Genomic DNA, 57234 nt, shown 5'->3' on the forward strand with positions numbered 1-57234 from the left:
TTGGGAATGAGCCCGGCTCAGGTTCGGGCCTTTGGCCTTGTCGCTGCTGTCGGTAAAGAGCTTGAAACCGGGGTTCGAGTAATCCAGGACCTGCTCGGATAACAAACGAACCAACGACTTACAGTCTCAAGAAACAACCGACACTTCTCCATCAACTTCTGCACAAATCGGGTCAGCCAGACCAAGAAGTTGTCGCAAACTTCTTGGATTAGGTAAGCACTCTCCGTGGGTGAACCACGTTAATCGAGAAAAGATGTGCGATCAAATGCAAGGTGATGAATAGAACCCTTGCATCGGTCAGACTTCGGTGAAACATATGTCTATGGCCGAAAAATCTTCCCTGTCGAAATCGGGCAGACCGTAATCTCTCTGAAGCGGTTCAAGCCCGTCACTCATCACTGGCAAGTGACCCCCCGAGGACGAGAGCTGCGCCAATGATGACGAGATTCTTGACGATGTACTGTCCCTCAACGGTGAGGCCGTAGGGGAATGTCGTGAATACAACGTCTGGAAGCAAGATAATGGGGAGGAACGTTCCCGGTAGCTGTAAGAAGAGCAGCAAGATACCGAGACGGACCAGCGGGCGGTAAAGGAAGAACAGACCGATCAACACCTCCCAGACGCCGAGTATCGGGACGAATACCTCTGGTGGGAAGAAGTACACCGTCTTTTCAACGAGCTCAGCAGCAGGTGAAATACCGATTATTTTGAGCGCGCCAAACCAGATGAAGACGACACCGATAGCCGTTTGTACCATCGGCAAACTCCACTTTTGCATCACCGCGGCGATCCGCGTGTCAATCCGTTCGAATGCATCTCCATACCCGGTCTGATCGGCCCAGAATTGGATCACTCCCATACTTAATTTACCGTTCGGACGAGGATACCACCTGTGCCCAACTGAGATGGTTCGAGGTATCCTTTAGGGCGAGCCCAACTCAACAATCTGCCTCATTGTAGCGGGCTCGGGGTGTGGTTTGTCAAACTCGTCGTCGGTCACTCGTATGGAACGCTGGCTAACTGGGACCGAGTGCTTTGATGCCGATTGTCGAATCGAGTATCGGTTACACTTCAGCATCCATGAGGACTGGGGAGAGTTTGTCGAAAATCGGGTAGTGTCACGCACCGATTCCAACTTGAAAACATGATTGATGGATTTTCTCCCAATCTCCCGAAAGTCGGTGGAATGGTCAAAATCAGTCGGCTACATGATTCCATCACTCCTATTATTGGATTACACCGTATTTTCAACTTGAAGAACTAGGTACCAATCGTTTGCTTCGTAAAATATTGAAATAGCCCGCGATTCCGCCGATAATAATCCCACTAAAGTGCGCCAGATTCCCAACATTCACGCCACTCGAGACGAGTGTCAACCAGAGGGCGAGCGCGAGAAACACGCTCACAGCCACTCGCGACGATGTACGGCCGAACAAACGTGCTGACACTGCATTCGAGACGAGAAGATAGCCGACAAGCCCGAAGGCAGCGCCACTTGCGCCGAGAATGGCAACCGACTCGCCGGACACGCCAGGGACAAGAACGTTTGCCGTGCCCGAGATAACTCCTGTAAGAAGAAAGAAAATGTGGAAACGGAGTGGTGTTGCTTTAATCGAAATAATTCCACCTGCGACGAGGACGACAACCGCATTCGCCAAAAAGTGTGTCGGGGAACTGTGGGCATACACGCTCAATGGAAGTTGCCACCAGCCATCGGTTATCGGGGGTTGGAGGACGAACGGTTCGAAAAATCCGATCGCTCGACCGAGCCATGCAAAAACCGAAATAAGCGCCATCAGGAGGATTGTTTCGATGGCGGGGTTTGATCCGATTTTCAATGTGGGGCGTTTCATTTGCAACTCATTTGTCGGGTCGCCTGATTACCAACAGGGTTCTCTTTGCATGGTCAGATGCTGTATACTCATTAGATACACCCAATACATCAAAGTCTTTGTATTGATCATGTTTTCATTCGAATTCCTCAAGCCAGTTTGCCGGACTCTTTTTGTCCGTAATTGGAGAGGAAATGGCCTTCTCTCAGGCGAACGCTGATGGTTCGTCACATACAAACCGCCCTTGGCAGATTGGTGGGATTTCCGCCATATCGAGTTCAACGATCCATCGAAAACGTTTGGTCAAGCGCTGTGTAAGGATTGAGGGCTACATTGCGCGTTTCGCTTCCTCGCAAAAATCTGTCGCAGAATGCTCCGACTGGGATTTGAACCGAAATCAGACGGACTCACTCACTCCGTTCGCTGCGCGCGACTGATAGGGTTCAAACCCGGTCGCATTCGCTCCTCACCTTCGTTCGTCGCAGAATGCTCCGACTGGGATTTGAACCCAGGTCATTGCCTCGAGAGGGCAATATGATTGGCCGGACTACACGATCGGAGCGTGCAAACAAACGTATTTCCCTGCTCCGTTTAACGGTTGTGTTTCGCTGGACGCATGTGAAAGAATAGCGGAGGGCGGCGGTCCGAACCTCGTGAAAGGGACGTTCCCACTCTTACTCTTCGGCGAGACCGTAGAACCCAGGCTCATCGTCAGCACGAGGTTCTGCCACTAGGAGTTCATCTGCATTTACCATGATCCAGGGAATCGCCCAATCTAGCAGCACACCTTCTGACTCCGGGTCTAATTCGGCGTCCGGATCGAGTTCCTGGAGGAGTCTGGCTATTTCATAGACGGTATACATCTGGTCGAGTTCCAGCAACTCGTCTGGCCGATAAAAGGTCGCTGGATGAAAGGTTTCGAATTCAGCTTTCGGGACTGGCATGCCCGATAACGTGGTTGTCGGGCTTGTAAGGATGCCGGTCGGTTACTCGACCCGCGAACTGACCGTCGTGAGATTCTCCGCGACGTTGTCCCAATCGATTACCTCAAAGAAGGCATCGACGAAGTCACCGCGCGCAGGACCGTAATCGTAGTAGTAGGAGTGTTCCCAGACGTCGAGTGCGAGGATCGGATGCGAGCCCCACAGAGCGCCGTCGTTGTGCTTCTGAACGGCGAGGTTCCGGAGCTGCTTGGCCACCGGGTCATAGACCAAGAGTGCCCAGCCCCCGGCCGAATACCCGGCTGCCTCCTTGAACTCCTGCTTCCAGGCCTGATAGGATCCAAAGTCCGCTTCGATACGCTCTCTGAGTTCTCCATCGGGTTCCCCGCCTCCATTGGGTGACATGTTCTCCCAGAACATCGTGTGGAGGTAGTGGCCCGAACCGTTGTGACTGACCGACCGAAGGGCCCCTTGCGTGCCCGCCGTTTCGTCGGCGGCACGATTCTCGGACAGGGTTTCTTCAGCGCTCTCGAGCCCATTTACGTAGCCCTGATGGTGGGTGTCGTGGTGCCACTCGAGGACTTGTTCTGAGATGTGTGGTTCGAGGGCGTCGTAGTCGTATGGCAGTTCCGGCAGCTCCGGATTTGAATGTTCACTCATTGGGAGTACACCACATATAACATGGTCCGGAACCCGGATAAACGTTTCCGAGGAGGCATGCAAGGCCACGAGATACCCGAATCAGGCATGCAATATTTCGAGTTAGGAATCGTCACCTCGTGCCCGTTTGAACATCTCGATGGCAGATTTGCGTCGCGTTTGATGATCGACAATTGGGCCCGGATAGTCGGGTGCCACTGATTGACGTTGGTCTCGATCGAGTTCATGCCAGGAGTGAATGGTTTCGGGATCGACTCCCGCAAGTTCTGAAATATAGGAGGTGATATACTCGGCCTCAGGATCATACCGTTCACCCTGTGTCATCGGATTAAAAACCCGAAAATACGGCTGGGCGTCCGTCCCCGTGGAAGCGGCCCACTGCCATCCAGCAACGTCGTTTGCCGTTTCGTGGTCCAGAAGGTGGGTGCGGAACCACTGGTACCCCTTTCGCCAATCGAGTTGGAGATCTTTTGTGAGAAACGAGGCGACGAGCATCCGAACCCGATTGTGCATGTACGATTCGGCCTGTAGCTGACGCATTCCCGCATCGACAATTGGGTAGCCCGTTTTGCCGTCGGTCCAGGCCGTGAAATGCCCGGGCTCGTCTCGCCATTCGATCTGATTCTCGTAGCTTTTGAAGTTTTCCGAGACTGTGTTCGGGTGGGCATCGAGTACTTGGATATAAAAATCACGCCAGGCAAGTTGGCGTTGGAATTCAGTGACGGACTCTCGTGGGGTCTCCGCCTCCACGGCTGATTTGGCACGTGCAGTTCCTTCGAAAACTTCCCTGATCCCGAGCAGTCCCATTGAAAGGTCTTGAGACAGTCGAGATGAGCCTTCCGCTGCTGGTTTGTCCCGCAACTCGGCATACTCGTAAATCGGGCCGTCAAGGAACGACGCGAGCCTGTCTTCGGCCGCCCTCCGGCCTGCAGGTAGTGGAATGGACTCTCTGGGTGGGTCTATGAGGTCCATGATATCTGTTGTGTCATAGCTTGCGAAGTCCTGCTGAGACGGTTGTGCTGCTGGCGTATCTTTCGGGCGATCACTCCATTTTTTGAAGTAATACGAAAACACCGAATAATACTCCCCCGCGTTCGTCCGGATAGACCCAGGCTCGTGGAGAGTCATATCGACAGGTGATTCGGTTATAATGTCCGTTGGGAGTGCATCCCGGACGGCCCCATCACGTTCTCGTGCAACTTTGGAATGGTCCTGATTCCAGGTAACAGTCTTAGCGTCGAACTTGTCTGCGAGGGCGGGAACTATCTCCTTTGGATCGCCTCGGCGAACGAGGAGATCCGTGTTCATTTCTCGATAGGTTTGCTGTAGGGAGGAAAGCGAGGCAAGCAAAAATCCGGTTCGGGCCGTTCCAGCCATCGATAGCAAATTGGGATCAAGGACAAACACTGGAAGTACCCTCCCGTTTTCGGTTGCCTGTTCGAGACCGACGTTATCGATTGTCCGGAGGTCCCGACGATGCCAGAAGAGGCTTTGGGGCGAATCGGTCATACATGTATGAGGACGGGCACGATAGAAAACGTTTGGACCAAAATTTCACTGCTACAACGGTAGGGAACTCAGAGACTGAAGAATTACCGGTCTCGGAGCGTGAACCACCAGTCCTTTGCGTCGTAGCCTTTCTCCTCGGCTTCTTCGAGACGCGCGTCTGCCTCGTCGTCGGTTCCAGGAGGCGGAAGCAGGACCTTGTCACCGAACAGCTCGTTGTTCGGCCAGTCTGCCGGGGTCGCAACGCCTTCAGCGTTACTGTACTGGAGGGCTTCCAGTGAACGAAGGATCTCGTCGATGTTTCGACCGATCTCTTTGGGGTAGTAGAGGATCTGTCGAATGACACCTTCGGGATTGACGAGGAATACCGCCCGAACGGTACTCGTGCCATCACCCGGATGGATCATCCCGAGTTCGGTTCCGATTCGGCCGGTTTCGTCGGCGATAACCGGGAAGCCGATGTCGATGTCGAGTTCCTCCTCGATCCAGTCCGTCCACTTGATATGGGAGTGAATCCGGTCCACCGACAGCCCCATCAGGTTCGCATTCATCTCCTCGAATTCTTCGCGACGCTGTTCGAAGGCGGAGAACTCGGTCGTGCAGACCGGGGTGAAGTCACCCGGATGACTAAACAGAACGAGCCATTCGCCTTCGAAATCCTCAGGGAGACTGAACGTTCCGTGGGTCGTTTCCACAGTCAGGTCGGGGAACCGGTCCCCAATGAGCGCAAACCGTGGCGTCTCGGAGTCAGTGTTTTCTGGCATTACAATAGACAATAGTGCATGGTGTATGAAAAACTTTGCCAATCAATATTTTGTCTTTGGGTTATAAAAAAAATTTTGCAATGTGGCCAATCCCACCGCTTCTTTCGATCAAAACGGCTGAGTGGGGTCCTCACAAATACTAACCATGATCGAAATAACGCCAATTGGGAGTGTTTCAACTCCGATCAAAACGACCGACGAAGCGCCGAGTCAAGCGGTCAAAGCTGATATTTCCGGAACAATCGAAATCGACCCGGAATACGAATCGGCGCTGCAAGGAATCGAAGTTGGATACGATATTGTTGTTGTCTGGTACGCCGACGAAGCAGACAGGTCCCTCCGAGTGCTAGATAAAGTTTCGGACCGTGGGGTGTTCAATTCCCGGTCACCAGCCCGTCCGAATCCGATCGTCATCACTACTTGTACAGTTACTGATCTATCAGGAACGAACATCAAGGTGCAGGGTGTAGATATGCTTGATGGGTCTCCTGTCCTCGATCTCAAAGCGCCGCTTCGCCGAGATTTGAAAGACGAAGAATAGGGATATCGCCGTTCGAGACCTCACCAGGTAGATAGTCGGTGCCGTCTCGTATCCAATCCTTCCAAGGTTGGACTGGATGAGACGTTCGAGGCGACTTCATCGAGTATTGGTAGACCAGCACAATACTTATTGCCGATGTCCCGCTCTCCTCAGGCATGAACGCTCCGTTTGTCGTCATTGGGGGAGACGCTGCCGGGATGAGCGCAGCGAGCAAAGCGAGACGGGAAGCGCCCGATCGGGACATCGTCGTTTTCGAGAAGGGAGAGTGGGTTTCCTACGGGGCCTGTGGGCTCCCGTACTACGTTAAGGGCGATATTGACTCCTTGAACGATCTCGTATCGGTTACGCCCACAGAATTCCGTGACGAACGGGATATTGATCTTCGAACCAACCATGAAGTAGTCACAATCGACACTGATTCGAAACGGATCACGGTCGACGGGCCGAAGGAAACCTTCGAACAACCCTATGGAAACCTCTTGATTGCAACCGGGGCGAGCGCGATAGTCCCCCCTATCGATGGAGCCGAACTCCCAGATATCTTTACACTGCATGACATGGCCGATGGCAAATCGGTCAAAAAACGATTTTCCGATCGGTCTGACCTGGATTCAGTTGGTATCGTCGGAGGGGGATACGTGGGCGTCGAAATGGCCGAGGCGTTCCGAGAACGGGGAGTATCGGTCCATCTGTTCGAAATGCTGCCCCAGGTTTTGGAGCCATTCGGTGGGGCAGTCGGCGAGGCTGTCGCCGAGGAGTTAACTGATCAAGGGGTTTCCCTCCATCTGGGGACACCTGTCGAAGGGTTCGAGGGTGATACAACGGTGACGGGAGTCCGTACCCCAGAAGACACTGTTTCGGTTGATATGGTTCTTCTGGGAACCGGCGTGCAACCAAATTCGGCCCTGGCCGAGACAGCAGACATCGAAATCGGACAAACCGGGGCGATTGCCATTGACGAAAACGGACGAACCTCAGCTCCAGATGTGTATGCAGCGGGCGATTGTGCCGAGATGACCCATGTGGTGACCGACGAACCAACACATGTTCCACTTGCGTTGACAGCGAACAGGGCTGGTCGAGCTGTGGGACAAACAGTAACCGGGACGCCAACACCCGTAGGCGCTATTGTTGGAACCGCCGCGGTCAAAGCATTCGACAAGCAAGCAGCGAGAACTGGGGTCATCGATATGGAGCGGGCCCGAGACGTCGGTTTTGATCCTGTGTCTCGGACGATCACAACCCGGTCACGAGCCGGTTATTATCCTGGCGGCTCGCCAATTACGGTGACGTTGGTTGCAGACCAACACTCGGGTCGGGTACTCGGCGCCAGTATGGTCGGTTCAGAGGGGGTTCCAAAGCGGATCGATACGATTGCAACCGCACTTCATGGAGAGATGACGGTTGCAGAGCTTCAGGCCCTTGATTTATCGTATGCACCTCCATTTGGGCCGACGTGGGACCCGGTCCTGACGGCAGCAAAGGTCCTCAAAGGGGCAGTGTCGGGGTGAAAGGGTTATGTGTAATATTGGAATTACCGAGCAAGACTTTAGTAACCACCCGTCTAACTAGTAACTGAATGGTCGAGGCACTAAACCGTCATCTTGAGCAAGACCTCGAATGTGAGACTCTTCTCGAGTGTCTCTACGACCTTAATGCACTCGACCGCGAGTGTTTTAATGTGCTTGCCGATACTGCAGAACCCCTGACAATCGACGAGCTAGCGTCGACCGTCGATCGGGAACGGTCGACCGTGTATCGATCGATTCAACGACTCCTACAGTTCGGGTTAGTCCAAAAAGAGCAGGTGAATTACGATCGTGGCGGGTATTATCACGTCTATCGAATCACGAATCCGGACGAAATCGGGGACGAAATGCAGACGAAACTCAACGATTGGTACGCACAAATCGGATATCTCGTCGGGCGGTTCAGGGAGAAATACGGTGAGGGTTCGGATAGTACCGAATCACCACCACCGGTAACTTGAACGCTCTATTTTCGAAAAAGGCCTTGTTAGGCGCCGCCTTCCCGGTGAATCAGACGCAGAATATCGCTTTTCTCCCGGACGCCGACGATCCGTTCGGCTATTTCACCGTCTGAAAACAGAATCATCGTCGGGACGCCCTGAACGCGATGTTCTTGGGCCAATCCCTGCAGATCGTCGACATCTACCTTCGCCATGGCAGCATTCGTCTCCTCGGCGAGTTCCTCGACAACTGGTTCGAGCATCTTGCATGGTCCACACCATTCAGCGTGGAAATCAGCGAGCACGACATCATACGTGTTCGTAACCTCCTGGAAATGATCTGCTGACCGGATATGAACGGGTTCGGCAGGAGCCTCCTCGGCGATTCCCTCTGTGTCAGTTAGGTTTTCGTTTTCCTGTTCGATTTCAGATCGTTTTTGCTCTCGTATCTGCTCGATCTTCTCAGATGTTTCGCTCATTTCACGTCCTCGTACCTGGCCACGTTACTTATGGGTTTTGTAATGGGCGCACAATACCACCGCTTGATTTGGGGGCATCTCCTGATTAGCACCACTATTCCCAGGTTGCGTGAAGCGCGGAGTGGAGGGCGTCGATTTCGGCCTCGGTGTTCATGGCGTGTATAGAGACGCGGATCGAATCGGGAAGCGGAAGGGCCCTAACCGAGATGTCGTTCGAGTCAAATTGCTCAACCACCGATTCAGGGTTCGAAGCCTGAATGGTTATCAGTCCAGTTGGAGATTCAGGAGGACTTCTAAGTCGGTCGTGGGGGATTTCGTCGACAAATCGGGATCGAAGCGATTGGATCTGTTCGTGAATGGCATCGATCCCAACCTGCTGAATGGTCTCGATCGCCGTTTGCAAGCCGGCGAACGGACCTGGACTCATCGTTCCGAGTTCGAACCGTTTGGCCTCATCATAAAATTCGTACCGGCCACCAGATGCCTCCGAAACACTTCGATACCCCACGTGAATCGGCTCGAGGGTTTCAGTTACCGTTTCGGATACATACAGATATCCGGCCCCCCAAGGGCCGAGCACCCATTTATGACCGGCCCCTGCAACGAAATCCGCGTTCCAGTCATGAAGATCCACGGGACGTTGCCCAGGTGCCTGAACGGCATCCACGAGCGCCAAGGCGTCGTGCTCGTGAGCGATCTGTACCATCTCCCTAACGGGATGAGTCCGCCCATAGATCCAGTCAATAGCACTGACACAGAGGAGTTCGGCGTCTCGAACCGCTTGTTCGAGAGCTTCAAGGTCGATTTGCCCCTGATCGGTTTCAAGGACGCGAACGTCGATCCCAGCAGCCGCTTCGAGACGGGTCCATGGTAACCGACCGGCAGCGTGTTCCAGGTCGGTTGTCACGATCACGTCCCCTGGGTCCCAATCAATCGATGTCGCGATCCGATTGATTCCCTCCGTCGTACTCTGGGTAAGTGCAATTTCTGCGGTGGATACGCCCAGAAGATCCGCAATGGACTCACGGGCACTCTCGAAAATCTCGTCAGCGACCGGGTACATCCCAGCCCCCGCTGGGGCCTGGAACTCATGATATTCAAGTACGGCGTTGCTCGCAGAAACGACCGTTCGGGGACTTGGGCCACTTGCTCCCCAATTGAAATACATCCGGTCACTAAGCGGGGGAATGTCAGCGCGCAATTCCGAAAGTGAATCAGGAACGCTGGTTTGTGAGGGGAACGAAGCCCATGGGTTCTCCGGCATTGGGTAATTTTGGTATGGGACGATCTTCAATCTCCGGTCGGTATCATTGGATTTTGGCGTCGATCGCTGCTGCAACGTCCTCGTAGCGTGGCGATTCTGGGCGCTCCCCGTCAACCAGAACAGTCGGCGTCTTGGTTACATCCGTCTCCTCACCGAGTGATTTCTCGGCCTCCAAGGTCTGAAGATACCGCTCATCGGCCACAGCGGTTCGGACTGTTTCCGGATCAGCACCGACCGATTCAGCCAGATTACCAAACAACTCTATACTGTACGAGTCGAAGTTCTGGTACAGGAGATCGACGTACTCGTAAAACACTTCCTGCCCCTGCATATCTTGGACAGCTCGTGCTGCATATGCTGTTTTCCATGACCACTCCTCGTCCAAGAATGGGAAATCGTGTCGAATAAACCGAACTGTCCCGGGCTCGATATAATTCGCTTCGATTTGGGGCAGAATCTCGAGGGCAAACTGTCGACAGAATTTGCAGGTGAAGTCTTCGAACGATTCGACGGTGACTGGGGCTTCCGCAGCACCTTTGACGGGGGTTGAAAGTGGTTCGTCAGGTCCTGTGGAGTTGCCACCCAGACACCCGGCAAGGGCTCCGACCGTTGTTATGGACCCAGCGGAAAGAAATCTCCGACGCGAGACGTGCATGCGTTATTAGCACGGAGAAAATCTTATAAAGGCGCTGATCTGGCCCGGAACAAGAGATGACCACATGCAATCACATAACTGCCGAAACGTAGCCCACGACTGAATCCATATCCCCGCCTGTCTCTCCACTTGTTGCGTACGAAAGCACAGTTCCACTATCGATTTGTTGCTCACGGGCGACCGCAAGCGTCACAGCAGTGGGTCCGGGTCCGCACATACTATGTCCTGATTGCTTTGCATCCATAACAGACGCCACATCAAGGGATTCAATAGCCCCTCTAATAGCCTCGTCATCCCGGTGGGCCCGTTCAGCAGGTTCGTAGTGAGTCAGGTCAGTGGAGGCAATTATGACCACTTCACTCCAATCTGTTACTGATTCTAAAAGCGCCGAGGTGAGTCGGTCGACATGTGTCTGGTCCTGTCGACTCATCACGATCGGAAGGATCGGGACCTGATCATCGTAGAGATACTGGAGGAACGGTACCTGCACTTCGAGTGAATGTTCACCCGCATGCGTCGACTCGTCGATTTCGACGCCGGGTGCGGACGAAAGACGCTCCCGAAGGTCATCGTGGACAGTGACTGTTCCAAGTGGTGTTTCCCACCGTGTGGCCCCTGAAATGGCCAGGGGGCGCCCTCGCCTACCATGATTCGGGCCAACGATAATGGCAACTTCAGGTCGGCCAGTGGTCGCCAGTTGCGAAAAACCGTGTGCAGCGACTGGCCCAGAATACGGATAGCCGGCATGTGGTGAAATCAATCCCAGCGGCGGGTCACCGTCAGTACTAACAGCTGGGACCGAGGCGGGCCCGACCGGATGTTCGAATGCCGCTTCGATCTGTTCTTCCAGGGCCGGTTTTGTTCCAGCATAAAACTGGCCGGCGACGGCCGGTGATCTGTGGGAACTCATGGTGGGTATGGTGTGAGTTAGTTCTGTTGTTCGGTCAGGCCAACTCGTTCGATCGGACCGTTTGGTTCAGTTTCTTCGAACACCTGCGCCCGAAATTGGAGAACGGTCGTATCCGGTTGCTGCCAACAATCGCCCTGCAGACCCGCCTTCTTGCAGGTTTTGGTAAGAAACGTTTCGGCATCCCAAGACTGATCGGCCGGAACTTGAGGCAACAATAATCCACTCCGGTCGTTTCGTTGGACGATTAGTCCGTCTTGACCGACAGTAATGGCCTCCGAGTCGACCGGCGTAACCTCCTTTGGCGGCGTCAAAATGCTCACCTCTACTGTGACCGTTGAAAGTTCTGATTCGCTCACCGGCGGGAATCGTGGGTCATTTGTCGCGGCTTCAACTGCCGCCGCACGAATCGCCTTGATAGCCGATTGTTCCGGGGTCGGCCGTCCAATGCAACCACGGAGTCGCCCGTTCTTTCGAAGTGTCACAAACGCCCCTCGTTCTATTTCGAACACGCCGTCGACATCCTCAGGTTTCGGAGGCGGATTTCCTGTTTTGACGACTGATTCGATAACCCGTCGAGCGAACGATACCGCCCAACTCCCGTGGGACTCGGTGAGTTCAACTCGAGACCCTAGGGTCATATACAAGTCTATGAGCGACAGCCCAAAGAAACATCGGGGGAAGCCGGTGGGTATTCGAGTTGAGCCCCGGCCTCCGAAAGTTATTCGGCCGTAATTACGTCGTCGATACGGACGATCATTGTCGCGGCCTCTGTTGCGGAGGACAAGACTTCTCGTTTGACCGTGGCCGGGTCGAGGACACCCTGTTCGACCGGATCTCCGACGGTCCCGCGTTCCGCACGAGCCAGAATTCCACCGCGGCCATCTTCGTTGGCGGCCCGAACTTCGACGAGCGCGTCAATGGGATCCATGCCCGTATTTTCGGCGATTGTTCTCGGAATCGAGTCAAGTGCGTCGGCAAACGCCTCAACTGCCAGCTGTTCACGACCTTCTATTCCAGCAGCGGCCGAGCGCACGGCAGTCGCGAGCTGAATCTCTGTGCAACCAGCACCGGGCACGACACCCCCCGTTTCTGCTGCGGCGATAACCGCATCAACACCGTCTCCAACGGCTCGTTCGAGTTCGTCGAGAACGTGTTCGGTTCCGGACCGAACAAACAGCGTGACTGCGTCTGCCTGGGTGGTACCGGAGACGAAGAGCAGTTCGTCTTCCCCGTACCGTTCAACCGCAATACTGTCGACCTGACCGAGATCTTCGGATTCGATATCATCGACGGTCGCCAGTCGGTTGGCGCCCGTCGTTCGAAGCACTGCGTCCGCATCGTCACTACTGAGCGAATCGAAAGCCAGGATCCCGTCATTTGCGAGGAATCCGGCAGTCATATCGGCGATGTCGCCAGTGACGAAGACGACGTCGACGCCTGCATCAGCAAGCGAATCGGCGTATTGCCGCAGTTCGCGCTGTTCGTTGGCGATGGCTGAATCGAGTTGATCGGCGGATTGAACGTCATACTCGATGTCGGCTTCGGTTTCCCGAGTGTCGAGATCGGTGTCGATGACTGCGACTGTTGCGTCATCGACCGATCGCGGCATGTCATCGCGCAGGGGCTCTTCGTCGATGATAACTCCGTCGACGACCTCAGTTGCACTCGAGGATTCCCCAGGTTGTGCCACGATCTGGATGTTTTCGTCGTGAATGGTTCCGTTGGATTCGACCTGCCCAACAGCGTACACGATACTTTCGGCGAGGGTTTCGGCCGTAATGCCACCCGTCCCTTTCCCCGTCATCGCGGAGCGGGCAATATCGGTAAGCACATCGTCATCGATGTCCACGTCGAGAATCTGCTCGTCGAGAGCCTCGAGAGCGATGTCACGTGCTTGGGAGAACCCTTCGACGATAGTCGTCGGATGGATTTCGTCCTCGATAAAGTCCTCGGCTTCAGACAGAAGCTGGCCAGCCAGAATGGCTGCACTAGTGGTGCCATCCCCGACAGACTCCTCTTGGGACTCGGCGACCTCTGTCACCATCTGTGCGGCCGGGTGTTCGATATCCATCTCGTCTAAGATGGTCGCGCCATCGTTGGTAATGACGACGTCGCCACCATCGCTGACGAGCATTTTGTCCATCCCTTTCGGGCCAAGTGTTGTCCTGACGGATTCGGCGATTGCCTCCCCGGCAGTGATATTGCTCGTTCGAGCGTCTTTTCCTTGTGTTCGTTCGGCATCCTCGTCGAGGATAAATACCGGCTGTCCGCCGCGCATCCGCTGGGAGTCAGATCCTGACATGCGTCACTGAAAGGTAGAATTGTGATACTGTATAAAACTTGTGGATTTGTGGTCGTTTTCTCATTGGTTTTTGCGAACGAACCAAGCCCCTAACCAAGCGAGGGCAATGAAAAACGACCCCGCAGTGAAGCCAGGCGTTTCTGTCGCTGTTTTACTACCCATCGTCGAGGAGGTGGGTGTGAGAGGGGATTGTGAGTCGGGTGGAACTCCGGACGTTGTTTTGGACGGATCTGTAACCGTAACCGTGACTGTTTCGGTTCCAGCAGAGATTTGGTACGTTCCAGCCTTCTCAAACGTGGCTGAAGCGGTTCGTTCGACCGCTTCACCCCCAGTCAAACGAATATCCCATTCCTTCAGTGGGGTTCCATCAATTGTGATCGGAACCATTCCCGTTGCCGGCCATGATCGCTCGTTTAGGACCGTGGTGAAGATGGTCACCTCCGAGTCTACTTCCACCGCAGCTTCTGAAACGGTGAGTTCCGTTACGACCGGCGTAGCTGGCTCCTTGACGCTGAAATTCCATGGTGTAGCTCCCGTCGTGAGTGTTTTAGGGCCAGGTTCCGCAATCGTATGGGCCAGCGAAACGCTCGTTGATTCACCGCCATCCAATGAGCCACTTGTGGTCGCCACGACTGTCTCGTTGAGTATCAGTATCCGTTCGTAGCTCCCGGTTTCCTCCCCTTCATTAGTAATCGTGATGGGAACTGATACCGTCTCGCCGGGGACCAAGACCGGAATGATGTCAACGGTATCGTTTCGATACGGCCCCGTAATGTCAAGTGAGCCGATACTCGCATTGATATCCGGCGGTGCTGCACCGAAAGCCGCCTGATGAGCAGTTTGGGACCACATTTCAGGCGTTTGAGTCGTCGTTATGTACCCCTCCACGTCCCTCCTCGTTTCATCAGTGGCAAGGTCGGAAACCGCTGAATCCAAATACGCTTGATCGATTGGTTGATCGTGTTCGTTCATTGACTCGAAAACCGCCCTCGCCGAAACGGTTTGTTCAGAGTCGAGTCGGATTCGTCTGTCGAGGGTTCCGTAGACCAATGCCCCTTTCGCATAATTGGCAAGTGATGTCCACGTGTCCGGCCGGGAAAGAACGACGTCTTCGTATCGCGATTGTGTGCCCCGGTCAAGGTGGCCACTGAAAGCCTCGAAATCGATATGTCCCTGTTCGAGCGTCAGCAATGCGGCATAAAACTCCGGCATCCCCTCACGAATCCAGCGAGCATCGGTGGCGGTCGTGAAGTTCTGACGGAGGTGAACGAATTCGTGGAGCCAGATGGACCCTGGTTCGTCGATTGGTTGATCGGCTCGTATCCACGTATCGGTACGGTCCGCCAATCCATAGGGCCCCCAATCGACCGACGTTGGGGCGGCGATGACGACACTTCGACGAACCGGACTGTTCGGAAGGTGTGGCGAAGCAGCCTCGAAATAGCCCAGAATATCCACAGTGGAGGACTCTAGCGTCGCCGCCTCGGGGACCACCACTGACACTGATTGACCGTCGATTGACCGCGTTGCTTTCGTATGAGTTCCGAGAAAGACCATCCGATCCCCGGCCACTCCCGACCCAGCGACGGCTGTTTCACTGGCAAACGACACGGTGGGATCGCTCTCGTATGCTGACCAGTAGACACCCGCAGGTGGGACTGAAGCAATTGCCCAGTCACCAGTATCCACGAACATGAGACCCGGTTCCGTTTCGGTCGCTTGGCTCTTCGCTCCAAATGTTTCGGTCACTTGACCCCTCGCTGCAGATTTGAGATGATACGCACCAGTCCTGTTGACCGAAAGCGAGAGTCTAATCGACGGGTCGACCGTATCACCGTCCCAGGAGTAATTGCCATCCCCAGTTGGTTCGAACCCATCAGCAGCAGTCACAGAGGCCGAATCCGGGATTTCGGAGGTCAGTTCGACAATCTGGTCAGGGATATCGAATCGCATTTCTGCGGCAATAACTCCTGGTTCCGCAGGTTTTCGTTCGAAGATGAACTGCCGCACCAACTGATCTTTTGAATCCGTCGCTGAGAGTTTTTCCGCATCGGTATGCTGTACTCTGACTGAATCCGTTGCAGCCCGATTTTCGAGAAGCGGTCCATGTTCTGCTGGCGCAAGACCTGATGAGGAAGATTCCGCTTGTGCGACCGCAACCGGCGAGAAAACGAGAGACAAAACGAGCAATCCGACAAGAACCCACGCAGTCCGGAACCCGGATTTCATACTCACCATAGGAGGGTCGCTAATATAGGCTCCACGTTCGCTATCAGCCCGCCACCTGTGCCAGTGGTCCGTCAATGTTTACCCGATGGGTGGGCTAATCCAACCAACATGGTGGAAAACATCATCTGGCCGGCCTATTTCGACGCCGATCGTTCTCGAAGCGAGGGGCGCAGGGTGCCGGAATCGCTTGCGGTCAGCGAGCCCACCGTCGATGAGATAGCAGAAGCGGTCCGACAGGTCGGGTACGACGCGCTGATCGAACCCGATGTGGCCTATCCACGGAGTCACCGAGAGGAAACCGGCCGGGTGGCTGTGTCCAATGCCGATGATTCGGGGAAAAGTGACCTGCTTCAGGGCGTTGCCGCCTACGTCCAGGCCCTTCGAGACTGATGGACCGTCTTGGCACAGTTCATCGTATCGCTGGCAATCTACTCGTCCTCCGAGCTGCCTCAGCTGACCCGGCACCGATTGGGGCGACCGCGATCGATGAAAATCTCGACACAGTCGGCCGAGTCGTGGACGTTTTCGGTCCGACCTCGAAGCCGTATCTGGCCGTGACCCCGAGCGAGGCGATATCACCTGCGGGGCTGGTGCAGAAGCCGCTGTACTGGCGTCCGGACCGCTGAGTCTTGTACTGGAAGCGGCGGACTGATTGTTTTCTCGCTATGAGAGAACGGAAGGGCCAAGAACCGGACGACAATATCACTGACAATGAGTGACCGTCGACGAGTTGGGCTGGCCCTACTTGGTGCGCTGGGCTTTTTCCTTGCGGTGCAACTTGGTGCGCTCTGGCTGCAGACTCCGTTTGCCGCCGCCGGGTATCAGGCCGTCGAGGACCCGGGTAATCCGGCGAACTCGGTGTTTTACATCGGCGTTTTGCTAATTGCGACGGTTGGTATGTTGGCACTGTTGAAATACGAACTGACCCGTGTCCTCCGAGCCTTTATCGTGCTTACGAGTGGGCTCATTTCGGCATACGTTTTCTCCGTGTTCGTCCCTCCAATCGTCGGAGAACCTGGGACACTCCATCTGGGAGCGCTTCTCGGAGGTGCGGGTATCGTCGTCGGGTTGGCGTTCTATCCTGAATGGTGGGTCATAGACACGGCCGCGCTCATCATGGGTATGGGTGCAGCGGCGCTGTTCGGGATCAGTCTCGACGTGTTTCCGGTGCTCCTCCTTCTCACGGCGCTTGCAGTATACGACGCCATCAGCGTGTACGGCACGGAACATATGCTCACACTTGCCTCAGGTGTGATGGAACTCCGAGTTCCGGTACTCATCGTCATTCCCACGACCCTGTCCTTCTCGTTTCGAGAACTGGCAGCAGAAATGGCGAATGAGGACTCCGAATTCGAGTCCGAGGAAACCGACCCAGCCACCGGGTCCGAAACTGATGACCCCCTCGATCGGGACGCCTTCTTCATCGGCTTGGGCGACGTGGTTATCCCCACGATACTCGTCGTCAGTGCGGCAACGTTCTTTGAAATGCCGACAGTTCTCGGCGTGGAACTCGCTTCGGCGGGCGCAATCTGCGGGACGCTCGTCGGGCTCGGTGCGCTCCTCTATTTCGTCATGAAAGGTCGTCCACACGCGGGGCTTCCCTTGCTCAATGGCGGCGCAATAGGGGGATACCTGCTTGGCGCCCTCTTGGGGGGACTTTCGCTCGTCGAGGCCCTCGGTATTGCCCAGTATCTCGGTTGAAGGGCAGCCACCGATCACGGTTTACAAGTGGTGTCGATTATGCCGTCTTCTTTCCGACGACAGTATACACAAACCCGAGATCCAAGACTTTCGCTTCCAGCCCAGCGTCTTCCAGGATTTGTGCGAGTCTTGGGGCCGAGAAAAACGTTGATTCGAACCCGACGAGATGTTCGGCAAACGCAAGTCCACGCCCTCGAACTGTCGTCGGATCGAAATCCCGAATGACGATGACGCCTCCGGGTCGAAGTACTCGGTTGACCTCCTCAGCAACGGTCTCTAGGGCCGGAAGATGGTGAATCGCGTCCACGGAAAGGACGGCATCAACGCTTTCAGAAGTAAGCGGAAGCGAGCGGACATCGCCTTGAACAGTCGGATAGCCGTTGGAATCTGCCTGTGTGAGCATCGGTTGGCTGGCATCGAAAATGACAGTTTCCGGGGCGATAGCCCGGGCAGCCCGACCGGTTCCACCACCTAGATCAACAATTTGTTCGATGAGGCCAGTGGCCCGTCCAAGACCGTTTTCGAGAGGTTTTGGGTCGGTCTCCGGGAGGAGCAGATCGTAGAGAGGCGCAAATCGGTCGAAATACGGAACGTCGTGCACACTCGGATAATGGGGATGAATCCTTATGAGTCGCGTGTTAACGGCGAGATGATGGAATACGTTGTGCTTGGAATGCCGGCAGAAGGGCCAACGCTAACCCTTGACTGGCAACGGTTCAGTTATGCCGGCAAATTCGAAATGAGTTCAACTGGGAAAGCCGTGGTCTACGATCAGGACGAAATCGTCGCGGCAGCAGCGTTCAACGAGGATCGAGAAACTCAGAGCCATGCCTGGATTCGGTATCTCACAGTCCGATCCGATCGGCAAGGAGAAACCCTTGGGTCACACCTCGCCACGAGTGTCAAAGAGACACTCCTCAACCGGGGATACAACCAGGTTACCATCGCAGTCAACAATCCTCGAGCGTATCGGGCCCTCTACAAGGCGGGATTCCATTTTACAGGGCGAGAAACTGGCATTGCCGAGCTCGTTCTCAAATTTCCTGGGCCGAGAGAACCGGCCACCTATCGAGACGGCTTACAACGTTTTGCCCAGCGTGAACTACCTGAGGAGGATGAACGTCTCTTGGAAAGCTGGCTCGAAGATGGGACCCCACCGGAGACAGTGAACGGTATTCCTATGGCCCCCTCGACCAAAGCGGAGGACAATGGGGCTTGCTGATCTCCGACAGCTCGCGGTGCTTTCCGAAGTCAGCTACGACGAGTTGGACGGGGATGTCGTAGCCGTGGACGCACACAACTGGCTGTATCGATATCTCACGACGACGGTCAAGTTCACCAACGAAGACGTCTACACCACCGAGGACGGAGCGGAAGTGGCCAACCTTATCGGGGTCGTCCAGGGCGTACCGAAGTTCTTCGAGCACGATCTCACACCAGTGTTCGTCTTCGATGGCGGGGTAACGGAACTCAAATCGGATGAAGTCGAGCGGCGACGGGAGCAACGTGAGGAAGCCGTCGCACAAATGGAAGAAGCGAAAGCAGCGGGTGACCCGATCGCTGCTGCGAGACTCGAATCGCGAACCCAGCGATTGACGGACGTGATTCATGAAACGACGCGGCAGGTTCTCGAACTCCTCGATGTTCCGGTCGTCGAAGCGCCCGCGGAGGGTGAGGCCCAGGCGGCTGCAATGGCAAGAAACGACCCGGCGGTCGATTATGCAGGGAGCGAGGATTATGACACCCTCCTGCTTGGAGCCCCGTTGACGCTCCGGAAACTTACAACGAGTGACAACCCCGAACTGATGGATTTCGAAGCGACACTCCAGAAACACGACATCACCTGGAGCCAACTCGTCGATATCGGAATTCTCTGTGGGACCGATTTCAACGACGGTATTCACGGATTCGGTCCGAAAACAGCTTTGACCGCAGTGAAAGAGCATGGCGACCTCTGGGGAGTGCTGGAGGCAGAAGACGAGTATATCGAATATGTGGATCGTATCCGTGACCTGTTTTTGGACCCGAACGTCACCGAAGAGTACGACCTCGATACGGGTATCGACCCGGATTTGGACGGAGCCCGGGACTACGTTACTGACCAGTGGGAGATCCCGACAAATGAAGTCGAACGTGGGTTCGAACGGATTGAATCGGCCGTGGTCCAGACCGGCCTCGATCAGTTTACCTGAGTCTGCGGAACGGCAACGGGATTTACGTGGGCAGTCGACGAAAGGCCACCATGACAGAGGATTCTGACGAACGGATCGAATCGGACAGCCTCGGCGACATTGCGGTGCCATCGGACGCCTATTGGGGGGCCCAAACACAACGGGCCATACAGAACTTCCCAATCAGCAACCAGCAGATGGACAGGCGGTTCATTCGAGCCCTGGGCATCGTCAAGAAAGCGGCCGCGACGGCCAACGAACAATTGGGGCTCATTTCACCCGAAACTGCGTCTGCGATTCGGGAAGCCGCCACCGAGGTCATCGACGGCGAACACGACGATCAGTTCCCAGTAGACGTTTTCCAGACCGGGTCCGGGACCTCGACGAATATGAACGCGAACGAAGTAATTGCCAATCGAGCCGCTGAGCTCATGGGGGCTGCTATCGGGAGCAAGTCGGTCCATCCGAACGATCACGTGAATTTCGGACAGTCCTCGAATGACGTGATCCCGACCGCGATGCATATTGCCGCTTATGAGGCAATCGAACACGACGTCGAACCCGCGCTAAAAACCCTCGAACAGCGTCTAGCTGAGAAAGAAACCGCGTTTGATGATGTGGTGAAAACGGGGCGGACCCACCTCCAAGATGCAACACCCGTCAGGTTGGGCCAAGAATTCGGCGGTTATCGGACCCAAATCGAGAAAGGGTTGGACCGAATCGGTCGAGTCAAACCGGAACTTGGCGAACTTGCACTTGGAGGCACTGCCGTCGGAACCGGTCTCAATACCCATCCGGACTTCCCAGAACTGGCCGTCGAGGCGATCAATGAGGAAACCTGGCTGGAATTCCAGGAAGCGGACAATCACTTCGAAGCGCAGGCGGCGCACGACGCAATGGCTCATGCCCACGGTGCGCTTCGAACTGTCTCCGGTTCACTTCACAAAATCGCGCATGACCTCAGACTCCTGGCATCTGGACCGCGAAATGGGCTTGGCGAACTCGTTCAACCCGAGAATCAACCAGGGTCATCGATCATGCCTGGAAAGATCAATCCCGTAGTCGCCGAATCGATAAACCAGATCCACGCCCAGATCGTGGGGAACCATGCCACGGTGGCATTGGGTGGTGCCGGCGGTCAACTGAATCTCAATCTCTACAAACCGGTTCTCGCGACGAATTTTCTCCAGTCTGCTCGGTTGCTTGCGAACGGGGCCGAAACCTTCGCGAATCGCTTCGTCGCCAAACTCGAAGCGAATGAGGAGACATGTTCGGACCAGGTCAATCAAAGCTTGGCCCTTGGAACGGCTTTGAATCCCGCGATTGGGTACGATGCGGCCGCAGAAGTCGCGAAAGCGGCTCTCGAAGAGGGGCTTTCGATCCGCGAAGCAGCCGTCAACCGTGGCTATCTGACCGAATCTGAGGCCGAGTCAGTTATCGACCCGATTGCGATGACTGAACCCGGAATTCTCACCGACTAAGGCCGTTTGACTCGTTCGAAGACCCGGTCATTCAAGGGGATGGGTCGCCCGGGTTTCGCTATGGAACGTCTCAACGCTCGGGTCCAGATCATCTGGGGCCTCATAGCCCTGCTCGCAGGCGCGGTCCTCGCAGCAGCGGTCGCAGGGGGTCTCATCTGGTTCGATTTGGGCCAGCCCTCCATTGCCGTTCTCGTATTCGCACTGGTCGCAGGTCTGCTGCTCGTCCATGCACACCTTCGCTACCGGATTTGGCGATTCGATGTCCAAACTGATGCCCTCTTTCTACACAGAGGCGTGTTGACCCGTGTTCGAACGGTGGTTCCGTATGTCCGTGTGCAGCACGTAGACACCCAACGAAACCCTCTCGAACGGACCATCGGGCTGAGCCGTGTCGTGGTCTATACGGCAGGATCCCGTGGTGCGGACGTGACGATCCCCGGCCTTCGTCCTGAACGGGCCGAATCGCTTCAGGAGCAACTCCGGACCCTTGCAGGGGAAAACGACGCAGACGATGGCGTCTAAGCTCCATCCGCTCTCGGTCCCGATCCGCGGTGGGGGCCGTGCACTGGGATTGGCGGTTGCTGGATCGGTGCTGGGTTCGATGGTCCAGGAGCCGTTGCGGGCGATGGATATTGCACCTCGCTGGGTTCCACTCGGCCTCGTGTTAGCCGTTCTCTTCGGTTTGGGTGCAATCGGCTACGAAATCCTTCGATACCGAGTATTCACGTACGAGCTGACCGAGGAAACGCTCAACCTCGAATCCGGAGTTCTGTATCGGCGTGAGCGTGAAATCCCGCTCGGGCGAGTCCAAAACGTTGACATGACCCGGTCGATCGTCCAACGAGCCCTGGGAATCGCCGCGGTCGACATCGAGACAGCAGGCGGGCAATCGACCGAGGCAAGCTTCAAGTATGTCTCATTAGCTGAAGCGAAGCGGTTGCAGGAAGGCATACGGACTCGAAAGCAAAGAATCGAATCCGAAACCACCGCCGAGTCCGACGAAGAGGGGGTGTCCAGACCCACACCTGAAGCCGAAGCGGAAACCCTCTTTGCGCTTGATGACGAGTCTCTGGTCCTTTACAGCCTGCTTTCCTTCGACCCGCGAATGCTCACGGTCTTGTTCGTGATCGTCCCGACGCTCTCACCCTTCGTTTCCCCGTATATCGAGGGCCAGGGGATGGCAGTCCTCCTTGGGATTGGGTTCTTCCTGTTGGTACTCGCTGCCCTTGGCGTCTGGCTCATGAGCGCATTTGCCAGGTTCATTGGGTACTACGGGTTCACTCTGACCAGAGTGGGCGAAGAACTACGCTATGAACGAGGATTGCTACAGCGATACGATGGGAGTGTTCCCGAGGACAAGATCCAGACTATCGTCATCGAAGAAAACATGCTGATGCGGTACTTCGATTACGCGTCATTGTCGATTGAAACGGCCGGTTACGGTCCTGGAGCCGAAAACGGGTCGGAATCGGCCGTTCCGCTGGCCAGGCGGGCAGACCTCCTCGAATTGGCCCGGAATGTCGAGGCGTTCGGGGAACTCGAATTCGAACGCCCAGCCCCGGAAGCCCGCCGCCGCTACACCGTCCGATATGCAATCGGTGTTACTGCACTGATCGCTATCGCATTGGTTGTGAGTCGGCAGTTGACACCAATTCCCTGGTACGGGATCGTGGTTCTGTATCCGCTCGTCCCGTTTGCGGCCCGGAAAAAATGGCAGCATCGGGGCTGGGGGCTTCCAGATGGGTATATCGTCACCCGAAACGGGTTCTGGCGGCGACAAACCCACGTTGTTCCGAACTTCAGAGTGCAAACGATCATCGACAGCCGGACGATTTTCCAGCGTCGGTGGCAAATCGGAACGGTTGTCGTGGACACCGCCAGTTCGGGCGGCTTGGTCTCTCAAGGGGCCCAGGCGATCGATATCCCAGACGGGCGAGCAGATACACTTCGTGAGGACGTCGAAAACAGGTTTCTCGTTGCGCTCGGAATTTATTCGGACCCAGATAAAAACGCGTCAGAGAATCAGCCTGAGACTGAACGATTTTAACCCTGCCCCTCAGATGGGTTCATAATGACCGGGTACGACCCCGCGGATCTCGGACTGGTTGCCGGTCTCGAGATTCACCAACAACTCGACACCGACTCGAAGCTCTTCTGTAGTTGCCCAACGACGCTACGTGAAGAGAGCGAGGCCGCACATCGCTTCAATCGATATCTGCACCCGACACCCAGTGAGTTGGGAGAGATAGACGAGGCCGCCCTGGAGGAAAGTCGGGTCGATAGGGAATTCGAATATCTCAGCTACGACACGACCTGTCTCGTCGAGGAGGACGACGAACCGCCCCATCCGATGGACCAGGCGGCACTCGAAACAACGCTCGAAACAGCCCAACTCCTGGCAATGACACCGGTCGACCAAGCCCATGTTATGCGAAAAGTCGTGATCGACGGATCGAACACCTCCGGATTTCAACGGACCTCACTGATCGCGACAGACGGTTATATCGAAACCGAGGATGGAAAGGTGGGTATCGAGGACTTGATGCTCGAAGAAGAGTCCGCTAGACGAGTCGAGGAGACGGAATCGGGAGTCGTTTTTTCACTCGATCGACTCGGTATTCCACTCGTCGAAATCGGGACGAAACCCGATATTTCGAGTCCGGAACAGGCCCGTGAAGCAGCCGAGCGAATCGGAATGATACTCCGCTCGACCGGGGCAGTCAAACGGGGATTGGGAACGATTCGCCAGGACGTCAACGTCTCAATCGAAGAAGGTGCACGAGTCGAAGTCAAAGGGGTCCAAGATTTGGATGGGATCGAAGCGATCGTTCGGGGCGAAGTCGACCGACAGGGTGAACTCCTCGAGATTGCCGGCGAACTCCAGGACAGGGAGGCATCAGTCGGCGACGTGCAAGCGGTTACAGACGTTTTTTCGGAGAGTGAGTCTGGTGTCATCCGAAGCGCACTTGATACCAACGGTGCCGTGTACGCAGTGCCGCTCTTTGGCTTCGATGGGGTTGTCGGGTGGGAAATCCAGCCCGACCGTCGACTTGGAACTGAGCTCTCGGATCACGCCAAACGGAACGGCGCCGGCGGTATTTTCCACACGGACGAACTGCCAGCCTACGGAATCACGGAGTCCGAAGTGAGTGAACTCGAAGAAGCAGTGAATGCTGGCGAAAACGACGCGGTAGCGATCGTGGCGGCCGAAACCGAAACCGCAGAACTCGCTATCGAAGCCGCTGCGGAACGAGCAGTTACCGCCATACAGGGTGTTCCGGAAGAAACTCGAGACGCGAACGAGGATGGAACGACTTCCTATTTGCGACCGCTTCCGGGAGCGGCCCGCATGTATCCCGAAACCGACGTGCCTCCTGTCGAAATTGATCCAGCGACCGTCGAACCACCCGAATTGCTCGACGAGAAAGTCAACCGCTACGTCGAAGAGTTCGACCTGGATCCGGGACTGGCTGATCAAGTCGCGTTTGGACGGAACTTCCCGGCATTCGAACAGGCTGTTGAACAGGGCGTCGATGCCTCACTCGCTGCGACAACGATTGAGTCGACTACCACGGAACTTCGCCGAGACGACGTTCCGATAGATCGCCTTCGAACCGGTCATTTCCTCGATGTCCTTGGGTTGGTTTCAGACGGCGAACTTGCGAAAGAGGGAGTCGGACCGGTACTCGAAGAACTGGCCGAGGATCCGTCCCTAAATGCTCAAGCCGCTATCGAAGCAGCGGGATTGGGTGGTGTCGACAAGGATGCGGTCCGAAACGCCGTCATTGACGTCCTCGACCGAAACCGCTCACAAGTAGCAGAGGACGGAATGGGCGCCTTTTCCGCTCTCATGGGCGAAGCCATGGGCGAGTTGCGAGGAAAGGCAGACGGTGAAGTCGTGTCTGAAATACTCCGAGAAGAAATACAAAAACAAATCTGAAGGGGCACTTGACCCGATGTTTTACGAGGGTTACCTTCGATATCACCACATAGAACAGTCATATGGCCGATACGAAAAACGAGGAGAGTGAGACGGCGTCCGATGCAGAGTGGCCGGACCGAGTTGCGGGAGGAATCAGTTCGTTCATCCAGGTCATCGAACTGGCCGCTGCGGGACTGTTTGCACTGCTTTTCGGGATCGGGGTCCTCGATTTGGCCTTCCAGATCGCTCTAACGGTTCCAACAGGTGGGATCACAAACCCACTCGTCGTTATCGGGTTCATCGAAACCGGGTTGCTGTTGCTCATCATCGTTGAAGTGTATCAAACGGTCGTCGCCTATGTGAGACAGAACGATACCCGCCAGATCGTCCGTTTAGTGATTTATACCGGCGTTATCGCCATGGTGCGGAAAGTAATCATTTTCCGAACGTCCGAATATCCAAGTGTCAATGACGCCTTACTCGCGGCGGTCTCGTATACCGTAATTATGTTTGGTCTCGTGAGCCTGCTGTACGTCGAGCGGAAACTTGCAGGGCCAGATATCTCAGTCAACTAAAGCCCCAGTGAGCGTTTCGAGATCGTAGGTCGCGGGGGCTCGTGATTCATCACGCATCGTCGAAACGACGAACGTCGAGTTAGTTCGGTCGACTTCCGGGATCGACTCGAAATCCGCAATAATGCCCTCGACACTATCCGAGTCTGGAAGTCTCGCAAGCACAATGAAATCGGTTTCGCCCATCGTGAAAAATACCTGTGTGACACCTTCGATGTCCAACAGGTCCTCCTGCATCTCTTCGGACGTCCCGTCATAATCCGCCAGGACTTCGAGGATGATAGTGACGTCCAATCCGAGTGCCTCGTGGTCGAAGTCATAGAGGTCGTTTTCGATCACCCCTGCTTCCCGGAGGTTGTTCAGCCGGTAATGGATCGTCGAAACGGGAATGCCAGTTTCCTCGTGGAGTTTGTCCGGACTCCCCGTTTCGAGGTCGGAGATCGCTTTGAGAATGGCAACATCACGCTCGTCCATCAGTACTCACCTGCTTTTGGAGCCCCGGCCACTTAACCTGTCCTCCCGAGGTACGGTAAAACACCCTCACTTACGGATCAGACGACCAACGCGCACTCGAAGTTTTGCTTCGAGAGGTCGTGGGCCTCGATGATTCTTCGAGAGGCTGTTAATCTTAATTCAAATATCCCTGCCGGACCAACACGAGTCTCCAACTATCCTACCACTATCCACCTTAATCTCGGTATAGTTTTAGGGTTTTAGTATATCTTCGTAGAAAGTTTTAAAACACTACGCAATTTTCGTAATAGTAATGAGAGTTTCAGAAATACTTCGGAGTCCCCAGGGAACGTTGGGGCTGTTCTTGCTCCTGGCGCTATTCTGGGGGAGTTCCTTCGTAGCAATCGAAATCGGTCTGCACGAATTTCCGCCGCTTCACTTCGCAGGGATCCGCTACCTGCTCGCGGGCGGACTCATCATGGCTGTCGCCGTCCTTTCAGCACCGGTCATCATGCCTCAGAATCGGACTGACCTCGCCCTGATAGGAATTGTCGCGTTCTTCATGATCTTTGCCAATCACGCCTTTCTCTATCTCGGCGAACAGATCGTCTCGGGTGCGGTCGCTTCGATCGTCCTCAGCCTTGCTCCAGTGCTGACGTTGGTGTTTGCCAGTCTCACTCTCGAACGCGGCCTGCCACGACTTCACGAGATCACCGGGTTCGTTTTGGGAATCGCTGGAGTCATCATTATCGCCCAACCCGATCCAGGATCACTCGACCCAACTTACCTCAAGGGTATCGCATTCGTGCTCCTTGCGGCTGTGAGTTTCGCCGCTGGCGGAGTGCTTTCACGGACCGTGAGATCCGGCCTTCCGATCGAAAGCGTCCAGGCTTGGGCCATGTTGGCCGGGTCGATGATTCTGGTGGCTGGGGGTCAGTTCAGGGGCGAATCGATGGTCGGACTCGAAATCTCGACCACCGGTTGGATTTCCCTCGTGTATCTCGTGATATTCTCCGGCATCCTGGCGTATCTCATTTACTTCAGCCTACTCGACCGTGTCGGTCCGTCACAGCTCAATTTGGTGGGCTATCTCGAACCGATGACGGCCGCACTCGTGGCCTGGCTTCTCCTCGGGGAAACGATTACGCTCACCATGATCACGGGTTTCGTCCTGATCATGCTGGGGTTCACGGCGATCCGTCGCGATCTTGTGGTAACAATCCTCGATGCGCCATATGCCAGATTCATCAAAACAAGCCAACAAGTCGTGACAAAAATCGTCGATAAGGATCCGTTTCAGCGAAACCCAGACCCATACAACATCGGTCGCAAACGATAATTACTCGGTTTCGAATCGGCGGTCCGACGCTGCCCGGCGCATAACCCCGCGGAGCGTCACGAGTTCCTGTCCAGTCGGATGTACCCGACCGAAAAGTCGACGAATCAATCGACCGGTTTTCGCCCGTTTTTCGGGTGGATATTCGATCTCTTCCAGAAACGTCTCGGCGTGATCGTGAAACCGCTCTACTTCCTCGGGATTCGCATACGACTCGTCGCGTTCTGGCAGTTGGGAGTCTCCCAGCACTAACTCTTGAAGCTCGTACAAGACGATCGTCGCCGCCTGCCCGAGATTGAGAACGGGATAGTCCGGATTCGCCGGGATAGCAGCCACCTCGTCCAACATCAGGAGTTCTTCGTTATGCAACCCCGTCGGTTCGCGACCGAAAACAAGTGCCGTTGGGACAGCCGAAATCGGGAGGGAATCCGCGAGTTCTTGGGGTGTTGTAAATGGAAACCGAACGTGACTCGAGCCGTCCTCGTTCGTGACAGCAGTGAATCCAACCGTGTGATACTGGTCGGTTACGGCTTCAAGGGTTGTTTCGCTTGCATTCGGGAGGATGTCTTCGCGAGCCTGACCAGCGTAGCCATAGGCCTCACCCTCCGGGTCGAGTTCCGGGGGATCAATCAAGCGAAGATCGGAAAATCCGAAGTTCTTCATCGATCTGGCGATGGTTCCGACATTTCCGGGTGTTTGGGCGTCCACGACGACGACCACTGGGGGGTCCACGCCGTCGCCGCTGGCGGAATCGGCCATGGATACATTCGTCTATGAAGGAACAAAAACCCGCTGACCGGCTCGGACACTCCGGTCAGAAGAACTCAGCAACCGATTGGGCGTACGTCTCCGGGGAAACGTCGATGACACTCTCGTCGTGAATCGTTTCGAAGAACGTAGCATCGCTCCACGCGTATTCCTCGAAGACGGATCGGGCGACAACGTCGACGTGGGGCCGAATCGAGTTGTCGTCGAAGAGGTGGAGGCCGAAATTGAAACTATTGAGTCCGATATCGGCGTACTGAGCCAGTACGTTGGTGATGCCCGTTCCGAACGACTCGACAAATGACGCGTCCGCATCTATCAGGCCAGGTTTCGGTGTAATTCCTCGAACGTGGCGATGATGTCGAGGCGCGAACGGGGCCATCCACTCGACATCCCCGACGGTGCCGATATGCCGATTCCCCTTGCGACTTTCCTCCAGCAGGTCCCCGAAGTAATCACCGCCAGAATCTCGTGCATACTCACGCGCGCCTTCGAGCCTGGCCTGCTGGGTCGTCGTCCCTCGGTCGTCAACAACCGTTTGCACATGGGGATGGATGATACTGGACCCAGCAGACGGAAGGAGGTTCATATTGATGGAAGCGACCGTCGCTTCGGCGTCTGCCTCGAAGACGGCATGAACGTATTCAAGCGCTGCTCGAAGCCCGTCAGTGAGGATCTCTTCGGAGAGTTCGTCGAGAGGAACGTAATGATCCTCCGTCAATACGACGACATTCGAATGGGACGCATACGGATTCAGGTTTGGGAACGAAGTTGCTTCACCCTCCGATCCACGGTCGAATCCCACGAAATCCGGGTATTTTGGCGTCGCATCCGCAACCGTATCCGGACAGAAGAAACAGCCCGATGGATCCGTGACTGAGTCTTCAAGTTCGCCGACATCTTCCGGTTCGATGAACGCATCCGGGACGATTCGGGTTTGCCGACCAGTTATGGGGTCTTCGCGGACTGTGACCTCGATGTCCGTTTCGGCGAAGTCCTCGAGTGGATTGTAAAACGTTGCCGTTTGGGTCTCACTTCGAAATTCGATCGACATATCTTTCCCAAGGGCCGGCATTTCAAAAAGCTATGTGGCAGGATTTGACCCCCCGCCTGCCCCCGTCATCGGCGTATTCTACAAGAAAACTTATACCGGATGAGGTTAAATCGAAGATTGGAGGCCGGACCCCTTGGGTAGGGGTACAATCGGTCGGGGTCTCCGGCTCAAACCAGGGTTCCTACATATTTTGACCGCATAGCTATTGCCATGAAGTTCGAGACGTGGGGGCCGATTTATCAGCTGGTCGTTCGGGATTTTGAATACGATCCCACGGCAGACCGACGTGCACGGGACGTCTTGGATGATCTGAGCACTGTCTTTGACTTCGACCGGCTCGACTTTGCCGGGGAAACCGTTGCCATTGCAGGTGGGAGCAAAACCCTCGAACGTGAATTAGAACAGGTTCGAACAGCGGATCGCGTAATCGCTGTTTCCAATGCCGCTCGAGTACTTCAGCACGCAGGCATTTCTCCAGATTTGGGCATCACAGATCTTGATAAGGCACCCGAAACCCACATTACACTCAGCAAAGCTGGAGTTCCAATCGGCATCCATGGGCATGGGGACAACATTCCGGCAGTCAAACGGTACCTACCACGGTTCGATCAAAACCATGTATTTGGTACCACCCAGGTCGAACCCACGGAACGGGTCGTGAACTTCGGCGGATTCACTGACGGTGATCGGGCCGCCTTCTTGGCGGACCATTTTGGGGCTGACCAACTCACTTTCCCGGGGTGGCAGTTCGACGATGCAACCGTCTCGATGGAAAAAAATCGGAAACTCATGTGGGCTGGGCGATTGCTACGATGTCTCGAACGGCGACGCCACGAACGGTTTCCGGTTCTCGACGGCATGAGAGAAGAACTTGAGGACTTCCCGGGCGGCGAGTCGTGGAATTGCATTGACGAGTGAGGATGGGCGACTCACCTCTTGATAGTCACTGACGGCTCCGGTGCAACGAAAAAAGTGGGTTCCGCTGACGGATTAGCCGAAGAGGTCGCCCAGGCCCTCGCCCGAGGCTTCCTCCTCTTCCTCTTCAGCTTCCTCCTCTTCCTCAGCTTCTTCTGCTTCTTCTTCCTCTTCCTCTTCTGTGTCTTCTTCCTCGGCTTCGGCCTCAGCGCCCGCACCTGCTGCGGGGGCCGGGGCTGCGGCAGCCTGTGCGACTGCCTCCTCGATGTCGACGTCCTCGAGGGCGGCGACCAGGGCCTTGACACGGGACTCTTCGACGTCCACGCTTGCGGACTCCAGGACGTCGGTCAGGTTGTCTTCGTTGATCTCTGCGTCGGCTTCGTTCAGGATGAGTGCTGCGTATACGTATTCCATGGGTGTTATCCGAACATTTCTCCAAGGCCTTCGCCGCCAGCGTCCTCGTCGTCATCGTCCGTTTCGATGTCTTCGTCAGCTGGCTCGGCGTCTGCCTCGTCGGGTTGGTCGTTTGTCTTTGCGGCTGTGTCGGGTGTCTCAGCGACATCGGCCCCGCCAGGAGGCTCAATGTCGGTGAGTTCCTCGGGCAACGCGTCCTCGTCCTCGATCTGGGACGCAATGGCTTTGACCTGATCGTCGGCCGTCGAGACCAGGTCGTCCATGAGGTCCGGACTTTCAATTGCTGCCTGCAACCCGAGACTCTTCGCTTCGCCACTTGCTTTCGCGAGCAGTGGTGGCAGTGATTCCGTGGTCGGGATAGCGGCATTGACTGCGAGGTTGCGGCCAGTTGCTGCTGCAGCCTCGAAGTCTGCTCGGTAGTCCTCGACGTCGATTTCGAGTTCGTCGGCTTCGAAGAGCACGCCGTTGGCAAAGACGGCTCGCAAGTCGAGGCCGACCTCTTTTGGCTCGATATCAAGTTCACCAAGGACGCCCGCAAGATCCTGCGTCACGCGATCTCCGCTTTCGGCCACCACGCTGTCTTCCAGAACCTTGATCGATCCTTCGTCGATTCGGGCTGCGGCTCCGACGTTCTGTAGGTCACCGACGAAGGGACCGGGGTCCATTCCCGTGTCGCCTTCCTCGATAACGATGTCGTCCGGGGCGTTTTCGCCCGCGCTAATGGGAGCTGCAGTTTTGGACTGTTCGAGTTTGCGGTACAGGGCAAACGGATTCTCGTTGGTCCCAACCAGTCCAACGTGACCAGAGAGGTACGAAACGAGATCTCCGAACCCTTCGTCGATGGCGTCCAGCGCACGCTCCAAGAGCGTGTTTCGGCTCATTCGGAGCATAGCGGTGCCGTACAGTTCGGCCCGCATTTCCTGCAGTTGTCTGCTCGGGATGCCCTCGATGTCGATGATGCCGACACTGTCATACGACTCGATGAGTGAAACGAGGTCCTCGACTTCCGACCGTTTCCATTCGGGAACCTTTTCGGTGGTGTGTTCGGCTTCGGCCGTCATTTAGGTCACCTCGATGGCGGGTCCCATTGTAGTTTTCACATACACGGAATCCACGTTAAGTGGCCCTTTTTCTAGGTCCGCGTGGAGTCGGCGAAGGATCACGTCGATGTTCTCGGCGACGTCCTCGGCCGACATATCTTCGGCGCCCACACGCGTGTGGAACGTTCGGCGATCACCACTACGGATCTGGACGCTGTTTTTCATTCGATTCACTACCCCGACGATGTCATCATCCGGCTGTAGGGGTGTCGGCATCTTCCCTCGGGGGCCTAACACGGTCCCCAGGTAGCGACCGATGTCCTGCATCATTGCGGCTTCCGCCACGAAGAAATCGGTTTTGGCGGCAAGGTCTTTGGCGGCATCGTCGTCGTCACCGAGGTCCTCGAGATCGGTTTCGTCGAGGACTTCCTCGGCGACGTCCTCGGCCTGGATGGCCGTTTCGCCGGTCGCGAAGACAATAATCGAGGTCTCCTGACCGGTTCCTTCCGGAAGGACGACGCTTTCGTCGATACGATTCGATGGGTCATTTAGGTCGATATCACGCAAATTCACGGCGAGGTCTACCGTTTCCCGGAACGCTCGCTCCGGGGCCTCGTCGAGTGCGCGAATTACGGCCTCTTCGATAGCAGAGTCTGCCATTTTTCACCTCCGTAGTCTACGACCTTCTCAGGTCAGATCTCCTACGGGTCAGTGAAACAGGCGATGCCTGTCTCGCCTGAAGAAAGGGTTCGAAGCTAACTTAAACCCGTCGAACCGTCCAGCAGCCGGCTCAAGCCTCAAGAGCGTCGTCGTACTCGCCGTCGTCGACTCGCTGTTTGAACGTTCGTGCGTCTTCCCCTTCGATGGTCACACCGAGTGAGACACAGGTCCCGGCCACTTCTTTGGCCGCGGCTTTGACTTCGTAGGAGAGCAGATCCGAAACCTTCTGTTCAGCGATGGTTTTCACCTGCTCGACCGAGAGGTCGGCCACGAAGTTCGTTTCTGGGTCACCGCTTCCGGTTTCGAACCCTGCTTCGTCCTTGATGAGCGCCGCTGTCGGTGGAACGCCCACCGATATTTCAAAGGCGCCGTCGTCTTCGTAATCAATCGTCACTGGGACCTCGGTTCCGTCAAACGGTGCCGTCTCGTCGTTGATATCTTGGACAACAGCTTGGACGTCAACTGGGGTTGGTCCCAGTTCTGGTCCGAGTGGCGGGCCCGGGTCGGCCTCGCCGCCAGCGACGAGGATTTCGATCGTATCAGCCATATTGCACGCCAGTCGATGATCGGGTTTAACCCTTGTCTTTTCCGTGAAGGAGTGATCGGTACGAACCGATACTGGTGCACTCGCCACAAGTGGACAACCTTTTCGGCATCTGCCGAATAGCCGGAAGTAATGGGACTTGAAGAGGAGATCGAGGCGCTCGAGGAGGAGATCGCCGAGACCCCCTATAACAAGTCCACGGAGTCCCACATCGGCCGCCTCAAAGCGAAACTCGCGGAGAAGCGGGACGAACTCGAAACCCAGCAGGAATCGAGCAGTGGCGGCGGTGGCTATGGCGTCCAACAGTCCGGTGATGCAACAGTTGCACTCGTCGGCTTTCCGAGCGTTGGAAAGTCGACGTTGATCAACGCGCTTACGAACGCGGACAGCGAGGTTGGAGCCTACGATTTCACCACGCTGGACGTGAATCCGGGGATGCTCGATTACCGGGGTGCCAACATCCAATTGCTGGACGTTCCCGGTCTTATCGAGGGTGCAGCAGGGGGTCGCGGTTCGGGTCGAGAGGTGCTCTCGGTCATCCGAACTGCCGATCTAATCGTGTTCATGCTCTCCGCGTTCGAAATAGACAATTACGATCCCTTAGCTGAAGCCCTCTACCGGAACGATATTCGGTTGGATAGGGAACCACCGTCCATCACCGTTCGGAAGAAGGGGAAAGACGGAATCGACGTCAACGCCTCGACTGAGCTTTCCCTCGACGAGGAGACCGTAAAAAATGTGCTTCGCGAACACGGCTTCGTCAACGCCATCATTACGATTCGTGGGGATCCAGACATTGACGAACTTGTCGACGGAATCATGGACAATCGTGTCTACCTTCCCTCACTCACAATCGTGAACAAGGTCGACCTCATCGATCCAAGCTATGCGGAGACGATGCGAAACAAAATCCGGGAGCACGATATCGACCCGACAGAAGCGATTTTCATCAGTGCGGAGAAAGATCGGGGACTCGACACACTCGTCGAACGCCTCTGGGAAGAACTGGGCTTGATCCGGATCTACATGGACAAACCCGGTCGAGGCATCGATTACGAAGATCCACTCATTCTCAAGCGCGGTGAAACCGTCGAAGACGCGCTATCGAAACTTGGTGGGACCTTGGACGAACGGTTCCGATTTGCTCGTGTGACCGGACCTAGTGCGAAACACGACGAACAACAAGTTGGCCAGGATCACTCGCTGAAGGACGAAGACGTTTTGCGAGTGATTGTGCGTCGGTGAATTGCCGGATCACAGCCGTTACTCCAGGAGTGAGGAGGGCGCATTGGCGAACGCTTCGAGCGCGTCTCTTTCGATCGGGTGGAGATCTCCGGGAATGATGAGCAGATGTGGTGCCGGCCCAAAGGTATCCTCCGCGAGTTCGTCGACTCGATCGGCCACAACGACCGGATCCGGACTTCCTGCCTGTCCAACGACGACTCCAAGCATATCTCCACGCCAGTGTGTTGCGAGGAGCGAAGCAGCCTCGGAACCTGACAGCAGGTCATCGGATTCTGCTTTGATATCTAAATACGCGATCGTGTGTAGGCCACGCTCGAGGTTGTCCTCGATCGTCTCGATAACCGACTGTGGAACCCCATCGCCGCCGTGAGCCCACGGAAACGGAATCGTCGTTGCTTTCCCGAACCTGTAGTTTTGAAGCCCGGTCAATCCGCTCGCAGCCGTTTGCACGGTGGGGGCATGAACGATTTGGGTATCAAGTCCGCGTTCATGTGCTCGAAGACGAAGATCCACATGCGTCGTTGAGACAGTAGGGTCGCCAGCGGTGAGAAAGACAGCGGTTCCTGACTCTGCGGCATCCAAAATTGGTGCTGGATCCTGTTCGACTCCGGCACGGTCACGAACCTTGATCGATACGTCATGATACGACTCGAGATCCGTCACGGTTGCGGCGACCAGTTCACTTGTGTAGAATTCGGCGAAGACGGCATCGGCCTCCCGTATCTTCTCTCGGCCGTCGACTGGCACGGACCGCTCGTCGTAGAGCCCCAAACCGACGAAACTGAGCATACATCATTTCCAAGGGGAAACGGGGTAGGCGTTTCGACCGGGGGAAAACGCCACCTGTAAGCCAACCCAGGTCCCACACTCGTTCATGGCAGTCCCCTGTGTTCGCGTCAAGCGATCCGCAGGCGAGTTGACGAGGCATCGGCTCGCAGACGCTGGATTACTGGCCGAACAGTGGGACCTCGATGCAGAGGATGAGTATGTGTACATACCCGTTTCCGACCCGACAGCAGTGCCAGAAGATCTAACCGTTGTTCCCTACGACCCGCCAGTGCGGGAGACCCAAACGATGCCGGCAGACGTGCTCGGTACGGAACCGAGCTACGAGCGTCTCGGGGATTTGGCCATCATTGATGTAGATGAGCCCGAACATGAACAGAACGTCGCGGATGCCCTCTGGAAATCAGATCTCCCAATCGACGGCGTGCTCAATCGGGCGTCAAAAGTGAAGGGACAAACACGGACCCGGGATTGGGACGTGCTTCGGGGGGATTCGACCCGAACTGTCCATCGAGAATACGGGTCCGTGTTTGCCCTCGACCTGGACGAAGTGTACTTCTCACCTCGACTCGCCACCGAACGACATCGAGTTATCCAGCAAGTTACGGAGGGAGAGCACGGTTTCGATATGTTTGCCGGGGTTGGACCATTCGCGATCCCAATGGCCAAAAAGGGGGCGACGGTCGTCGGCTCAGACGTGAACGAAACAGCGATCGAATATTTTCGGGACAACGCTCGTCGAAACGGTGTCGAAGATGAAGTAACTGGAATCGTGGGAGATGTTCGCAACCTCGCCTCGGAGTACGAGAACTGGGCCGATCGAATCATCATGAACCTGCCACATTCGGCGAACGAATTCCTCGATACAGCAGTGCAACTCGCCAGTGATCGAGCAGTGCTGCATTATTACGATATTCAACACGAGTCGGCACCCTTCGAACCAGGTGAAACTGCGATTCGGAATGCGGCCGAACCGTCCTACGAGATGTCTGTCGAAACTCGACATGAAGTGCGGACCTATGCACCACACGAGGTCAACATCGTCCTCGATGTCGAACTCCAACGTGTGGACTCAACAGAGGCGGAGTGATCCCGCTGCTTGCATCTGATCTGGTCCGATCGCAAGTCTTATTCCTGCACTGCGAATACTGAGCAATGTCCGCGCCGGTGTAGCTCAGACTGGTAGAGCGAATCCTTCGTAAGGATTAGGTCAAGGGTTCAAATCCCCTCACCGGCTTTCTCTAGATGTTCAAAGCCTGAACGACAGTACCCCCGGAATTCAGCGCTTGTTATAGGCATATCCGATTTTTACTTTGTTAGGAAACTGTTAGGACAGGTTTTTGCCCCAAGTAACTCAGTATTTAGGGATGCGTGAGTGGTTGTAGGTATCCAAACAATCATCCAGTAGGGTGATGGATAGCAGATATCATTCTATATCAAAACGTGAAGTTTGAATTGACCGCGTTTCGAAGGCGATCAATATGAGTCCGAGAAGAGATCACTTACACTGAGTTGGGTTGTACTTCTCATAAAATGGATATTCATATGGAAGGCGTGGTGAGTGGACAACAGCATACGTTTGTCGTTCTTCGGCTTCCGCTCAAAACCCCTTGTGAACCGCCTCGGGGTAAAGTCGTTCGAGAATCGAAGATTCTCGGGATCACGGAAATCTTCGATTTCCGAACGACCCCAAGGCACTTGGCCTCCTCCGCCTGTAGATGGCCAACGTTTTCCCCTTCACTATCGTGGGACATGTATGCCCACATGTCGGAACTGTGGTTCAGCGGTGACTGAAGCCTACGTGAGAGTCTTCGCGCCAAACGGGGAAACGCAACCTCGCGTGTGTCCAAACTGTGAGGACAAGATCCGAGAGAAGGGCGGTGTTCGAGAGAAGCATAATTAGTCCTTGCAGTTATGGAAAAATTCGCGATTTTCTAAAGCTGGCCGTCGCATAGGTCGTCACAAAATGTCGCTTGTAAATAATCATTCAGAGTTCGCTATCGCCCCTATTTCTGCGGTCCCTTTACGCGTCCTGACGGCCTTGCGGACCGACATCGTCCGATTGCCCCACTGACTCGTCGTCCCCATTTTCCGACTCATTGGTTCTGATTCGACACCTACAGTCTTCTCACCGGGAGTTTCAGATACCTCTATTTCGACTTTGCACACGAAATGTAGTTCCCACTCGTCATCAGTCCAGACGGCTCGCACTTGTTGGACGTTCTCCACGGTGGAGAGGTCAACGTCCGGTCTGGTCTGGTACTCGCAAAGCATGAACTCCGACCAATACTCATTCAGGTTAGACCCCTTGGAAAGCCGGACACGGCTGTACTGAGTGTCGTGTTTGAAGCCGGCGGCTTTGAATGTAATCGTCGAACGCGAGTGGTTGTCGCCGTGTTTGCGATACTTCGGCGGGTTCGCTTTCAGGTCTCCGTTTTAGCGTTTGCTGTACCAGCCGGTGAACGCTTCAGTGAGTTCTTGAGGGACTCACGGACTTGACTGTGAATGGAGGTCATCATACCGTTCGTGGGAGTTGAGGTCCGCGGTGAGTTCAGGGTGACCGGGGATGTGACCGAGTTCGCTCCACACACGATCGCAGTCCCACCGTCCGACGTTCCAGAGTTTCGACGCGGCGAACCCGAGGGCATCAAGCTCGTCTTGGACCCGTGACTGGTCCCGAATTGAGGCAGTATAGGTGCGGGTGACGACCTGTTTCGCCATACATAACCGATGTGGATAAAGTTAGTTAATGATGCAGATTGTCAGCGAATATCCAGCCATGCAATTGGACGGTGGAAGGTGTGGTGGATTATTGGATTCATCCCCGTGCTAAAGCAAGGGGCTTTTTCCTCGTACTTCCGTAGATTTCCGGACTTCGTCCTCTAATTGTCCTAAACCCTCAAAATAACTGATCAGGAATTGAAGGACGCAAATCGAAATCGTCGAAATATCACGACGCTTTCGAGATCAGTACCGATTGCGCTGACGATTTGTCTGGATGATCTGGATGTTCTGAGTGCGGGAGCTATTCCCGGACTGGGCTGATTTCAATAGTCCCGATGCAAATCGACTGATGGATAAATCCAACATAACTGGATTAAGCCACAGTAGGTAATAAGAATTGTGATTTAAATTGGATGGTACTTAGATAATTAAATTGGTTTTCGATTTAACTCTAAGCATAATTTGCCGTTTCTTTCAGCAAGGTGAGAAAAGACTAGAGAGTGAAGCTACTGGAATATGACTGGACCTTGTCGATACACTCGTGGATCGCTATAATAGCAAGGTTCACATCGAAGATAACGAGCCTGAATGGACGATTTTCATCGCAGAAATCCCGGTTGTAGAATAAAATAGCGATGATTGACCAATAATCGATCGTTGATCAAGCGATACTGCCGTTTTTGTAATCTGGGCGGTCTGGATTTTCTCACAAAATATTAGCTTCGAATCAAAACTTCTGGTAATTCATTAGAACCATCATAAATTTGAGTATATTTAAAACCTCCTAAATGCCATATCAATCACTTGAACAAGGTCAACTATTCCAATTAGATTAGCGATATAAATTAAGGAATTTCAGTCAACAGTATTATTACTTAAATGGCGGTAATACAGGAATGTATAGCGAAACAAATCAAGTGTATAATAAAAGCCATTCCCCTTCACGGGCAAAGTTGGAACACTTCCAAAAGAACTCTCGGTGGAAAAGTGGAAACGGGCCTTCAGAGAGAACGAAGCGACTATGTAATCGGATAATAATGGGGTTTCACAGCCTTAGTTAGCACAGTAACAAATCTATGATTATTTCTTGACAGTGCTATTCAGGATGTCGAAAATTGAGAAAATAACAAGCTAAAATTGGTTTCACTGGCTTATTACATTCCCACGGGTGCGTGGACAAGTATTTGGTAAACCGGATCTTACTGATGGCCATTCGCCCGCAGATGGTACTGCGGAATCCGTCTTTGTTCAAATAAATAATCAATAACTGACTAAAATTTTGCGATGAGTTGACGAAGCAAATACGTTTTAATGTAAAAAATCGATAAAAACTTATTAAATTAAATTAAGAAATCAATTTCAGACATTAACGTCGAAAAAGGTGATGAGTAATATATCCAAAATAGTAATTAAAACTGAATACCAAAATATTTGAGTATTGTATGAAATGGGATCGGTCAGAAAATAATTTACAATTGTGAATTGGGCCGGGAATGTCTTTGACCGAATAACGAATTTTCTATTATTCCCCCAGTGAAAGACCGCAATTTATTGTTTTCGCTTACGTGATCTTTACGTTATAAATCTGCGATCATTCATTGTTGTGAGCCGGGACGGTATTTGAGGTCGGAATCACATCTGGGATTACCCAGGACAGTACAATTCCGAACACCGCCAAAGCAGTCGCGTACCCGAACGCGGTACCATATCCCCCAGTTGTATCAATGAGATAACCAGTTAACACCGGCGCGGAAAACGCTCCCAAAAAACCGACGAGATTCAGGACAGATAATGCCGTCCCGGCAACACTCTGATCAACAATCTCACGAACATAAGGCAACAAAACTGCAATCCCCATTTGCGTTACGAACCCAGCTATTACGAGAGCGATGAGAAGAATAATAACTGACTCCAATAACGCAATTCCAACGATGATTGGGGCGATGACGATGAACGAGCCCAATACGATCGGCTTCCGTCGGCCGCCCAACCATCGGTCAGAGAGGGTTCCACCCATTACACGAGCAAGCATGCCAATCGCCGGAAACACGGCTGCGAATATCCCACTTTGCGTGAGTGAAAAGTAGAACTCGGAGGCAAGGTAGCTTGGAAGCCAGTTATTGAAAAACATGTTGAGGGAAAACGCGGCAAAAGCGAGCCCCCCTATTCCCCACACATATTTATTTTGAAGCACCTTACGGAAATCCCGGCGGGACGGAACCATAACCTTCGTCCGTAAGTCAAACTCTCGAGTGTACAACCAGAATCCCAACCCAGCAATGGTTGTCATTATACCATAAACGACAAAACTTCGCTCCCATCCGATATAACCGGCAAGTACCGGTGTAAGTACGTGAGAAATAGCAAATCCCCCAGGGATGCTAGTCGTGAGAAATCCGATTCCAGTCCCTTGTCGCGTCCGGTCAAAAGCCGTTCCAACGATATTGACACTGGCCGTCCAAATCACGACGTTTAGAGCCCCTGCAACCAGGCGCGCAAAAAGAACCATCCAATACGAACCCGCGAGACTCGCGAATACAGTCCAAATCGTACTGAAGAGAAACAAAACGACCGAAATGAGTATGATGTGTCGATTATTCCGTCTGTCGAGAAGCACCCCAGCCGGAATCGAAAGAATGACCATTCCCAGAATGAAGATACTGACCAACCAGCTCACGGCAGTCGAAGTAACGGATAGATCGGAAACCAGGAGAGAGAGGACACTTGCTGGGACGATTTCAAACGCTGTCATACCGGCGGTTGTTGCCCACAGTAGAATTGCAATAAACCAGGCAGAATGATGATCTACCGATCTGTTCTTGTTCATTAAAGGGGATTTTGGACCTACCATGTAAACCGGTTTTGATAAATCCTGGCCCAATCACACCTGCCCACTTCCGTTGATTTGGGCTTAGTTTGTCACGATATATTCTCCTGGTTGACCAGAATTTGGTTGATGATGCGAGGATATAAGGGGTAGACGCAAAATTTCAAAACTGACGGAACGGCCTGGAGGAACCATTCACAGTCTCAGTCGTTCAAGATAGCCGATGACAGACGAGAACACATCGACCGGCCGAGGAGCCCCCTGGTCTTCCCCCCGTTTCCATATCATCCTCGCAAACTCTCTCATAGGAGTGATGGGCGTCTCACTCCTCAGTCCGGTTCTTCCCGCCCTTCGAACCGTATTTGCCGTCTCAGATACCCAAATCGGTCTCATTATTACCGTATTTACGATCCCGGGGATGCTCATAACGCCATTTGTAGGAATTGCTGCCGATAAGTTCGGCCGACGTCGAATACTCGTTCCCTTGCTCTTGCTTTTCGGTGTCGCGGGATCCATGATCGCCTTCACCAAAACATACGAACAAGTCTTGGTTCTTAGATTCGTCCAGGGGATAGGGGGCAGTGCGCTCGTTACGCTTTCCCTGACACTGGCTGGCGATTACTACGAAGGGAGCCGCCAAAAAGCGGTGATCGGTCTGAATAGTAGTGTGCTCGGGCTTGGAGCGGCAGTGTTCCCATTGATCGGTGGCCTGTTAGCCGGCATCAGGTGGGAGCTTCCATTTGTCTTCTTTGGGATTAGCATCGTCGTGGGTCTCGTCGCCATCCCACTCATCGAAAAAGGAGAAACCTCACAAACTACATCAACAAAAGCGCAGCTGTCACAGATCTGGGAGGTCGCAACGCAGCCCACGGCTTTCGGAATATATGTGGCAGCGTTTGCTACGTTCTTTCTCTATTACGGAGCGGTCCTCACAGCAGTTCCGCTGTTACTCTCTGGGAAGTACGGCACCCAAGAGCCCTATTTGGGCATCATTATTTCGGTGGTTTCGGTTTCTAATGCGGTAATAGCGGCCCGGTACGGAAGATTGCAGGCGATCACGTCGATGAATGCGTTGATCATCGTTGGATTCGTTCTCAACGGGGTTGCGCTATTGGGTGTCAGGATTGCCAGCTCTCCACTCCATATTGCAGTGCTCTTGATCGTGTACGGTGCTGGATTTGGCTTAATCATGCCATCGTTGAACAGTGCGATCGTCAATATCGCAACGGCCGATCAGCGGGCCAGTATGTTGGGTGTCAATACAAGTGTTCTCCGCCTGGGACAGACACTCGGCCCACTTACCCTCCCTGGCCTGTCGGAAGTCCTGTTCTCTTCGGCTGTCGTCGGATATCAAACCGTTCTCCCTGTTTTTGGAATTTTCGCGGCAGTTATTGGTTTGGGAATCGGCGGCTTTACAAAGTATCAGGAGGCCTGATCTGATGGTTGCAAGCCACCGTAGTATTAAGTTCCTGCCCAGATTAATCCAATTGTATGAGTATTAAACCGGAGCGAGTGATCGAATTGGGGGACTCTTTACTTGGACAGCATCGGAACACGTTCAGCGATGATTTCGAGACGAACAAGGAAAACGTTCAACAGTTGACTGAGGTCGAATCACAGAAAGTACGGAATCGCGTTGCGGGGTACATCACCCGAAAGTTACGACAATAACGACTGCCAGCCGAGTACGCTTCATAATCGAGGCGCAGAACCGGTTTTGAATCGGGGATATTTTATCTCCGCCTAGGAATTACTACGCATGCACGTTTTCGCCGTCCCAGATCTGCCCGAATTCACGAACGGCGATGCTATCGCAGCAACCATCGAAGACAGTTCGGACATCCGTGACGATGATGTGGTCTGTATCGCAAGTACGATTGTCTCGAAAGTGGAGGGGCGAGCGGCGGATTTATCCTCCTTTGACCCCTCTACGAGAGCCGATCGGATCAGTCAACGGCTCACGTCAATACACGGAGACGTTGTGGATCCGCGTTTTATCCAGGCGATTATCGAGGATAGCACAGAGTTAATAACAGAAGTTCCGTTTATTCTCTCATTGACTGAATTCGGGCATATTGGAGTCAACGCAGGCATTGACCGATCGAATACCGGGTCTAATGATCTATTACTCCTGCCGAAAGATCCATCACGATCAGCGGCACAAATTAGAGAAGCGTTTTCGGCCGACCCAGCCGTCATCGTCACTGATACCTCGGGAAGACCGTTTCGAACGGCCCAACGCGGAGTCGCGATCGGTTGGGCTGGGATCCCGGCGACCCGGGATTGGCGTGGGGAGATCGATCGGGATGGTCACGAACTGGAAGTTACAGTCGAAAGTGTCATTGACGAATTGTCCGCTGCGGCGAATCTGGTGACTGGCGAGGGAAATGATGGGTTCCCGGTCGCAGTCATCCGAGACTTCGAATTCGGCGAACACGATTCGACTGACACCTTGTACCGAGCCGAATCCAATGACATCGTTCGGTCCGCGCTGAAAGAATGGAACTACGAGGAAGAAAATGGGGAGTAAAGGACCTCAGGGAGAAGCCGGGTTTTACCGTTTGCCATAGGTTGATCTCGTCACGGAGTGAACGGCTTTGCAGCAAACTGAAAACATACTTAGGATGTGTTATCAAATGTCCACGGATTGTTTAAATGGGGCAAAAAGGACTTGTACTTGTGAATATAGTGGGAAGTATTCCTTTGCTACTTGAGTTTTCGACGGTTAACCCGGTAGTTGTTCGCCTCGCACGATCCAAAAACTCATTCGATGCGGTGGCACCCCGCTGTTTCAATAGGGATCAACCATTGGATGTGTATATGAAACCGATAACAGGAAAACGAGAGATTTGGAGGACGAGGGCCAATAAATCGGCTTCTCTGTTTAACCCAGATGGGTACTATGAAAAGAAGGGATCAAAGCCACGGCAAGGCACAGGGAGGGACAAACAATGTTGAAGGTTGGTCTTGCACATTGGGAGGAAACCGCGGCCCGAATTGAAGGTCCTTTAGAGTCCCGCGGTATCCAGGTTGAGCATATTACAGTCACTGAAGAAGTCACTTCCCTCACCGACTCACATGAGTTGCCTCCTATTGACGTCGGGCTCTTTTTTCCGAGTCGGATCCCTGAGGGCGGCGTTTTAACCGCGCTTTTGGAAATACCGTGGGTTAACGGTCGGGAGGAAATCCTCCGTTCGCGGAGCAAAGCTGAAACCCTCGCTAGACTCGACGCCGCGGGTGTCCCAGTTCCGGAGACCGTCGTCATCTCTAACCCCGTCGACAAGGCTGAACTCGCAACTGCCTTCGATACGTTTGATCCGCCCGCCGTAATCAAGCCAAATTCGACGACAAGGGGCCAGGGTGTCCTCAAAGTCACTGAACCAGATTCATTGTTCGGCGTGACTGATTATCTCGATCTGCTCCACGAATATCCGATTACGCGGGATCGAACCTACTTGTTACAAGAATACCTTTCAGGGGCCCGGGACATTCGGGTGATGGTGTTCGACGGAAAAGTAGTCGGTGCCGTTGAGCGAAAATTGCCGGCCAAGGCCCGGTCGAGTGGTCGATGGAAACATAACGTCCACAGTGGAGCTACAGCGAAGGGTATTAACCCGTCAGAACCGGTCCGCAAGCTGGCCGAACGAGTAGCCGAGGTAATGGACATCCCAATTTTGGGGATCGACATTCTGGAATCCTCGGAAAAACGGGTGGTTTCGGAAACCAATGCTCGCCCAACCATCGACGACGAATCGAAGTACGAGACTGGATTTTACGATCGGTTCGCATCCCTTCTCCGTGAGACTACGAGGAAATCCAGAGTGTAGCTTCCCTGTCCGGGGCCACGTTAACCCAATAAAAACAAAACCGAGTAAAAAGGGAGCCAGGAGTGAATCTGTTCTTCCTTATTCGGGAACTTCGCCCTGAACTGGGTCCGCAAACGAGCTCAATTCTTCGAATAAGAACGTGTCACTTTCGCCTTCGAATTGTGAACCGTCCCAGACAGTCATCTCACCGGATGCGAGCGCCTCCCGCTGTGAGGCGACTTCGTCTTTCACGTTGTCGGGGATATTGGGGCCCCAGTCGTCGAGCTCAAAGAGAGGCGTCCCCTCGAAATCGTAACCGATACCTTCCCAGAAGAAGTCGGACTCCCATTCCCCGTTTTTGACGTCTTCAAGAGTGGGAGCATAGAATGCTTCCCAGTTCCAAATTGGTGAGGTGATGTACTTCTCTCCACCAAACTCACCCATGGGAGAATTATACCCCGTGGACCAAACATCATTTTCGTTCGCCACTTCGACTGCTGCGGGGGAGTCCATGTGCTGGCCCAACACGTCTGCACCTTCGTCAACCAATGCCTGAGCGGCCTGCTTGTTCTTCGTCGCATCGTGCCAGGCATTGATCCATCGAACCTGCATTTCAACATCCTCATTGACCGACTGGGCTCCGAGTGCGAATGCGTTCAGTCCACGGATCACTTCTGCGATAGGGAAGGCCGCGACGTACCCAAGCATGTTCTCCTCCGTCATCATTCCCGCTGCGACCCCAGCAAGATACCGGGCTTGATAGATCCGGCCCATGAATCGGCCCATGTTCTCCCGCTGTCGGTAACCGGTAGCATGTTCGTAGATCGTATCCGGATTTTCTTCCGCGACCTCGTACATCGGGTCCATGTAGCCGAACGAGGTGCCGAAAATAATATCAAAGCCCTCGTTCGTGTATTCCTCGGTCACTGAGCCAACGTCTGCAGGGAAAACTGCTTCTGAACTCGACGTTTCAAGCCAATCGTATTTTTCGTCGACGGCATCGCGTCCTTCATTGAGAGCCCAGGACCAACCTCTGTCTCCGGTCTCCGAAACGTATATGAACGCTGCTTTGATGGTTTCCTGTTCTTCTTGGGTCGTTCCTTCCTCCGGTTCTTCAGTCGGCGTTTCTTCACCGTCCCCGTCCCCAGCACATCCAGCAAGGCCCATGATACCGGCCGTGCCGGCCAATTTGAGAAGTTTTCGACGGGACGTGTGTTGTGTTATCTCATCAATGCTTGTCATAGTGATTGACTCGCATGAAGACTAAACCCCCCAGGTTTAATAAATATACCTGTTTTAGGTGTACCCTAACCCATTATACTTACAAATCACAACCAATTGGGGGTCCGTAATAATTATTCCAATCATATTTCATTGGAGAATGAAATAAGGGCTCATGGTGATTCAACTATCGAATTATAGCAATCCTTATGAGGATTCCACTGTCACAAAGGAACGTTAATCATGACCAATGGGGGCCCCCGCTCCTTCTTGGAGATGCGTGGGATAGTTAAGAAATTTCCCGGCGTAATTGCAAACGATGAGGTTGACTTAACAGTTGAAAAAGGTGAAATCCACGGCCTTCTTGGTGAAAACGGTGCGGGGAAAAGCACGCTGATGAAAATTCTATATGGTCTCTACAACAAGGACGCTGGCGAAATCCATCTTGACGGTGATCAAATTGAAATCGGATCGCCTCAACAGGCCATAGACGCAGGTATCGGAATGGTCCATCAGCATTTCATGCTGATCCCGAAGCTATCGGTGACCCAAAACGTCATTCTTGGAAAACGGGAGGCGTCAAATACGTTCACCAGTGACAAAACGGGTTCATCAGGCCTGTTGGGAACGCTTGGAGAAATGTTCTCGATCGATCATAAGGGACCACAAGAAAAAATCGCCGACCTTTCCTCGGACTACGGATTTGGTATCAACCCGGCTGACCCCGTTTGGCAACTGGAAGTTGGGGAACAACAACGGGTTGAGATACTCAAAGCCCTCTATCGAGATGTCGATTTGCTCATTCTCGACGAACCGACCGCGGTGCTGACGCCAAACGAGGCTGACCAACTTTTCGAGACACTGGAGGAGTTGGCCGACGATGGCCTTTCGATCATTTTCATTACGCACAAACTCTATGAAATCAAGCAGATCACGGATCGAGTAACAATTCTCAGGGACGGCAAACACATTGAAACAGTCGAGACGGCGGCCATGTCCGAAACAGATCTGGCCGAACGGATGGTCGGTCACGAAGTTCTCTTTGACCTCGAAAAGAGCGAACTCGATCGCGGCGAAGTGGCAATGGAGGCTTCGAACCTACAAGCGAAGAATGATCGCGGGCTCCCCGCCGTTAAGGGAGTCGACGTCCAAATTCGAAGCGGAGAAATCGTCGGCATCGCCGCAGTCAGTGGGAACGGGCAAAAAGAATTAGCTGAATGTCTCGTTGGCGTCCGAGACATTGAGGGTGGAACGCTCTCCGTTGATGGCAGTGATCTGACGGATGCCCACCCAATAGAGTTTATCAATGAGGGGGTTTCGTTCATTCCGGAAGATCGACTGAAATATGGGCTCGCACCGGAACTCCCGATCATGCATAACACCGGCGTCAAGGAGTACCGAAAAGATCGATTCCAGTCGGGTCCGTTCCTCGATTACGGCGAGATGGAAGCCTACACAAATGAGATCATCGAAGAATTCGACATCCGTGGGATCAACGACCCACGCGAAATGGAGGCGGGTGACCTGTCGGGTGGCAATATGCAAAAACTCATCGTCGGCAGGGAAAGCTATCGGAACCCCGATGTCCTCATAGCCAACCAACCGACCAGGGGTGTCGATGTCGGGGCGATCGAATCGATCCGGCGGAACCTCCTGGACCAGCGGGACAAGGGCATGGGAATTTTACTGGTTTCCGAAAATCTCGACGAAGTTCTTGATATGAGTGACCGTATATTAGTTGTCTACGAAGGCGAAATCGTGTACGAAACCACGCCTGAAGAGGCCGACAAGGGTGAGATTGGCCTGAAGATGACCGGAGGAGGAACTACAGAAGCGTCAGTCGCTACTGACGGTGGCCAGGATAATACGGCGAGTTCTGGCCAAAATGGCGATATTGGTGATTGTGGGGCAGCAGGAGGTGACCAATGAACGTCGATGTGGACTTCACGGCCCGAAAGAGCGTCCCGAATTGGCTCTCCTACGGATCGTCCGTATTTACCATCATAGCTGCACTCGCGGTCAGTTCCCTGGCCTTGGTTTCTCTCGGTGTTGGTCCGATCGACGCGTATGTATCAATGTTCATTCAGCCACTCTCAAGTCTAACTGGAATCGCGAACGTGCTGGAAAAGTCCACCCCGCTTATTCTGGCCGGCCTTGCGGTGTATCTCCCATTACGGGCCGGTCTTTGGAACATCGGAGCGACGGGCCAGATTTACATCGGTGCCATCGTCGGCACCTGGATCGCGCTGAATGTCTCACTTCCACCCCTCCTCCTCCTCACGGCCATGTTTATGGGGGCCGCTCTCGGCGGCGCGTTTTGGGGCTTCATCCCAGGCTTCCTCCGGGCCAAATGGGGAGTCAATGAGATTATCACTTCACTGTTGATCGCCTATGCGGCCATCGAGATCAACGGCTATATGGTTCGGGGCCCGATGCAAGGTGGTATCGGGAACTTCCCGGAATCGGAACTTCTCCCTTCAGTCGCCCAGCTTCCAGAGCTCCCCATCATCGGGTCCCACATTGGTATCATCTTCGCCCTCGTTTCGGCGGCGATAATCTATGTCGTTGTTCAAAAGACGAACAGTGGTTACGAGATCACATTCACTGGTTCGAACCCGGATGCAGCAAATCAGGCGGGCATGAACTCGTTTTTGATCTATGTGATGGTTTTTGTCGTCGGCGGTGCACTTGCGGGAATGGCAGGACTCATCGAAATTGCAGGCATTCAGAATAAACTACGGCCTGGTTTCTCACCGGGGTACGGGTTTACCGCTATCGTCGTCGCTCTACTGGGTCGGGATAATGCGATCAAGGTGGTCATCGCAGCCCTCTTCTTCGGGTTACTCTTGGTCGGTGGAACGACTCTTGAGACGGCTTTTGCGGTGCCTTCAGCCCTTATAGAGGTGATTCAGGCACTGGTCATCCTCTTCTTGATTACCGCTGAGTTTCTCAAAAGCTACAAAGTCGACCTCGACGTGAACTTTGGCGGTTCCAACCAGAAACCTGGCGCCACCGCGGAGGAAGGGGTGTAACCAATGGCTGATTTCCTTACCAACCTGCTAGATGCGACGATCAGTGCCGGAACAATCTTCATCATCGCGTCGCTCGGTGAGATCATCGCCGAACGAGCGGGCATCCTGAACCTCGGTATGGAAGGGATGATGTTGGTCGGCGCCCTAACTGGCTATATAGCTACTGTCATCACTGGATCCGTGTGGATCGGGTTGGTGGTAGCTATCATTGGAGGGGTTCTCATGTCGTTGCTCCATGCGTTCCTCACGATCACTCTAAAATCAGATCAGGTGATCAGTGGAGTCATGTTAACCCTCCTCGGAACAGGACTTACAACCTACTTCGGCTCGCAGTGGTCCGGCAAATCCGTCGACGGAATTGGTGATATTGCAATCCCATTTCTGGCCCAAATTCCAGTTCTAGGGTCAGCGTTTTTCACCAATCCACCAACGGACTACTTGGCGTTTGCGCTCATTCCGGCGGTCTGGTACCTGCTCAACCGAACAAATCTGGGTCTGGAAATCATCTCGGTCGGCGAAGATCCGGAAACGGCCGATACGATGGGGGTAAGCGTGTTCAGACTGCGATACCTCGCAGTACTGATTGGCGGTGCACTGGCCGGTCTGGCTGGCGCACACCTCTCACTTGCATACGCCGGAATTTGGACCGGCGAACTGACCGCAGGTCGTGGGTGGATCGTCGTCGCTCTCGTCATCTTCGCGCGCTGGAGTCCGCTGTACGCGGTTGCAGGCGCGTATCTGTTCGGGATGCTCGAAGCCCTTCAGATCCGGATCCAGGGCCTTTCACTCACGTTTGACGTCCTGCCGAACGTGGTCAACGAGGGAATCGCCTTTTTCGCCTCGCCGCAGATCATGGCCACCTATCCGTACTTCATCACGGTGATCGTGCTCTCAATTACAGTGGCACAGAGTCGGGAGGGGGCGAGCGCGGTCCCCTCTGCGCTGCTCCAATCCTACAGCCGCGAAATGGATTGAAACTCCGAAAGTGATTTATCGGTTTCCGCAGTTATTCATAAGAGAATGTTTCTCCGTGGCACAGTAGTTACCGACTCGTCGACTGTCATCCATGACGGGGCAGTGGTGGTCAATGGGTCGACAATTGAAGCCGTCGGTGACTGCGACGAACTCGAAGCTCAGTATCCGGAACACGAACGCGTCGATTACGACATCCTCATGCCTGGCCTCGTGGGAGCGCACGTCCATTCAGTCCAGAGCCTAGGACGGGGTCTCTCAGACGACCAAGAACTATTGGATTGGCTCTTCGATTACGTTCTCCCGATGGAGGCCAACCTGACTGACGAGCAGATGCGATTGGCTGCTGAACTTGGGTACCTCGAATTCATCGAAACCGGGACAACGACAATTATCGACCACCTCTCGGTCTCGCATGCAGACCAAGCCATCGAAGCGGCCGGTGAGATGGGAATGCGTGCCCGCACCGGGAAGGCAATGATGGACCAGCGAACCCCAGAGGGCCTTCTCGAAGAAACAGAAGATGCGCTCGCAGAGACTGAACGGCTCATCGAGACGTATCACAACTCATACGACGGACGTATTCAGTACGCTGTCACGCCCCGCTTCGCAGTGAGTTGCACGGAGGAATGTCTACGGGGCAGCCGAGAACTCGCGGACAAATACGACGGCGTCCGAATCCACACCCACGCGAGTGAAAATCAAGACGAGATAAAGACAGTCGAAAAAGACACGGGGATGCGTAATATCCACTGGCTGGACAAAGTTGGATTGACTGGCGAAGACGTCATTCTCGCACACAGTGTCTGGACTGACGAGACGGAACGTGATATCATCGAAGAAACTGGGACGAACGTGACTCACTGCCCGTCGTCCAATATGAAACTTGCAAGTGGCGTTGCTCCGGTTGTTGAGTACCTCGATCGGGGTATCAATGTGGCCCTCGGCAACGATGGGCCTCCCTGCAACAACGTGCTTGACGCCTTTTCGGAGATGTCGAGGGCCTCAATGCTACAGAAAGTGGACAACCTCGATTCGACGGTCACTCCGATTGAAACCATTCTGGAAATGGCGACCATTAACGGAGCGGAGGCTGCCGGATTCGACCAGGTCGGTAAACTCGAGGAAGGCTGGAAGGCCGACATCATTGGCTTAACGACTGACGTGACCCGAGCGGCCCCGCTCCACGATGTGCTCTCGCATCTCGTGTTCTCGGCACGGGGAGACGACGTCGAATTCACCATGGTCGACGGCAACGTTCTCATGCAAGATGGGGAGGTAAAAGTCGCGGATGCCGATCGGATCCGTCGTGAGGCAAAAGCGGTTGATTTGGATCTTTCCACAACTGGTGATTAACATGACGGTCGACCTGCTGCTCAAAGGAACGCTTGTAAACGTTCACACCGGCCAACTTGAACCGGGCAGTGCAGTTGCAATCGACGATGGTGAAATTGTTGCCTTGGCAGAGCGTGAGGCGGATGCGGTAATCGAGACAGAATACATCGCACCTGGGCTCATCGACGCACACATGCATGTGGAATCAAGCATGGTAACGCTTCCACGTTATGGCGAAGCCGTAGTGCCCCGCGGCGTCACAAGCGTGGTCCATGATCCACACGAAATCGCGAACGTGTTAGGCGCCTCGGGGGTTCGGTCAGTCATCAAAGATGCTGATTACACCCCGCTCAAAGCTCGGTTTTCCGTCCCTTCTAGCGTCCCAGCCACCCAGCTTCAGGATAACGGAGCGACACTTGGGCCGGAGGCAGTCGATGACTTGCTTGAAGGGGACACTGTGGTCGCCTTGGGAGAGGTTATGGACATCCCAGGTGTCGTCAATGGGGACGATGACATCCGTGCAAAGATCCAGGCTGCTCAGGACCACGGGCTCACCGTCGACGGCCACATGCCCCAAGTCAGAGGGAACCAATTACAAATAGTCTCCCAGTACCTTGACAACGATCACGAGAGCATCACACTCGAGGAAGCCCGGGCCAAGGCAGATGTCGGTCTCCGCGTGTATCTCCGTGAGGGCTCCTCGAGTAAGAATATCACAGACCTCGCGGACCTGGCAAACGAGGTTGATACCCGGTACCTCTCACTCTGTACAGACGACAGGGACGTCGTCGATATCGTCGAAAAGGGAGGTGTTGACGCGGCACTCCGCAAAGCAATCCGAAACGGAGTTGACCCGGTCACCGCAGTCCAAATGGGTACGATCAACACCGCGGAAAGCTACGATCTCCCGTTCGGGAAGGTCAAACCAGGTTCGCCGGCTGATCTCGTCCTCCTTTCTGACCTGGAAACATGGGAGGTCGAACAAGTACTGATCGACGGGGAGCGCAACCCCACCAGTACCGACGTATCGTATCCCGAAACCATGCTGAGGACGGATACCGTGAATGTTTCCCTGATCGAACCCGAAGATTTGGCACTGAGTGTTCCCGAAGCCGAAACCGTCGATGTCCGGGTCATCAACTCCCTCGGTGGACTCCAGACAGCCAAAATGGAGTCTACAGTACCGGCTAAAGACGGATGGCTCAGAGCGAACCTTAGGAAGGACGTCCTGCCGATCTCGGTCATTGAACGCCACTCAAGTAATTTAAGCGTCGGTACCGGGTTTGTGCATGGCCTCGGGTTGGACCGTGGAGCGATCGGTAGTACGATCGCCCACGACGCTCACAACCTGGTTGTCGCAGGAACGACGTACGAAGAAATGGCGACCGTTGCAAACCATTTGCGTGAAATCGGGGGCGGAATCGCGGCCTCGGATCCAGAAACTGAAACGACGACCTCCCTTTCGCTTCCGGCTGCGGGGCTCATCGCTGACCGCCCACTCGAATCTGTCGCCGAACAGTTCGAAGCCGTAGAAGCGGCTGCGAAGGCTATCGGCGTAGAACCGGAGGCGGGGTTAATGGAACTGGCATTCCTCTCGCTAGAAGTTATCCCAGAATATCGGATCACGAACAACGGCCTGGTGGATGTGACTAAAATGGATTACGTCGACGTGGTTCATTGAAGAGCACCACCTAATTCCGCTGATTTTGTTCGTTACTGGAACTTCACGCCGAGGTCGTGCAGTCCGTCGTTATTCATCGCGAGATTGATCAAGAGTGGCGTGATCGCTTCGATTTCCCCACTGTTAGCAAGCGGACCACCAATCAACGCGTCGATTCCGTCGATCTCTTCAGACAACTCTTTGATGTCCACTCGCGCTTCTGGATCGTCTCCGGTCACAACGACGTGATAATCGAGTTCGTTGTCGAGGTCAGTGAGTGCGCCGGCAGCGAGGTTTTGGAACGCTCCAACGACTGGGATGGCCTCCGGCGTGGCCCGGGCAATAACTTCAGCGATACTTCCACCCTCCGGTCGGTCGTAGTGGAACCCAGATTTGTCCCGGTCCATCGCCACAGCAGGGCTGACGACAATGTCGCCTTTCTCCAGACTTTCAGCAACTGAAGCGACTGTATCTGCGGCGTACTGCGGCGGAACGCTCACCACAACGACATCCGCTGCCGCCGCGGCTGTTTCGTTTCCCGACCCGGTGATTTCGACTTCGAATCCCCGGTCGGTGAGTTCTGACCGATACTCCGCGGCTTTCTCCTTCCCTTTTTCAGGATCTCGGGAACCGATATGGACCGTATGTGAGGTATCCCTGGCCCACCTGATCGCGAGTCCTTCACCAATATCTCCAGTTCCGCCGAGGAGAGCAATCCTCATATCATTAGTCAGGTGGACACTAAGTATAACATTAACGGGACCGGAAATAACAGTCCCGAGTCATCGATACCAAAATCCAATCAAGCGAGTTAGGTATTGTTCAAATCTTCGGACGGGGGCGAAGCATTCGCGAGATTCTTCCGACGAATCCAGTACAGACGGGCGCCCATAAGTGAAATAAAAATGCCAGCAGCGACACCCGCCTGCCAGTTTCGAGAGATCAATCCGGAAAAGTTTCCGTAGAAAAATACCACCCCGATCAACAGACCAAAAACCGCGAGACCGATACCCCATGGTTTGGTCGTTACCCGCGAGTCACAGTTCGGACAGCGAGTGTCTTCCACCGATATCTCTGCGCCGCAACTATGACAGTTAATGACAGATTCCGGATTCCCCATACCGTTCTTAATATGGCGGCTTACAAGGATATTTCGACCGTTCCCTTCAAATGAATGTTTCGTGACTAACGATGCATTGTCACTATGTCGTGTGGTAAATAATTAAAACCGAACTCAAACTGCTGTTCTTAGGCCAGGATGCCTGTCTGGACGTAGAAGTACACGACTAGGACAGCAGCCAGAACGTAGACACCTGGATGCACGTCGTCCCACTCACCCAAGGCTACTTTCACGACCGGATACGCGATAATACCTGCACCCAATCCGTTCGAAATTGACGCAGTTAACGGCATTAACGTGATGGTTAATCCCGACGGAATCGCCCACCGAGGATCGCTCCAATCGATGTCAGTGACGCCTTCGAGCATGATGAGCCCAACCACGATGAGCCCGATATACGAAGCGTAAGTCGGAATAGCTGAAATCACTGGTACCGCGACCAATGAGACCAGGAAGAAGAACCCGACTACGAGGGCGGTCATTCCCGTTCGGCCACCCTCTTCGACACCGGTCGAACTTTCGATGTAGGTGGTAACAGTCGAGGTACCGACCATGGCACCGACAGTCGTCCCGACCGCGTCGGCCATAAGCGGCTTATCGATACCGGGGAGGTTGCCCTCCTCGTTAAGGAAGCCACCCAACTGAGCAACTCCGATCAGGGTGCCCGCCGTATCGAAGAAGTCCACGAAGAAGAACGTGAACACGATCACCGCGAACGAAAGTGGTTCGATAGTGGCAAACCCGTCGACAAATGCTCCCACGAGCGGCATGATGTTGTAGAACGGGTCAACCAGCTGGGGTGTCAACGCTCCGCCTTCAGCAAACGGACCAAATATCGTCAACAACCACCCGACCACTGCTGTGGAGGTGATGCCGATGATGATGGACCCCTTGATCTCGCGGGCGTAGAGCATGAGCGTGAACAAAAGCCCGGCAACACCGAGAAGTGAAGCCGGTGATTGTGCAATGGGACCGAGCGTAACGCCAGTTGCTGGATCTGGAATTGCGATTCCGAGTTCGAGGACACCAAGGAAAAGCAAAAACACACCGATACCGGCCCCGACCGAGAATTTAACCGGTTTCGGGAAGAGCCGAATAATATACTTTCGTGCCCCGACTGCCGTCAACAGAATGAAAAGGATCCCTTCGACGAACACTGCTGCGAGTGCAGTCTGCCACGCGATTCCCATTCCGATAACGACCGTGAACGCGAAGAAGGCGTTCAACCCCATCCCTGGAGCAAGGCCGAATGGTAAATTGGCGTAGAACGCCATTACCACGATCCCTGAGAGAGCGGCAATGATCGTGGCGATTGCAATCATTTGATAGACCTGTCCTGGGCCATATCCTTCGATCGTAATGGCCTCACTCAGGATTGCCGGGTTGACGACGATGATGTAGGACATCGTCAGGAACGTCGTCGCGCCTGCAATTATTTCAGTCCGTAAGTCTGTACCTGCTTCTTCAAAACCAAAATAGCGGGCAAACCACGACCCACCACCGGTGCTGCTAGACATGCTACGCCCAATTTTTAACAGAAAGATGCATTAAAGGTACCGGCGATTTTCGCCCACCCTGAGAGGCATCAAGTATGAAGGTGTACAAAAGGCATTAACCACAGCCACTCAGTTGCAGGGAAACTGGAAATGCGTACCGATACTGGTTTAAGATTTGATTGCTGTGTCGAACGCATAGCGGGCGTGTAACGCCGTCGTATTCAACGTCGGCACCGGCAAATCATCATCATCCAAGAGTAACGGTAATTCAGTACAGGCAAGCGCAACAGCGTCAAGATTTTCGTCCCCAGCCATCGTTTCCACTATTTCGATGAGTTCCTGCTTCGTTTCGGTTTTTTGCACTCCGTTCGTCAATTCTGTAAATATCTTCTCGTGCATCCACTTCTTTTCTTCTTCTGTGGGATTAGCAATAGTGAGGTCATAATTTTCGAAGCCGTCTGAATAAAAAGTCCCATTAGTTGTAAACAACGTTCCAAGAACGCCTATACGTTTGTAATTCTGGCTTCTGGCCGCCTCAGCGGTTGCTGTAACGATACTTACGAGAGGAATTGGAGACGTTTCTTCAAGCCGCCGGAAATATTTGTGCGGGGTATTTGATGCGAGTAAAGCGAAATCAGCGCCTGCTCTGTCCAGAGATGTGATTCCCTCCTGTAACAGGTCCATGACACGGTCATCGTTCCCCTTTTCGAGTGGATTGTAGAACTCCTCAAAGTTCAGACTGTAGATGATCGTCCGAGGATATCGTTTTTCCCATCCCTCCTCATGGCTCGCCTGAATGAGTTGACGATAATATTCGACCGTCGATTCGGGAGCCATTCCCCCGAGGATTCCAATCGTTTGCATCCCTTCGAAATTTTTGCTACCATAGTATTAAACCCGACCCAATGCCATTCCCGTTCTCATTGTGTATGAAATACTGTGGAACATCTGTTCTGACCGACTGGTTGGGCGAAACTATTTCGGTGTTGCAAGCCTTTACTATCTACTAACCCGATTATGATTATGCTTGACCCCATTGGAACGGTTGAAACACCGTTCGACACGTTTTCTGATGCTCCATCCCAGGGTTTTCTCGCCGATCATCAGGGAAAGATAACACTCAGATCACCACTGGATCATGCAATAAAGGGGTTGGCTGAAGGAGAACTAATCGATGTCGTCTGGTATGCGGACGGTGCTGACCGGTCACTACTTCGACTTAACAATGGGGAAAAAGGGGTTTTTGCAACACGATCACAGGACCGTCCGAACCCGGTTTCGATAACCCGCTGTGAAATAACGGCCATCGAGAAAAACGAGATATCGATTAAGGGTGTTGATATGATCGACGAGACCCCGATACTCGACATCAAGCCGGCATTCAATGGGCCTCGGCAAGAGCGGTCACAGCAGAGGGAATTGAGCGCTCCAAGCATTCCAAAATCAGCGAATCTAGATTGAGTAGTTTCGTTCGCTAACTTGGGAGTATCATCACTGGATCAGTTTAAACCAGCCATCACGCTATTCGAGACGGTCTTCCACTCTGTCGGATCGATTTGATGCCCCGAGAAATTCGCATGTTCGGGATGGGCTGTAATGAGTAAATATTCGGCCCGATTTTCGAAGTACGTGACTATTTGGTGGAGGTTATCGTCAGAAAGGGCCTCTAACCCGTCGAGTAGGAGAAACGGGACAGTTTCCGAAACATCGAAGGCTTCATATCCAGCGAGTGCAGCCACGAACCCAAGTATTTCGAGTTCGCCTTCACTGAGGGCTTCAAGGTTCGCCTCATGGCCGTTTCGTGCGACGACCAGTTTGAAATTCGAAGTCAACCGTGCCGACTCGAACCCGGTCTCGAAGTCGTTGATAA

At 54.1% G+C, this 57234-nt stretch carries 56 protein-coding genes, 2 tRNA genes and 1 pseudogene (1 of these 59 only partly in view); 29 read left to right on the plus strand and 30 right to left on the minus strand.

Features of this window, described 5'->3' with window-relative positions; genetic code table 11:
* Positions 1-388: 388 nt before the first annotated feature.
* From V5A26_RS00005 to V5A26_RS00035, 7 genes are all read right to left on the minus strand, one after another.
* Complete coding sequence (locus V5A26_RS00005; protein ID WP_332319967.1) at positions 389-859, minus strand: hypothetical protein; 471 nt, start codon at positions 857-859, stop codon at positions 389-391.
* Between the two features lie 388 nt (positions 860-1247).
* On the minus strand, positions 1248-1853 hold the full coding sequence (locus V5A26_RS00010) for a rhomboid family intramembrane serine protease (protein WP_332319968.1): 606 nt from the start codon (positions 1851-1853) through the stop codon (positions 1248-1250).
* Between the two features lie 466 nt (positions 1854-2319).
* Positions 2320-2394 (minus strand) — tRNA-Glu (locus tag V5A26_RS00015).
* 112 nt (positions 2395-2506) lie between these two features.
* On the minus strand, positions 2507-2776 hold the full coding sequence (locus tag V5A26_RS00020; RefSeq protein ID WP_332319969.1) for a DUF5827 family protein: 270 nt from the start codon (positions 2774-2776) through the stop codon (positions 2507-2509).
* A 42-nt stretch (positions 2777-2818) separates the two neighbouring features.
* Positions 2819-3433, minus strand: a complete 615-nt coding sequence (sod, locus tag V5A26_RS00025) for a superoxide dismutase (RefSeq protein WP_332319970.1) — start codon at positions 3431-3433, stop codon at positions 2819-2821.
* A 102-nt stretch (positions 3434-3535) separates the two neighbouring features.
* The gene (locus tag V5A26_RS00030) at positions 3536-4942 is read right to left on the minus strand and encodes a cryptochrome/photolyase family protein (protein WP_332319971.1); all 1407 of its coding nucleotides are present in this window, start codon (positions 4940-4942) and stop codon (positions 3536-3538) included.
* Between the two features lie 83 nt (positions 4943-5025).
* Positions 5026-5703, minus strand: a complete 678-nt coding sequence (locus V5A26_RS00035; RefSeq protein ID WP_332319972.1) for a peroxiredoxin — start codon at positions 5701-5703, stop codon at positions 5026-5028.
* 145 nt (positions 5704-5848) lie between these two features.
* On the opposite strand from V5A26_RS00035, the gene V5A26_RS00040 reads away from it, so the two are divergent.
* The 3 genes from V5A26_RS00040 (at position 5849) to V5A26_RS00050 (ending at position 8234) form a co-directional block, all read left to right on the plus strand.
* The gene (locus tag V5A26_RS00040) at positions 5849-6244 is read left to right on the plus strand and encodes an SAM-dependent methyltransferase (RefSeq protein WP_332319973.1); all 396 of its coding nucleotides are present in this window, start codon (positions 5849-5851) and stop codon (positions 6242-6244) included.
* 155 nt (positions 6245-6399) lie between these two features.
* The gene (locus V5A26_RS00045) at positions 6400-7755 is read left to right on the plus strand and encodes an FAD-dependent oxidoreductase (RefSeq protein WP_332322148.1); all 1356 of its coding nucleotides are present in this window, start codon (positions 6400-6402) and stop codon (positions 7753-7755) included.
* A gap of 68 nt (positions 7756-7823) precedes the next feature.
* Positions 7824-8234: a helix-turn-helix domain-containing protein gene (locus V5A26_RS00050; RefSeq protein WP_332319975.1), complete on the plus strand. Its 411-nt coding sequence runs from the start codon at positions 7824-7826 to the stop codon at positions 8232-8234.
* Between the two features lie 26 nt (positions 8235-8260).
* Here the strand turns inward: V5A26_RS00050 and V5A26_RS00055 are convergent, their stop codons facing one another.
* The 7 genes from V5A26_RS00055 to V5A26_RS00085 all read right to left on the minus strand — a co-directional run bounded on the left by V5A26_RS00055 (position 8261) and on the right by V5A26_RS00085 (position 16052).
* Positions 8261-8692 (minus strand): thioredoxin family protein, encoded by a 432-nt coding sequence (locus V5A26_RS00055; RefSeq protein ID WP_332319976.1) that lies wholly within the window; start codon positions 8690-8692, stop codon positions 8261-8263.
* Positions 8693-8786: 94 nt separating this feature from the next.
* Positions 8787-9956: an aminotransferase class V-fold PLP-dependent enzyme gene (locus V5A26_RS00060; protein WP_332319977.1), complete on the minus strand. Its 1170-nt coding sequence runs from the start codon at positions 9954-9956 to the stop codon at positions 8787-8789.
* Positions 9957-9999: 43 nt separating this feature from the next.
* On the minus strand, positions 10000-10611 hold the full coding sequence (locus tag V5A26_RS00065; protein ID WP_332319978.1) for a DsbA family protein: 612 nt from the start codon (positions 10609-10611) through the stop codon (positions 10000-10002).
* Positions 10612-10681: 70 nt separating this feature from the next.
* On the minus strand, positions 10682-11521 hold the full coding sequence (gene amrB, locus V5A26_RS00070; RefSeq protein WP_332319979.1) for an AmmeMemoRadiSam system protein B: 840 nt from the start codon (positions 11519-11521) through the stop codon (positions 10682-10684).
* Between the two features lie 17 nt (positions 11522-11538).
* Positions 11539-12159, minus strand: coding sequence for an AmmeMemoRadiSam system protein A (gene amrA / locus V5A26_RS00075; RefSeq protein WP_332319980.1), 621 nt, complete (start codon positions 12157-12159; stop codon positions 11539-11541).
* Between the two features lie 80 nt (positions 12160-12239).
* The gene (gene thsA, locus V5A26_RS00080; protein ID WP_332322149.1) at positions 12240-13823 is read right to left on the minus strand and encodes a thermosome subunit alpha; all 1584 of its coding nucleotides are present in this window, start codon (positions 13821-13823) and stop codon (positions 12240-12242) included.
* A 60-nt stretch (positions 13824-13883) separates the two neighbouring features.
* Positions 13884-16052: a hypothetical protein gene (locus V5A26_RS00085; RefSeq protein WP_332319982.1), complete on the minus strand. Its 2169-nt coding sequence runs from the start codon at positions 16050-16052 to the stop codon at positions 13884-13886.
* 108 nt (positions 16053-16160) lie between these two features.
* Between V5A26_RS00085 and srp19 the strand changes: the two genes are divergently transcribed.
* The 3 genes from srp19 (at position 16161) to V5A26_RS00100 (ending at position 17753) form a co-directional block, all read left to right on the plus strand.
* Positions 16161-16442 carry a signal recognition particle subunit SRP19 gene (gene srp19, locus V5A26_RS00090; protein ID WP_332319983.1) on the plus strand — a complete coding sequence of 94 codons (282 nt, stop codon included), beginning with the start codon at positions 16161-16163 and terminating at the stop codon, positions 16440-16442.
* Positions 16442-16678 carry an H/ACA ribonucleoprotein complex subunit GAR1 gene (locus V5A26_RS00095; protein ID WP_332319984.1) on the plus strand — a complete coding sequence of 79 codons (237 nt, stop codon included), beginning with the start codon at positions 16442-16444 and terminating at the stop codon, positions 16676-16678. The genes srp19 and V5A26_RS00095 overlap by 1 nt, the downstream gene beginning before the upstream one ends.
* An 85-nt stretch (positions 16679-16763) precedes the next feature.
* Positions 16764-17753 (plus strand): presenilin family intramembrane aspartyl protease PSH, encoded by a 990-nt coding sequence (locus V5A26_RS00100; protein ID WP_332319985.1) that lies wholly within the window; start codon positions 16764-16766, stop codon positions 17751-17753.
* 37 nt (positions 17754-17790) lie between these two features.
* On the opposite strand, the gene V5A26_RS00105 is transcribed toward V5A26_RS00100, so the two are convergent.
* Positions 17791-18354, minus strand: coding sequence for a class I SAM-dependent methyltransferase (locus V5A26_RS00105; RefSeq protein ID WP_332319986.1), 564 nt, complete (start codon positions 18352-18354; stop codon positions 17791-17793).
* 51 nt (positions 18355-18405) lie between these two features.
* Here V5A26_RS00105 and V5A26_RS00110 point away from each other — a divergent pair, with 51 nt between their 5' ends.
* From V5A26_RS00110 to V5A26_RS00140, 7 genes are all read left to right on the plus strand, one after another.
* Positions 18406-18975, plus strand: a complete 570-nt coding sequence (locus V5A26_RS00110) for a GNAT family N-acetyltransferase (RefSeq protein ID WP_332322150.1) — start codon at positions 18406-18408, stop codon at positions 18973-18975.
* Entirely contained in the window at positions 18962-19945 is a 984-nt protein-coding gene (fen, locus tag V5A26_RS00115) for a flap endonuclease-1 (protein WP_332319988.1), read from the plus strand. Before V5A26_RS00110 ends, fen begins: the two co-directional genes overlap by 14 nt.
* 50 nt (positions 19946-19995) lie before the next feature.
* Positions 19996-21405: a class II fumarate hydratase gene (locus V5A26_RS00120; protein WP_332322151.1), complete on the plus strand. Its 1410-nt coding sequence runs from the start codon at positions 19996-19998 to the stop codon at positions 21403-21405.
* A gap of 60 nt (positions 21406-21465) precedes the next feature.
* Complete coding sequence (locus tag V5A26_RS00125) at positions 21466-21927, plus strand: PH domain-containing protein (protein ID WP_332319990.1); 462 nt, start codon at positions 21466-21468, stop codon at positions 21925-21927.
* Entirely contained in the window at positions 21917-23452 is a 1536-nt protein-coding gene (locus V5A26_RS00130; RefSeq protein WP_332319991.1) for a PH domain-containing protein, read from the plus strand. Before V5A26_RS00125 ends, V5A26_RS00130 begins: the two co-directional genes overlap by 11 nt.
* A gap of 24 nt (positions 23453-23476) precedes the next feature.
* The gene (gatE, locus tag V5A26_RS00135) at positions 23477-25345 is read left to right on the plus strand and encodes a Glu-tRNA(Gln) amidotransferase subunit GatE (protein WP_332319992.1); all 1869 of its coding nucleotides are present in this window, start codon (positions 23477-23479) and stop codon (positions 25343-25345) included.
* A 62-nt stretch (positions 25346-25407) separates the two neighbouring features.
* Complete coding sequence (locus V5A26_RS00140) at positions 25408-25902, plus strand: phosphate-starvation-inducible PsiE family protein (protein ID WP_332319993.1); 495 nt, start codon at positions 25408-25410, stop codon at positions 25900-25902.
* Here the strand turns inward: V5A26_RS00140 and V5A26_RS00145 are convergent.
* Entirely contained in the window at positions 25891-26373 is a 483-nt protein-coding gene (locus tag V5A26_RS00145) for an Lrp/AsnC family transcriptional regulator (protein WP_332319994.1), read from the minus strand. The two genes, V5A26_RS00140 and V5A26_RS00145, sit on opposite strands and share 12 nt — an antisense overlap.
* Positions 26374-26665: 292 nt before the next feature.
* On the opposite strand from V5A26_RS00145, the gene V5A26_RS00150 reads away from it, so the two are divergent.
* A complete protein-coding gene (locus V5A26_RS00150; protein WP_332319995.1) occupies positions 26666-27691 on the plus strand; it encodes a DMT family transporter in 1026 nt (341 codons plus the stop codon).
* On the opposite strand, the gene V5A26_RS00155 is transcribed toward V5A26_RS00150, so the two are convergent.
* Together V5A26_RS00155 and V5A26_RS00160 are read right to left on the minus strand one after the other, a co-directional pair.
* Entirely contained in the window at positions 27692-28447 is a 756-nt protein-coding gene (locus V5A26_RS00155; RefSeq protein ID WP_332319996.1) for an RNA methyltransferase, read from the minus strand. It abuts the gene before it with no gap.
* A gap of 55 nt (positions 28448-28502) precedes the next feature.
* Entirely contained in the window at positions 28503-29507 is a 1005-nt protein-coding gene (locus V5A26_RS00160; protein WP_332322152.1) for a hypothetical protein, read from the minus strand.
* A gap of 210 nt (positions 29508-29717) precedes the next feature.
* Here V5A26_RS00160 and V5A26_RS00165 point away from each other — a divergent pair, with 210 nt between their 5' ends.
* On the plus strand, positions 29718-30425 hold the full coding sequence (locus tag V5A26_RS00165; RefSeq protein ID WP_332322153.1) for a 6-hydroxymethylpterin diphosphokinase MptE-like protein: 708 nt from the start codon (positions 29718-29720) through the stop codon (positions 30423-30425).
* Positions 30426-30497: 72 nt separating this feature from the next.
* Here the strand turns inward: V5A26_RS00165 and rpl12p are convergent, their stop codons facing one another.
* From rpl12p to V5A26_RS00185, 4 genes are all read right to left on the minus strand, one after another.
* Positions 30498-30836 (minus strand): 50S ribosomal protein P1, encoded by a 339-nt coding sequence (gene rpl12p / locus V5A26_RS00170; protein WP_332319999.1) that lies wholly within the window; start codon positions 30834-30836, stop codon positions 30498-30500.
* A 5-nt stretch (positions 30837-30841) separates the two neighbouring features.
* Complete coding sequence (locus V5A26_RS00175) at positions 30842-31897, minus strand: 50S ribosomal protein L10 (protein ID WP_332320000.1); 1056 nt, start codon at positions 31895-31897, stop codon at positions 30842-30844.
* Positions 31898-32536 (minus strand): 50S ribosomal protein L1, encoded by a 639-nt coding sequence (locus V5A26_RS00180; RefSeq protein WP_332320001.1) that lies wholly within the window; start codon positions 32534-32536, stop codon positions 31898-31900.
* A 130-nt stretch (positions 32537-32666) separates the two neighbouring features.
* A complete protein-coding gene (locus V5A26_RS00185) occupies positions 32667-33143 on the minus strand; it encodes a 50S ribosomal protein L11 (protein ID WP_332320002.1) in 477 nt (158 codons plus the stop codon).
* A gap of 129 nt (positions 33144-33272) precedes the next feature.
* Here V5A26_RS00185 and V5A26_RS00190 point away from each other — a divergent pair, with 129 nt between their 5' ends.
* A complete protein-coding gene (locus V5A26_RS00190; RefSeq protein ID WP_332320003.1) occupies positions 33273-34385 on the plus strand; it encodes an OBG GTPase family GTP-binding protein in 1113 nt (370 codons plus the stop codon).
* 18 nt (positions 34386-34403) lie between these two features.
* On the opposite strand, the gene dph5 is transcribed toward V5A26_RS00190, so the two are convergent.
* Positions 34404-35174 (minus strand): diphthine synthase, encoded by a 771-nt coding sequence (dph5, locus tag V5A26_RS00195; protein ID WP_332320004.1) that lies wholly within the window; start codon positions 35172-35174, stop codon positions 34404-34406.
* An 85-nt stretch (positions 35175-35259) separates the two neighbouring features.
* Here dph5 and V5A26_RS00200 point away from each other — a divergent pair, with 85 nt between their 5' ends.
* The 3 genes from V5A26_RS00200 to V5A26_RS11390 all read left to right on the plus strand — a co-directional run bounded on the left by V5A26_RS00200 (position 35260) and on the right by V5A26_RS11390 (position 37074).
* On the plus strand, positions 35260-36261 hold the full coding sequence (locus V5A26_RS00200) for a class I SAM-dependent methyltransferase (protein ID WP_332320005.1): 1002 nt from the start codon (positions 35260-35262) through the stop codon (positions 36259-36261).
* 73 nt (positions 36262-36334) lie between these two features.
* Positions 36335-36408 (plus strand) — tRNA-Thr (locus tag V5A26_RS00205).
* Between the two features lie 519 nt (positions 36409-36927).
* On the plus strand, positions 36928-37074 hold the full coding sequence (locus tag V5A26_RS11390) for a DUF7563 family protein (RefSeq protein WP_442908711.1): 147 nt from the start codon (positions 36928-36930) through the stop codon (positions 37072-37074).
* A 206-nt stretch (positions 37075-37280) separates the two neighbouring features.
* Here V5A26_RS11390 and V5A26_RS00210 read toward each other — a convergent pair.
* Positions 37281-37892 (minus strand): annotated as a pseudogene (locus V5A26_RS00210) (RNA-guided endonuclease TnpB family protein); the annotation flags it as partial.
* Between the two features lie 1594 nt (positions 37893-39486).
* Entirely contained in the window at positions 39487-40746 is a 1260-nt protein-coding gene (locus V5A26_RS00215) for an MFS transporter (protein WP_332320006.1), read from the minus strand.
* A gap of 199 nt (positions 40747-40945) precedes the next feature.
* Here V5A26_RS00215 and V5A26_RS00220 point away from each other — a divergent pair, with 199 nt between their 5' ends.
* The 4 genes from V5A26_RS00220 to V5A26_RS00235 all read left to right on the plus strand — a co-directional run bounded on the left by V5A26_RS00220 (position 40946) and on the right by V5A26_RS00235 (position 44549).
* Positions 40946-42157, plus strand: a complete 1212-nt coding sequence (locus tag V5A26_RS00220) for an MFS transporter (protein WP_332320007.1) — start codon at positions 40946-40948, stop codon at positions 42155-42157.
* Positions 42158-42213: 56 nt separating this feature from the next.
* Positions 42214-42393 (plus strand): 30S ribosomal protein S17e, encoded by a 180-nt coding sequence (locus V5A26_RS00225; RefSeq protein ID WP_332320008.1) that lies wholly within the window; start codon positions 42214-42216, stop codon positions 42391-42393.
* An 88-nt stretch (positions 42394-42481) separates the two neighbouring features.
* The gene (locus tag V5A26_RS00230) at positions 42482-43252 is read left to right on the plus strand and encodes a coenzyme F420-0:L-glutamate ligase (RefSeq protein ID WP_332320009.1); all 771 of its coding nucleotides are present in this window, start codon (positions 42482-42484) and stop codon (positions 43250-43252) included.
* 421 nt (positions 43253-43673) lie between these two features.
* On the plus strand, positions 43674-44549 hold the full coding sequence (locus V5A26_RS00235) for an ATP-grasp domain-containing protein (RefSeq protein ID WP_332320010.1): 876 nt from the start codon (positions 43674-43676) through the stop codon (positions 44547-44549).
* 78 nt (positions 44550-44627) lie between these two features.
* Here the strand turns inward: V5A26_RS00235 and V5A26_RS00240 are convergent, their stop codons facing one another.
* Positions 44628-45770, minus strand: coding sequence for a BMP family ABC transporter substrate-binding protein (locus tag V5A26_RS00240; protein ID WP_332320011.1), 1143 nt, complete (start codon positions 45768-45770; stop codon positions 44628-44630).
* Positions 45771-46025: 255 nt separating this feature from the next.
* Between V5A26_RS00240 and V5A26_RS00245 the strand changes: the two genes are divergently transcribed.
* From V5A26_RS00245 to ade, 5 genes are read left to right on the plus strand one after another with little or no spacing between them, the layout of a single operon-like run.
* Positions 46026-47678, plus strand: a complete 1653-nt coding sequence (locus tag V5A26_RS00245) for an ABC transporter ATP-binding protein (RefSeq protein ID WP_332320134.1) — start codon at positions 46026-46028, stop codon at positions 47676-47678.
* Complete coding sequence (locus V5A26_RS00250) at positions 47675-48781, plus strand: ABC transporter permease (RefSeq protein ID WP_332320012.1); 1107 nt, start codon at positions 47675-47677, stop codon at positions 48779-48781. Before V5A26_RS00245 ends, V5A26_RS00250 begins: the two co-directional genes overlap by 4 nt.
* Before the next feature lie 3 nt (positions 48782-48784).
* Positions 48785-49756 carry an ABC transporter permease gene (locus tag V5A26_RS00255; protein ID WP_332320013.1) on the plus strand — a complete coding sequence of 324 codons (972 nt, stop codon included), beginning with the start codon at positions 48785-48787 and terminating at the stop codon, positions 49754-49756.
* A 45-nt stretch (positions 49757-49801) separates the two neighbouring features.
* Positions 49802-51109: a 5'-deoxyadenosine deaminase gene (locus V5A26_RS00260; RefSeq protein ID WP_332320014.1), complete on the plus strand. Its 1308-nt coding sequence runs from the start codon at positions 49802-49804 to the stop codon at positions 51107-51109.
* 1 nt (position 51110) lies between these two features.
* A complete protein-coding gene (gene ade / locus V5A26_RS00265) occupies positions 51111-52769 on the plus strand; it encodes an adenine deaminase (RefSeq protein WP_332322154.1) in 1659 nt (552 codons plus the stop codon).
* Positions 52770-52801: 32 nt separating this feature from the next.
* On the opposite strand, the gene npdG is transcribed toward ade, so the two are convergent.
* From npdG to V5A26_RS00280, 3 genes are all read right to left on the minus strand, one after another.
* The gene (gene npdG, locus V5A26_RS00270) at positions 52802-53470 is read right to left on the minus strand and encodes an NADPH-dependent F420 reductase (RefSeq protein WP_332320016.1); all 669 of its coding nucleotides are present in this window, start codon (positions 53468-53470) and stop codon (positions 52802-52804) included.
* Positions 53471-53996: 526 nt separating this feature from the next.
* Positions 53997-55385 (minus strand): NCS2 family permease, encoded by a 1389-nt coding sequence (locus tag V5A26_RS00275; protein ID WP_332320017.1) that lies wholly within the window; start codon positions 55383-55385, stop codon positions 53997-53999.
* A gap of 147 nt (positions 55386-55532) precedes the next feature.
* Positions 55533-56228 (minus strand): aspartate/glutamate racemase family protein, encoded by a 696-nt coding sequence (locus V5A26_RS00280; RefSeq protein WP_332320018.1) that lies wholly within the window; start codon positions 56226-56228, stop codon positions 55533-55535.
* 159 nt (positions 56229-56387) lie between these two features.
* Here V5A26_RS00280 and V5A26_RS00285 point away from each other — a divergent pair, with 159 nt between their 5' ends.
* Entirely contained in the window at positions 56388-56825 is a 438-nt protein-coding gene (locus V5A26_RS00285) for an SAM-dependent methyltransferase (RefSeq protein ID WP_332320019.1), read from the plus strand.
* A 38-nt stretch (positions 56826-56863) separates the two neighbouring features.
* Here the strand turns inward: V5A26_RS00285 and V5A26_RS00290 are convergent, their stop codons facing one another.
* Positions 56864-57234 carry the final stretch of an archaea-specific SMC-related protein gene (locus V5A26_RS00290; protein WP_332320020.1) on the minus strand. The gene runs 1417 nt beyond the window's last position, so only the last 371 of its 1788 coding nucleotides appear in the window; the start codon falls outside the window, past its right edge; it ends in the stop codon at positions 56864-56866.

The sequence above is a fragment of the Halodesulfurarchaeum sp. genome (genome assembly GCF_036626455.1).
Taxonomy (GTDB): Archaea; Halobacteriota; Halobacteria; order Halobacteriales; family Halobacteriaceae; genus Halodesulfurarchaeum.

Coding starts and splice junctions, on each gene's coding strand:
- V5A26_RS00005 (WP_332319967.1), bottom strand. CDS start 859: ATGGGAGTGATCCAATTCTGGGCCGATCAGACCGGGTATGGAGATGCA.
- V5A26_RS00010 (WP_332319968.1), bottom strand. CDS start 1,853: ATGAAACGCCCCACATTGAAAATCGGATCAAACCCCGCCATCGAAACA.
- V5A26_RS00020 (WP_332319969.1), bottom strand. CDS start 2,776: ATGCCAGTCCCGAAAGCTGAATTCGAAACCTTTCATCCAGCGACCTTT.
- sod (WP_332319970.1), bottom strand. CDS start 3,433: ATGAGTGAACATTCAAATCCGGAGCTGCCGGAACTGCCATACGACTAC.
- V5A26_RS00030 (WP_332319971.1), bottom strand. CDS start 4,942: ATGACCGATTCGCCCCAAAGCCTCTTCTGGCATCGTCGGGACCTCCGG.
- V5A26_RS00035 (WP_332319972.1), bottom strand. CDS start 5,703: ATGCCAGAAAACACTGACTCCGAGACGCCACGGTTTGCGCTCATTGGG.
- V5A26_RS00040 (WP_332319973.1), top strand. CDS start 5,849: ATGATCGAAATAACGCCAATTGGGAGTGTTTCAACTCCGATCAAAACG.
- V5A26_RS00045 (WP_332322148.1), top strand. CDS start 6,400: ATGAACGCTCCGTTTGTCGTCATTGGGGGAGACGCTGCCGGGATGAGC.
- V5A26_RS00050 (WP_332319975.1), top strand. CDS start 7,824: ATGGTCGAGGCACTAAACCGTCATCTTGAGCAAGACCTCGAATGTGAG.
- V5A26_RS00055 (WP_332319976.1), bottom strand. CDS start 8,692: ATGAGCGAAACATCTGAGAAGATCGAGCAGATACGAGAGCAAAAACGA.
- V5A26_RS00060 (WP_332319977.1), bottom strand. CDS start 9,956: ATGCCGGAGAACCCATGGGCTTCGTTCCCCTCACAAACCAGCGTTCCT.
- V5A26_RS00065 (WP_332319978.1), bottom strand. CDS start 10,611: ATGCACGTCTCGCGTCGGAGATTTCTTTCCGCTGGGTCCATAACAACG.
- amrB (WP_332319979.1), bottom strand. CDS start 11,521: ATGAGTTCCCACAGATCACCGGCCGTCGCCGGCCAGTTTTATGCTGGA.
- amrA (WP_332319980.1), bottom strand. CDS start 12,159: ATGACCCTAGGGTCTCGAGTTGAACTCACCGAGTCCCACGGGAGTTGG.
- thsA (WP_332322149.1), bottom strand. CDS start 13,823: ATGTCAGGATCTGACTCCCAGCGGATGCGCGGCGGACAGCCGGTATTT.
- V5A26_RS00085 (WP_332319982.1), bottom strand. CDS start 16,052: ATGAAATCCGGGTTCCGGACTGCGTGGGTTCTTGTCGGATTGCTCGTT.
- srp19 (WP_332319983.1), top strand. CDS start 16,161: ATGGTGGAAAACATCATCTGGCCGGCCTATTTCGACGCCGATCGTTCT.
- V5A26_RS00095 (WP_332319984.1), top strand. CDS start 16,442: ATGGACCGTCTTGGCACAGTTCATCGTATCGCTGGCAATCTACTCGTC.
- V5A26_RS00100 (WP_332319985.1), top strand. CDS start 16,764: ATGAGTGACCGTCGACGAGTTGGGCTGGCCCTACTTGGTGCGCTGGGC.
- V5A26_RS00110 (WP_332322150.1), top strand. CDS start 18,406: ATGGAATACGTTGTGCTTGGAATGCCGGCAGAAGGGCCAACGCTAACC.
- fen (WP_332319988.1), top strand. CDS start 18,962: ATGGGGCTTGCTGATCTCCGACAGCTCGCGGTGCTTTCCGAAGTCAGC.
- V5A26_RS00120 (WP_332322151.1), top strand. CDS start 19,996: ATGACAGAGGATTCTGACGAACGGATCGAATCGGACAGCCTCGGCGAC.
- V5A26_RS00125 (WP_332319990.1), top strand. CDS start 21,466: ATGGAACGTCTCAACGCTCGGGTCCAGATCATCTGGGGCCTCATAGCC.
- V5A26_RS00130 (WP_332319991.1), top strand. CDS start 21,917: ATGGCGTCTAAGCTCCATCCGCTCTCGGTCCCGATCCGCGGTGGGGGC.
- gatE (WP_332319992.1), top strand. CDS start 23,477: ATGACCGGGTACGACCCCGCGGATCTCGGACTGGTTGCCGGTCTCGAG.
- V5A26_RS00140 (WP_332319993.1), top strand. CDS start 25,408: ATGGCCGATACGAAAAACGAGGAGAGTGAGACGGCGTCCGATGCAGAG.
- V5A26_RS00145 (WP_332319994.1), bottom strand. CDS start 26,373: ATGGACGAGCGTGATGTTGCCATTCTCAAAGCGATCTCCGACCTCGAA.
- V5A26_RS00150 (WP_332319995.1), top strand. CDS start 26,666: ATGAGAGTTTCAGAAATACTTCGGAGTCCCCAGGGAACGTTGGGGCTG.
- V5A26_RS00155 (WP_332319996.1), bottom strand. CDS start 28,447: ATGGCCGATTCCGCCAGCGGCGACGGCGTGGACCCCCCAGTGGTCGTC.
- V5A26_RS00160 (WP_332322152.1), bottom strand. CDS start 29,507: ATGTCGATCGAATTTCGAAGTGAGACCCAAACGGCAACGTTTTACAAT.
- V5A26_RS00165 (WP_332322153.1), top strand. CDS start 29,718: ATGAAGTTCGAGACGTGGGGGCCGATTTATCAGCTGGTCGTTCGGGAT.
- rpl12p (WP_332319999.1), bottom strand. CDS start 30,836: ATGGAATACGTATACGCAGCACTCATCCTGAACGAAGCCGACGCAGAG.
- V5A26_RS00175 (WP_332320000.1), bottom strand. CDS start 31,897: ATGACGGCCGAAGCCGAACACACCACCGAAAAGGTTCCCGAATGGAAA.
- V5A26_RS00180 (WP_332320001.1), bottom strand. CDS start 32,536: ATGGCAGACTCTGCTATCGAAGAGGCCGTAATTCGCGCACTCGACGAG.
- V5A26_RS00185 (WP_332320002.1), bottom strand. CDS start 33,143: ATGGCTGATACGATCGAAATCCTCGTCGCTGGCGGCGAGGCCGACCCG.
- V5A26_RS00190 (WP_332320003.1), top strand. CDS start 33,273: ATGGGACTTGAAGAGGAGATCGAGGCGCTCGAGGAGGAGATCGCCGAG.
- dph5 (WP_332320004.1), bottom strand. CDS start 35,174: ATGCTCAGTTTCGTCGGTTTGGGGCTCTACGACGAGCGGTCCGTGCCA.
- V5A26_RS00200 (WP_332320005.1), top strand. CDS start 35,260: ATGGCAGTCCCCTGTGTTCGCGTCAAGCGATCCGCAGGCGAGTTGACG.
- V5A26_RS11390 (WP_442908711.1), top strand. CDS start 36,928: ATGCCCACATGTCGGAACTGTGGTTCAGCGGTGACTGAAGCCTACGTG.
- V5A26_RS00215 (WP_332320006.1), bottom strand. CDS start 40,746: ATGGTAGGTCCAAAATCCCCTTTAATGAACAAGAACAGATCGGTAGAT.
- V5A26_RS00220 (WP_332320007.1), top strand. CDS start 40,946: ATGACAGACGAGAACACATCGACCGGCCGAGGAGCCCCCTGGTCTTCC.
- V5A26_RS00225 (WP_332320008.1), top strand. CDS start 42,214: ATGAGTATTAAACCGGAGCGAGTGATCGAATTGGGGGACTCTTTACTT.
- V5A26_RS00230 (WP_332320009.1), top strand. CDS start 42,482: ATGCACGTTTTCGCCGTCCCAGATCTGCCCGAATTCACGAACGGCGAT.
- V5A26_RS00235 (WP_332320010.1), top strand. CDS start 43,674: ATGTTGAAGGTTGGTCTTGCACATTGGGAGGAAACCGCGGCCCGAATT.
- V5A26_RS00240 (WP_332320011.1), bottom strand. CDS start 45,770: ATGACAAGCATTGATGAGATAACACAACACACGTCCCGTCGAAAACTT.
- V5A26_RS00245 (WP_332320134.1), top strand. CDS start 46,026: ATGCGTGGGATAGTTAAGAAATTTCCCGGCGTAATTGCAAACGATGAG.
- V5A26_RS00250 (WP_332320012.1), top strand. CDS start 47,675: ATGAACGTCGATGTGGACTTCACGGCCCGAAAGAGCGTCCCGAATTGG.
- V5A26_RS00255 (WP_332320013.1), top strand. CDS start 48,785: ATGGCTGATTTCCTTACCAACCTGCTAGATGCGACGATCAGTGCCGGA.
- V5A26_RS00260 (WP_332320014.1), top strand. CDS start 49,802: ATGTTTCTCCGTGGCACAGTAGTTACCGACTCGTCGACTGTCATCCAT.
- ade (WP_332322154.1), top strand. CDS start 51,111: ATGACGGTCGACCTGCTGCTCAAAGGAACGCTTGTAAACGTTCACACC.
- npdG (WP_332320016.1), bottom strand. CDS start 53,470: ATGAGGATTGCTCTCCTCGGCGGAACTGGAGATATTGGTGAAGGACTC.
- V5A26_RS00275 (WP_332320017.1), bottom strand. CDS start 55,385: ATGTCTAGCAGCACCGGTGGTGGGTCGTGGTTTGCCCGCTATTTTGGT.
- V5A26_RS00280 (WP_332320018.1), bottom strand. CDS start 56,228: ATGCAAACGATTGGAATCCTCGGGGGAATGGCTCCCGAATCGACGGTC.
- V5A26_RS00285 (WP_332320019.1), top strand. CDS start 56,388: ATGCTTGACCCCATTGGAACGGTTGAAACACCGTTCGACACGTTTTCT.